This is a genomic window from Maricaulis parjimensis (assembly GCF_016817355.1).
GTDB classification, from domain to species: domain Bacteria; phylum Pseudomonadota; class Alphaproteobacteria; order Caulobacterales; family Maricaulaceae; genus Maricaulis; species Maricaulis parjimensis.
The window spans coordinates 1-47,197 of record NZ_JADOTT010000013.1; the positions used below are offsets into that span (position 1 = coordinate 1).

General features: G+C 63.3%; 47 protein-coding genes, 1 tRNA gene and 1 pseudogene. 17 read left to right on the forward strand and 32 right to left on the reverse strand.

Annotated elements, in window-relative coordinates:
- The first annotated feature begins 123 nt into the window (after nt 1-123).
- Complete coding sequence (locus I0K07_RS15240; RefSeq protein WP_203294962.1) at nt 124-561, forward strand: hypothetical protein; 438 nt, start codon at nt 124-126, stop codon at nt 559-561.
- A gap of 226 nt (nt 562-787) precedes the next feature.
- On the opposite strand, the gene I0K07_RS15245 is transcribed toward I0K07_RS15240, so the two are convergent.
- The 3 genes from I0K07_RS15245 to phaR form a co-directional block, all read right to left on the reverse strand.
- Nucleotides 788-1,195, reverse strand: a complete 408-nt coding sequence (locus I0K07_RS15245) for a type II toxin-antitoxin system PemK/MazF family toxin (RefSeq protein WP_275297578.1) — start codon at nt 1,193-1,195, stop codon at nt 788-790.
- A 247-nt stretch (nt 1,196-1,442) separates the two neighbouring features.
- Nucleotides 1,443-1,664, reverse strand: coding sequence for a hypothetical protein (locus I0K07_RS15250; protein WP_203294966.1), 222 nt, complete (start codon nt 1,662-1,664; stop codon nt 1,443-1,445).
- Between the two features lie 293 nt (nt 1,665-1,957).
- Nucleotides 1,958-2,569 (reverse strand): polyhydroxyalkanoate synthesis repressor PhaR, encoded by a 612-nt coding sequence (gene phaR, locus I0K07_RS15255; RefSeq protein WP_203294968.1) that lies wholly within the window; start codon nt 2,567-2,569, stop codon nt 1,958-1,960.
- A gap of 173 nt (nt 2,570-2,742) precedes the next feature.
- Between phaR and phbB the strand changes: the two genes are divergently transcribed.
- A complete protein-coding gene (phbB, locus tag I0K07_RS15260; RefSeq protein WP_203294970.1) occupies nt 2,743-3,468 on the forward strand; it encodes an acetoacetyl-CoA reductase in 726 nt (241 codons plus the stop codon).
- 56 nt (nt 3,469-3,524) lie between these two features.
- Entirely contained in the window at nt 3,525-4,253 is a 729-nt protein-coding gene (locus tag I0K07_RS15265) for a DUF4908 domain-containing protein (protein WP_203294972.1), read from the forward strand.
- A gap of 9 nt (nt 4,254-4,262) precedes the next feature.
- Here the strand turns inward: I0K07_RS15265 and I0K07_RS15270 are convergent, their stop codons facing one another.
- On the reverse strand, nt 4,263-4,697 hold the full coding sequence (locus I0K07_RS15270; RefSeq protein ID WP_203294974.1) for a cupin domain-containing protein: 435 nt from the start codon (nt 4,695-4,697) through the stop codon (nt 4,263-4,265).
- Between the two features lie 3 nt (nt 4,698-4,700).
- Nucleotides 4,701-5,471 (reverse strand): hydroxyacylglutathione hydrolase, encoded by a 771-nt coding sequence (gene gloB / locus I0K07_RS15275; protein WP_203294977.1) that lies wholly within the window; start codon nt 5,469-5,471, stop codon nt 4,701-4,703.
- A gap of 71 nt (nt 5,472-5,542) precedes the next feature.
- Between gloB and I0K07_RS15280 the strand changes: the two genes are divergently transcribed.
- The gene (locus I0K07_RS15280; protein ID WP_338041082.1) at nt 5,543-6,301 is read left to right on the forward strand and encodes a class I SAM-dependent methyltransferase; all 759 of its coding nucleotides are present in this window, start codon (nt 5,543-5,545) and stop codon (nt 6,299-6,301) included.
- 9 nt (nt 6,302-6,310) lie between these two features.
- Nucleotides 6,311-7,399, forward strand: coding sequence for a histidinol-phosphate transaminase (gene hisC / locus I0K07_RS15285; protein WP_203294979.1), 1,089 nt, complete (start codon nt 6,311-6,313; stop codon nt 7,397-7,399).
- Here hisC and I0K07_RS15290 read toward each other — a convergent pair.
- The 5 genes and pseudogenes from I0K07_RS15290 to ftsE form a co-directional block, all read right to left on the reverse strand.
- Nucleotides 7,396-8,400 carry a DUF2125 domain-containing protein gene (locus I0K07_RS15290; RefSeq protein ID WP_203294981.1) on the reverse strand — a complete coding sequence of 335 codons (1,005 nt, stop codon included), beginning with the start codon at nt 8,398-8,400 and terminating at the stop codon, nt 7,396-7,398. The genes hisC and I0K07_RS15290 overlap by 4 nt on opposite strands.
- A gap of 82 nt (nt 8,401-8,482) precedes the next feature.
- Nucleotides 8,483-9,193: a lysophospholipid acyltransferase family protein gene (locus I0K07_RS15295; RefSeq protein ID WP_203294983.1), complete on the reverse strand. Its 711-nt coding sequence runs from the start codon at nt 9,191-9,193 to the stop codon at nt 8,483-8,485.
- Between the two features lie 15 nt (nt 9,194-9,208).
- On the reverse strand, nt 9,209-9,796 hold the full coding sequence (locus I0K07_RS15300; RefSeq protein WP_203294985.1) for a YdcF family protein: 588 nt from the start codon (nt 9,794-9,796) through the stop codon (nt 9,209-9,211).
- An 81-nt stretch (nt 9,797-9,877) separates the two neighbouring features.
- Nucleotides 9,878-10,795, reverse strand: a complete 918-nt coding sequence (locus I0K07_RS15305; protein ID WP_203294987.1) for a cell division protein FtsX — start codon at nt 10,793-10,795, stop codon at nt 9,878-9,880.
- A 169-nt stretch (nt 10,796-10,964) separates the two neighbouring features.
- Nucleotides 10,965-11,648, reverse strand: a pseudogene (ftsE, locus tag I0K07_RS15310) (cell division ATP-binding protein FtsE); the annotation flags it as partial.
- A 63-nt stretch (nt 11,649-11,711) separates the two neighbouring features.
- Here ftsE and I0K07_RS15315 point away from each other — a divergent pair.
- Nucleotides 11,712-12,632 carry an MJ0042-type zinc finger domain-containing protein gene (locus tag I0K07_RS15315; RefSeq protein WP_203294989.1) on the forward strand — a complete coding sequence of 307 codons (921 nt, stop codon included), beginning with the start codon at nt 11,712-11,714 and terminating at the stop codon, nt 12,630-12,632.
- A gap of 49 nt (nt 12,633-12,681) precedes the next feature.
- Here the strand turns inward: I0K07_RS15315 and I0K07_RS15320 are convergent, their stop codons facing one another.
- From I0K07_RS15320 to argH, 5 genes are all read right to left on the reverse strand, one after another.
- Nucleotides 12,682-13,824: a slipin family protein gene (locus I0K07_RS15320; protein WP_203294991.1), complete on the reverse strand. Its 1,143-nt coding sequence runs from the start codon at nt 13,822-13,824 to the stop codon at nt 12,682-12,684.
- Between the two features lie 343 nt (nt 13,825-14,167).
- A tRNA-Lys gene (locus I0K07_RS15325) sits at nt 14,168-14,240 on the reverse strand.
- 166 nt (nt 14,241-14,406) lie between these two features.
- Complete coding sequence (locus I0K07_RS15330; RefSeq protein ID WP_203294993.1) at nt 14,407-16,962, reverse strand: DUF4175 domain-containing protein; 2,556 nt, start codon at nt 16,960-16,962, stop codon at nt 14,407-14,409.
- 69 nt (nt 16,963-17,031) lie between these two features.
- Nucleotides 17,032-17,196, reverse strand: a complete 165-nt coding sequence (gene lptM, locus I0K07_RS15335; RefSeq protein WP_203294995.1) for an LPS translocon maturation chaperone LptM — start codon at nt 17,194-17,196, stop codon at nt 17,032-17,034.
- Between the two features lie 15 nt (nt 17,197-17,211).
- Complete coding sequence (gene argH, locus I0K07_RS15340; protein ID WP_203294997.1) at nt 17,212-18,624, reverse strand: argininosuccinate lyase; 1,413 nt, start codon at nt 18,622-18,624, stop codon at nt 17,212-17,214.
- Nucleotides 18,625-18,653: 29 nt separating this feature from the next.
- On the opposite strand from argH, the gene I0K07_RS15345 reads away from it, so the two are divergent.
- Nucleotides 18,654-19,241, forward strand: a complete 588-nt coding sequence (locus I0K07_RS15345) for a TlpA family protein disulfide reductase (RefSeq protein WP_203294999.1) — start codon at nt 18,654-18,656, stop codon at nt 19,239-19,241.
- A gap of 249 nt (nt 19,242-19,490) precedes the next feature.
- On the opposite strand, the gene I0K07_RS15350 is transcribed toward I0K07_RS15345, so the two are convergent.
- Nucleotides 19,491-22,301, reverse strand: coding sequence for a TonB-dependent receptor (locus I0K07_RS15350; protein WP_203295001.1), 2,811 nt, complete (start codon nt 22,299-22,301; stop codon nt 19,491-19,493).
- 239 nt (nt 22,302-22,540) lie between these two features.
- On the opposite strand from I0K07_RS15350, the gene I0K07_RS15355 reads away from it, so the two are divergent.
- Nucleotides 22,541-23,599, forward strand: coding sequence for a phytase (locus I0K07_RS15355; RefSeq protein ID WP_203295003.1), 1,059 nt, complete (start codon nt 22,541-22,543; stop codon nt 23,597-23,599).
- Between the two features lie 20 nt (nt 23,600-23,619).
- Entirely contained in the window at nt 23,620-23,910 is a 291-nt protein-coding gene (locus tag I0K07_RS15360) for a hypothetical protein (RefSeq protein WP_203295005.1), read from the forward strand.
- A gap of 77 nt (nt 23,911-23,987) precedes the next feature.
- Here I0K07_RS15360 and I0K07_RS15365 read toward each other — a convergent pair whose 3' ends face one another.
- From I0K07_RS15365 to I0K07_RS15385, 5 genes are all read right to left on the reverse strand, one after another.
- Entirely contained in the window at nt 23,988-24,917 is a 930-nt protein-coding gene (locus I0K07_RS15365) for an electron transfer flavoprotein subunit alpha/FixB family protein (protein WP_203295007.1), read from the reverse strand.
- A 2-nt stretch (nt 24,918-24,919) separates the two neighbouring features.
- On the reverse strand, nt 24,920-25,669 hold the full coding sequence (locus tag I0K07_RS15370) for an electron transfer flavoprotein subunit beta/FixA family protein (RefSeq protein WP_203295009.1): 750 nt from the start codon (nt 25,667-25,669) through the stop codon (nt 24,920-24,922).
- Between the two features lie 294 nt (nt 25,670-25,963).
- Entirely contained in the window at nt 25,964-27,079 is a 1,116-nt protein-coding gene (locus tag I0K07_RS15375; protein ID WP_203295011.1) for a serine hydrolase, read from the reverse strand.
- Nucleotides 27,080-27,248: 169 nt separating this feature from the next.
- Nucleotides 27,249-27,800, reverse strand: a complete 552-nt coding sequence (locus I0K07_RS15380) for a hypothetical protein (RefSeq protein ID WP_203295012.1) — start codon at nt 27,798-27,800, stop codon at nt 27,249-27,251.
- Nucleotides 27,800-28,162 carry a PadR family transcriptional regulator gene (locus I0K07_RS15385; RefSeq protein ID WP_203295014.1) on the reverse strand — a complete coding sequence of 121 codons (363 nt, stop codon included), beginning with the start codon at nt 28,160-28,162 and terminating at the stop codon, nt 27,800-27,802. The genes I0K07_RS15380 and I0K07_RS15385 overlap by 1 nt, the downstream gene beginning before the upstream one ends.
- Nucleotides 28,163-28,306: 144 nt before the next feature.
- Here I0K07_RS15385 and I0K07_RS15390 point away from each other — a divergent pair, with 144 nt between their 5' ends.
- Nucleotides 28,307-29,782, forward strand: coding sequence for a serine hydrolase domain-containing protein (locus I0K07_RS15390; RefSeq protein ID WP_203295016.1), 1,476 nt, complete (start codon nt 28,307-28,309; stop codon nt 29,780-29,782).
- Between the two features lie 85 nt (nt 29,783-29,867).
- Here I0K07_RS15390 and I0K07_RS15395 read toward each other — a convergent pair whose 3' ends face one another.
- The 3 genes from I0K07_RS15395 to I0K07_RS15405 all read right to left on the reverse strand — a co-directional run bounded on the left by I0K07_RS15395 (nt 29,868) and on the right by I0K07_RS15405 (nt 31,599).
- Nucleotides 29,868-30,452 carry a YceI family protein gene (locus tag I0K07_RS15395; protein ID WP_203295018.1) on the reverse strand — a complete coding sequence of 195 codons (585 nt, stop codon included), beginning with the start codon at nt 30,450-30,452 and terminating at the stop codon, nt 29,868-29,870.
- Nucleotides 30,453-30,529: 77 nt separating this feature from the next.
- A complete protein-coding gene (locus I0K07_RS15400; RefSeq protein ID WP_203295020.1) occupies nt 30,530-31,027 on the reverse strand; it encodes an NADAR domain-containing protein in 498 nt (165 codons plus the stop codon).
- Nucleotides 31,024-31,599, reverse strand: coding sequence for a cob(I)yrinic acid a,c-diamide adenosyltransferase (locus I0K07_RS15405; RefSeq protein ID WP_203295022.1), 576 nt, complete (start codon nt 31,597-31,599; stop codon nt 31,024-31,026). The genes I0K07_RS15400 and I0K07_RS15405 overlap by 4 nt, the downstream gene beginning before the upstream one ends.
- Nucleotides 31,600-31,643: 44 nt before the next feature.
- Between I0K07_RS15405 and I0K07_RS15410 the strand changes: the two genes are divergently transcribed.
- Nucleotides 31,644-32,738 (forward strand): serine hydrolase domain-containing protein, encoded by a 1,095-nt coding sequence (locus tag I0K07_RS15410; protein WP_203295024.1) that lies wholly within the window; start codon nt 31,644-31,646, stop codon nt 32,736-32,738.
- Here I0K07_RS15410 and I0K07_RS15415 read toward each other — a convergent pair.
- The 3 genes from I0K07_RS15415 to I0K07_RS15425 all read right to left on the reverse strand — a co-directional run bounded on the left by I0K07_RS15415 (nt 32,735) and on the right by I0K07_RS15425 (nt 34,979).
- Nucleotides 32,735-32,947 (reverse strand): twin transmembrane helix small protein, encoded by a 213-nt coding sequence (locus I0K07_RS15415; protein ID WP_203295026.1) that lies wholly within the window; start codon nt 32,945-32,947, stop codon nt 32,735-32,737. The two genes, I0K07_RS15410 and I0K07_RS15415, sit on opposite strands and share 4 nt — an antisense overlap.
- Nucleotides 32,947-33,996: a Rieske 2Fe-2S domain-containing protein gene (locus tag I0K07_RS15420; protein WP_203295028.1), complete on the reverse strand. Its 1,050-nt coding sequence runs from the start codon at nt 33,994-33,996 to the stop codon at nt 32,947-32,949. The genes I0K07_RS15415 and I0K07_RS15420 overlap by 1 nt, the downstream gene beginning before the upstream one ends.
- 74 nt (nt 33,997-34,070) lie before the next feature.
- Entirely contained in the window at nt 34,071-34,979 is a 909-nt protein-coding gene (locus I0K07_RS15425; RefSeq protein WP_203295030.1) for a hypothetical protein, read from the reverse strand.
- Nucleotides 34,980-35,166: 187 nt separating this feature from the next.
- Here I0K07_RS15425 and I0K07_RS15430 point away from each other — a divergent pair, with 187 nt between their 5' ends.
- On the forward strand, nt 35,167-35,706 hold the full coding sequence (locus I0K07_RS15430; protein ID WP_203295032.1) for a hypothetical protein: 540 nt from the start codon (nt 35,167-35,169) through the stop codon (nt 35,704-35,706).
- Here the strand turns inward: I0K07_RS15430 and gluQRS are convergent.
- Complete coding sequence (gene gluQRS, locus I0K07_RS15435) at nt 35,703-36,539, reverse strand: tRNA glutamyl-Q(34) synthetase GluQRS (RefSeq protein ID WP_203295035.1); 837 nt, start codon at nt 36,537-36,539, stop codon at nt 35,703-35,705. The two genes, I0K07_RS15430 and gluQRS, sit on opposite strands and share 4 nt — an antisense overlap.
- A 919-nt stretch (nt 36,540-37,458) precedes the next feature.
- On the opposite strand from gluQRS, the gene I0K07_RS15440 reads away from it, so the two are divergent.
- A complete protein-coding gene (locus I0K07_RS15440; protein ID WP_203295037.1) occupies nt 37,459-38,124 on the forward strand; it encodes an alpha/beta hydrolase in 666 nt (221 codons plus the stop codon).
- Nucleotides 38,125-38,333: 209 nt separating this feature from the next.
- Nucleotides 38,334-38,900 (forward strand): HNH endonuclease, encoded by a 567-nt coding sequence (locus I0K07_RS15445; RefSeq protein WP_203295040.1) that lies wholly within the window; start codon nt 38,334-38,336, stop codon nt 38,898-38,900.
- Nucleotides 38,901-38,909: 9 nt separating this feature from the next.
- Here I0K07_RS15445 and I0K07_RS15450 read toward each other — a convergent pair whose 3' ends face one another.
- The 4 genes from I0K07_RS15450 to secA form a co-directional block, all read right to left on the reverse strand.
- Nucleotides 38,910-41,048: a methyl-accepting chemotaxis protein gene (locus I0K07_RS15450; RefSeq protein ID WP_203295042.1), complete on the reverse strand. Its 2,139-nt coding sequence runs from the start codon at nt 41,046-41,048 to the stop codon at nt 38,910-38,912.
- A 346-nt stretch (nt 41,049-41,394) separates the two neighbouring features.
- Nucleotides 41,395-41,883: a P-loop nucleotide/nucleoside kinase family protein gene (locus tag I0K07_RS15455; protein ID WP_203295044.1), complete on the reverse strand. Its 489-nt coding sequence runs from the start codon at nt 41,881-41,883 to the stop codon at nt 41,395-41,397.
- Nucleotides 41,884-41,886: 3 nt separating this feature from the next.
- Nucleotides 41,887-42,348, reverse strand: a complete 462-nt coding sequence (locus I0K07_RS15460; protein WP_203295046.1) for a GNAT family N-acetyltransferase — start codon at nt 42,346-42,348, stop codon at nt 41,887-41,889.
- A 3-nt stretch (nt 42,349-42,351) separates the two neighbouring features.
- Complete coding sequence (gene secA / locus I0K07_RS15465; RefSeq protein ID WP_203295048.1) at nt 42,352-45,114, reverse strand: preprotein translocase subunit SecA; 2,763 nt, start codon at nt 45,112-45,114, stop codon at nt 42,352-42,354.
- A gap of 175 nt (nt 45,115-45,289) precedes the next feature.
- Here secA and I0K07_RS15470 point away from each other — a divergent pair, with 175 nt between their 5' ends.
- The 3 genes from I0K07_RS15470 to I0K07_RS15480 are packed head-to-tail and all read left to right on the forward strand — an operon-like array spanning nt 45,290 to nt 46,859.
- Nucleotides 45,290-46,231: a peptidylprolyl isomerase gene (locus tag I0K07_RS15470; protein ID WP_238934966.1), complete on the forward strand. Its 942-nt coding sequence runs from the start codon at nt 45,290-45,292 to the stop codon at nt 46,229-46,231.
- Between the two features lie 50 nt (nt 46,232-46,281).
- Nucleotides 46,282-46,701, forward strand: a complete 420-nt coding sequence (gene mutT, locus I0K07_RS15475) for an 8-oxo-dGTP diphosphatase MutT (RefSeq protein ID WP_203295052.1) — start codon at nt 46,282-46,284, stop codon at nt 46,699-46,701.
- Entirely contained in the window at nt 46,698-46,859 is a 162-nt protein-coding gene (locus tag I0K07_RS15480) for a Flp family type IVb pilin (RefSeq protein WP_203295054.1), read from the forward strand. Before mutT ends, I0K07_RS15480 begins: the two co-directional genes overlap by 4 nt.
- Nucleotides 46,860-47,197 lie beyond the last annotated feature (338 nt).

A 47,197-nucleotide genomic window follows, 5' to 3' on the forward strand; every position in this document is an offset into this window, starting at 1 on the left:
CAAGGGAAGGACCCGCAAGGGTTCCGAAACGGACAGTCAGACCTTCTGGCGAGACCGAATTTTTTGTTGGGGATTGCACGAGCAGTGCGAGCCCTCTAGGTTCAACCTAAGGGAGTTTTTGCCATGAATGCATTAGCAGAAACAATTGCGCGCACCCATCCTTTGCTTCGCGGACTTGTGGCGCTCGCCGTCTTCGGTCTCGCGATGGCTCTGCCTGTTTGGGGCCTGTCGGCTACAGGGCGGGAAGGGAATTTGCTCCTGATGTCCTGGTTCACCCCGTTTGTTATCGGGCTGGCCCTCTTGCCTGTGCACTTGGCATTCGCGCGCTGGCTTCTCACTACGGTTCTTCAAGTCACGGTGCTCGCTTTTACAGGCGTATTCGTAACCAGTGTTCTGGTGCATGTTCTGACGCAGGGGGAGATGACGGTGGGACAAACCTTGGCGCACATTGGTAGAGGCTTCGGCGGGCTGTTTTATCTCGGTGCGATCATTCTTCTCGCTCCGTACCTGTTTGAAGATGCGCATCGTGCGGTTCGCTATCTGGTTCACAAGCCGGATTGAGACTTGCGCACACGCGGTTTTCTCCGGACAGCGCTGCGCGCTGCCGGGAGAAATAGCGAGGCGGAGAGCAAAATGGCGAACGTCAGAAACACAAAACCCCGCCGGAGCGGGGTTTTGGGACAGTGACACTATCGAGGCTGCTCAGGACTTGTCATCGCCCGGCGAGCAACCTGCCCAGCAAGCTGGGTCTTAAAGCCCGAAGACCGGGTTACCGGCTTTATATAGGTCAGGCGGCCCCTTTCAACAAGCTCCCCAGACCCAAGGCGTGAATGACGCCATGTCTCACCGCCGCCAAATCTTCGCCGGTCGCTTGGGGGTGAACCCATTTGCGTCGGCCGGTCTTGAATCCGTTCAGCCGGGCCACCGAGATATTCATCAGGAGATCGCATTTGGCCCAGCAAGCCAGGTCATCTTCTTCTTGGGGATGGTAGTTCCGGGAAAGCTGGACGTGAAAGGGATAAAGCCTATGCGGTGGTGTCAGGCTAATCGGAACAACCGCGACCAGCCCGCTGCGACCTGGCAAACGCGGCGAGATGATGATGCTGGGACGGACCTTGTTGATTTCAGGCGGTATGAAGCCTTTGAAATCTGTCATCAGGATCTGCCCTGCACGCGGATGATACCCAAGCGGCATCGAAAAAGTATGCGCAGATAAATTGTGACATGCAATTCATGCAATCATATCTTGAAGGCGGTATGATGAGTTTCCGGACAGCACTACCCGCTTCCGGAAGAAATGGTGCTTCAATGGATGGAAATGCCAAACACAATAGAGCCGCCCATCGGGCGTCTCCTCAAGCGCTACAGCAGCACGAACAACAATCCGGCGCCGAGGCTGACATCCAGCCAGAAGCCGAATTTGCGGGAGGCCATCACCGAACTCATGCGCAGCGCTCCCATTTCGGGGCGCTGGAGCGCAGGGGCTGGGCGGCTTGGGCGTAGGTGCGGCGGAAGCGTTCCACCTCGCTGGCCTCGGCTTTCAGGCCGCGGCGCGGCTGGTCGCCGATGATCTGGACCATGACTTCCGCCGTGGCGGGACGCGAGCGCACATAGGAACGGGCGCTTTCACGCTCGGTCGAATGCGGGGTCGGGACAGGAGACATCGCTGCGTCCTGCCGCGGCGGACGATCATTCGATCCGCGTGTACGGCCAACCGGAGCAATGCGCCGGCTGGTCGGGGTCGGGACAGGATATGCGTTGCGGATCGTGGTCATGCCCTCTTCATCGCAAGCGCGATGCCAACTCTTAATGAGAGGTTAACCACGATTTGGGGGCAAAAATACGGTTTACGGGTTGTAAAAGCACACCAGCCGGCCCGCGAGGCGGGCCGGCTGGCTCAAATCGATACGAAAGTGTTAATGCGGCCCGGCACTTGGCCGGTTTGCCGCTCGGACCGCTATTTCTTGCTGTCGAGCAGCTGGTCCAGCTTGGCACGCATGGCGTCCAGCTCTTCGCGCATTGCGGAGACGTCATCGCCTTCCGCCTTTTCGGTGGGTTCAGCGGCTGGAGCCGTTTCACCGGCCGCGGGCGAAGCGCCAGTGGGTGCGGTGAAGGGCGAGAACATGCGCATCGCCTGGCCGAACATTTCCATATTGCGGCGGGTCTGTTCCTCGATCATGGCCATGGAGGCCTGGGGCGAGGTCATGGCTTCCGTCATGCGGTCGCGGAATTCTTCTTGCTGCTGTGCGAAAGAATTCATCGACATTTGCAGATAGCCGGGAACGACGCTCTGCAGGCTGTCGCCATAAAAGCCGATCAGCTGGCGCAGGAAATCGACGGGCAGAAGATTGGCACCGCGCGATTCCTCTTCAAAAATGATCTGGGCGAGGACGCCGCGGGTGAGGTCTTCACCGCTCTTGGCGTCGATGACCTGGAAGTCCGTGCCCTTCTTCACCAGGTCCCTGAGATAATCCAACGTCACATACTGGCTGGTCGACGTGTCGTAGAGACGCCGGTTCGCATATTTCTTGATGACGATTTCCGACGATTTCCCGTTCGATTTGGTCACCGCTTACTCCCCTGTGGCACGCCTTTCTTTTTGTGTCGTTTAGTTGTTGATCGACACAGGCGTGTTGATATTTCATGACAAGGTGTACGCCCATGTGGTGGTGTGCTGCAAGCGCGAAGGCAATTCGCTAGGAAAACGCCCGGCGGTCGTGACCGCGGGGAATGGGGGATGGAATGACACGCACAGCGATCGTGACCGGCGGAACGCGAGGAATCGGGGCCGCCATCAGCCAGGCACTGAAATCTGCCGGACACCGTGTCATTGCCAATTATGCGGGTAATGATGAGACCGCTCGCGCCTTTGCATCAGAGCATGGCGTCGAGGTGGTGAAATTTGATGTCGGCGATTATGCCGCCTGCCAGGCCGGCCTGGCCGAGGCCGAGCAGATCGCGGGCGCACCGATCGACATCCTGGTCAATAATGCCGGCATTACCCGAGATGGCATGTTCCACAAAATGACCCCGGAACAATGGCGCGATGTGATGCGTGTTGATCTGGACAGCCTGTTCAATTGCACCCGTCCGCTCATTCTGGGCATGCGGGATCGCGGCTGGGGACGGGTGGTCAACATCTCCTCCATCAACGGGCAGAAGGGCCAGATGGGCCAGGTGAATTATTCCGCGGCCAAGGCCGGCGTGATCGGTTTCACCAAGGCGCTGGCCCAGGAGAATGCCAATAAGGGCATCACGGTGAACGCGATCTGTCCGGGCTATATCAATACCGAGATGGTGGCGGCCGTGCCCGAACCCGTCCTGGAAAAGATCGTGTCCGGCATCCCGGCTGGCCGCCTGGGTGAGGCCGATGAGATCGGCGCACTCGTGGCTTTCCTCTGCAGCGATGCCGCCGCCTTCATGACCGGCTCGACGCTGACGGCGAATGGTGGGCAATACATGACCTGAAGAAATTCAGGTCTTGCCCCAAATTTGCCCTCTTGCAGAAGAATAAGAAGCTCGGGATGACGCGTTTATTGTTCGCCATATTGTTTGCGGCCCTGTTTGCAGGCGCTGTCGGTGCTGTTCAGCAGAATCCGCTGCGTGACCGTTTGCTGCGCAATGACCGGTCTGCGGAAACGACGGGCTGGTACCAGCGTGCCGACACGGGCGAGTTCTTCCTGTTCGACCGCTCCGGCGAAGCGGCCCTTTTGCGTGAACGCGATGCGCCGGATGCCGAAGTCCTCGTCCTCTATCCCAATCGCGCCCCGGGCGGCGGCACGGCCTATATCACCGATATGGGCCGCGAAGTGATCCGCATTACCGGCCTTGGCGGCGCCACCTATTTCCCGATGGACGCGCCGGATGGCGTGATTGTCGAATTTGCCAGCCCGTCCGGCGCCCTGACGCCGGCGCCGCGCTCACCGAGTGAGGTTCGCGGCCGCGCCGAGCAATTGGTCAGCAGCCTGGCCCGTTCCCTCGACCGCAATCTGCAAGTGGAATATTCCCCGGCCCCGCGTGCCGGTCTGGGCGTGCAGTACGACACGCTGGGCATGATTGAGATGGCCTTTGAACGGGTCCATGGCGAGCGCCGTTATTTCCGCGATGTCGAGAATATCAATATCGTTCTGGGCACTCAGCCGTCCGCCTACCGAGAAGGCGATGCGCTGGTGGTCGTGATCGCGCCGGAATTGGGCTATGCCGGTCGCCCCAGCTCGGTTTTCATCGCTGAAGCCCTGATCGGCAATCTCTAGCCGGTCCCTCTATACGGTCCGGCCTGGCGCCCAATCGGGTGCCGCCAGTTCAAATCCCTCAAATTCGAAGCCGGGTGCCACCGTACAGCCGACCAGCGTCCAGGCACCGGTTGAGCGTGCGCTTTGCCAGGCCATGAAGGGTACGATCCCCTGCGGCCGCGCACCGGCGGCAATGTTGGGGCCCAGTGTCTGGGTGCGGACGGTCTCGCCATCCTCGCTGATGGAGAGTTCCAGAGGCGCGCCGGCATACCAGTGCCAGGTCTCCACCGCATCGACCCGGTGCCAGTGCGAAACAGCCCCTTCCGGCAGGAGGAAATAGATCAGGGTCGACAGGGCGCGGCCATCGGGGCCCGGCCGGTCGCGGAACGTCTCGACATACCAGCCGCCTTCCGGGTGAGGCTGCATGTCCAGCGTGTCGATGATGGTCTGCGCTTGGGCGTCCATGGTCTAGAAATTGTCCTTGCGGCGGCGGATTTCGGCGAACACATCCGCATCGGCTGCCGTTTCCAGACCCAGCCGGGCCCGCAAGGCTGGGTCGGCGGCGCGCAGGAAGGGATTGGCGGCTTTCTCTGCACCGATCGTGGTCGGCACGGTCGGCTCCCCCCGGGCGCGTTCGGCCTCGACCTGGGCGGCATAGGCCTGCAGGTCGCGATTGTCCGGATCCACGCTCAGCGCGAAAGCGGCATTGGACTGGGTGTATTCATGGGCGCAGTAGATCGTCGTCTCGTCCGGCCAGTCCATCAGGCGGGAGAGACTGTCCCACATCTGCTGGGGCGAGCCCTCGAACAGACGCCCACAGCCCAGCGCGAAGAGCGTGTCGCCGACGAAGGCGATCTTCTGGTCGGGAAAATGGTAGCAGACATGGCCCAGCGTATGTCCAGGGGTGAAATAGACATCGGCCCGATGCTGTCCCAGCATCACAGTGTCACCGTCCTGGACCCATTGGTCGACACTGTCGATCCGGTTCTGATCCGCTTTTGGTGCCACCACGTGCGCCTTGGTGGCCGCTTTCAGTTCGCTATTGCCCCCGGCATGATCCCAGTGGTGGTGGGTGTTCCAGATCTGGGTGATGGTCCAGCCGGCTGCAGCGGCTTCTGCCTCGATGGTCTTGGCATCGGGCGTGTCGATCACCACTGTTTCACCACTGTCCGGATCATGGATGAGGAAGCCGTAATTGTCTGACAGGCAAGGAAATTGCCGGATTTCAAGCGCGCTCATTGTCCAAACCGCCGGTTTCGCTAGTGTGGGTCTGACTTCGATGTGTAGGCCATGGAACGGGAGTATGGCCAGTGCGCCATGATGCCAGTGAACTCAATCGTTTCTATGCCAGCCGCAAAGGGCTGACCGCCCAACGCATGATCGGAAGGCGGATTGCGGCGCTATGGCCGGGCACGAAAGGCCTGGATGTTCTGGGTCTGGGTTATGCCACACCCTATCTCACGCCTTTCAAGACTGAGGCGCGGCGCTGCATCTCCTTCATGCCGGCACAGCAGGGGGCGATTATCCCCGCCGCGGACGAGCCGCCCGTCGCGCTCGGCGATGAGATGCGCCTGCCTTTCCCTGAAGCCCTGTTCGACCGCATCCTTCTGGTCCATGCCCTGGAAGAGGCGGAGGCCTTGCCCGCCCTCCTGCGCGAGGTCTGGCGGGTGATGGCGCCGGAAGGTCGGGTCATGCTGGTGACGACATCGCGTACCGGCGTGTGGGCCCTGTCCGACAAGACGCCCTTCGGCCATGGCCGCCCTTTCACGCGCCAGCAGATTTCCCGCGTACTGGAAGATGCCCTTCTGGAGCCCACGGCCTGGTCGCGGGCCCTGTTCGCCCCGCCCTGGAACTGGGCGCATCACCGCCGCATTGCCTCGCTGTGGGAAGAGGCCGGGGAACACGCCTGGCCGGGCCTGGGCGGTGTGATCCTCGCAGAGGCGGTGAAACACACCGGGGCCATCCGCCCGAGCGGCCGGGCTGCACCTGCCCGTGTCCGCGCACTTGAAGGACGCAGCCGCCCCGCGTTATCTCCACGCCAACAGTCCAAGCGGACGCCCAACACCTGAGGACATTTCATGGCTATCCAGCCTCGCGACGGCATTCTCGACATTCGCCCGTACAAGCCCGGTTCTTCCGAAGCTCCCGGTATCGCCAATCCGGTGAAACTGTCCTCCAACGAGAACGCGCTGGGCTGTTCGCCCAAGGCTGCCGAGGCTTTCGAGGCCTCGTCCGCGCGTCTTCACCTCTATCCCGATGGTGGCGCCACCAAGCTGCGTGAAGCCATTGCAAAGGAAGAAGGTCTGGAAGCGGAGAACATTGTCTGCGGCTGCGGCTCGGACGAAATCCTGCAATTGCTGGGCAAGGCCTATCTCAATCCGGGCGACAAGGTCGTGCAGTCGCAATACGGCTTCCTGGTCTATCGTCTTGTGGCCATGCAGAGCGGCGCCGAGCTCGTCTCCGCGCCGGAGCAGAACTACACGACGGATGTGGATGCCGTGATCGAAGCGGCCGGAGATGATGCGCGCATCGTCTTCATCGCCAATCCCAACAATCCCACCGGCACTTATATTTCCGACGCGGAAATCCGCCGCCTGCGCGACGGCCTGCCGGCCTCCACCCTGCTGGTGATCGATGCGGCCTATGCCGAGTTTGTCGATGCGGCCGATTACAATGCCGGCCTGGAACTGGCCCGCGAGCGCGATGATGTCGTGGTGACGCGGACCTTCTCGAAAATCCACGGTCTGGCCGGGGCCCGTCTGGGCTGGGCCTATGGCCACCGCTCCATCATCGATGTCCTCCACCGTGTCCGCGGTCCGTTCAATGTGAACCTGCCGGCCATTGAAGCCGGCACGGCAGCCATCCAGGACCGCGACTTCATGCGCCGCTCCGCCGAGCACAATGCCAAATGGGTGGACTGGCTGCGCCAGCAGATCGGCGGAATGGGTCTGGAAGTGACGCCGAGCGTCTGCAATTTCGTGCTGATCCACTTCCCGGAAACCCCGGGCAAGACGGCCGCCGATGCCGACGCCTATCTGACCTCCAAGGGTCTGATCATCCGCGGTGTCGAGCCCTATGGCCTGCCCAATGCGCTGCGCGCCACGGTCGGCAAGGAAGACGAGAACCGGCGTCTCGTCGACGCCCTGGCCGACTTCATGAAAGCCTAGTCGATACCGCCCAGCCGGACCGGACCGAGATAGATCCCGCCTTCGTGGATACGAAATGGCAGGGAGACACCATCCGGTCCGCGCGGGGCCAGCATGGCCGCCAGGCGCAGCGCCTGTTCATTTTCCTCGGGCACCACACCGGATTCCACCAGCGCATTGGCCAGGGCATCCGGGTCCGTGATGCGCAGGGAGAGGCGGCCATCGGGGCGCGCCTGGCTGTCCAGGGTGAAATCCCCGCTGCCCGTGATATGGGCCGGACCCCATTCCAGCTCGCTCTCGGCGATGTGCAGCATGCCATCCGCCTCGCGCCAGGCCAGGGCATTGGCGCCACGTGCCAGGGCTGACCATTGCGACACTTCCAGATCGATGCGGGCGAGGGCGGCCGTCCCGCCGAATTCGCGTTCGACGTCCGGATCCAGCACACCCGGTGAGGCGGTGATCCCGTTGACCATCATGCGCAGGCGCAGCCGGTCATCCTCTGCCACCATGCCGTTGAGAATGACTTCGTCGATCGCCTGGATATCCGGTGCGCGGCCGGCATGTGTCGTGACGACGAAATCGCGCAGCTCTGCGCCGACCCGTTCGGTCTCGCCCCGGCGTCCATAGACCAGGCTGACCCGGGCATCGGTGGCATTCAGCTCCAGCGAACTGCCAGGCTCGGTGTAGTCGTCCAGCGTGACCGGGCCGGTGAAATCCAGGATCCAGTGTGAAAAGTCGTGCGGCATCGCATTGGCCCGAACCTCGGTGAGGTGGGCGAACCAGCCACCATCGCTGGCGGGTGCCTGAATGCGGGAATTCGTGACGCGGATCTGGAAGCGATAGGGGTAGCCGCCAATGCGGACGCCATCATGTTCGATCGCATATCCGGCCGCTTCCTGGTCGGCGACCCAATCGTCGACGCCTTTGCGAAGCTGCTGGCTGGCGAACACCCAGTAAGCAGAATAAGCCAAGAGAACCAGTATAATACCGGCAATCGGCCAAAGCAGTTTGGACCGCAACATCAAGCTTTACCCAATCCGGCACAGCCGGACCCCAAAAATCACGCGCCGGTGCCAACTCGATCCGGCGGAAGCACTGGCAACCCTAACTCATGCCCTCGAGCGTACGGGATGCCGTGTCGATACGCTCATGCAATTGCCGCAGGAAGGTCTGTTTGTCGAGACCCGGCTGGATCGGCTCCAGGAACTCGACCACGATCCGGCCCTTGCGCTTCTTGCCGCAATAGGACTGCAGGAAAACGCCCGAATTAAGGGCAACCGGGACGCAAGGCTGGTTCATCGACAGATAGAGACCGGCAATGCCCGGTTTGAACTCCGGCGCTTCGCCCGGCTTCACCCGCGTGCCTTCGGGGAAGATGAGGACCTGGCGCCCCTCGGCGCCGCGGGTGGCGGCGTCGGCGAGCATTTTCTTGAGCGTACGGGCCCCGCCCTTCCGGTCGATGGCGATATTGCCCAGCTTCACCGCGTACCAGCCGAAGATCGGGAAATAGACGAGGGATTTCTTCAGGATGATGGCCGGGTCAGGGAGGATGCCCCAGAAGGCCAGCGTCTCCCACATGCTCATATGCTTGGACGCGATCAGCGCGCCGCCCTCGGGCAGGTTCTCGCGGCCACGGACCTCGAATGTGATCCCGTAGATCACGCGCATGCCCAGCCAGAGCAGGTTGAGATAGACCCGCAGCCAGGCCCTTGCCCAGGCGCGCGGGGCCAGCAGGAGGGGCAGGCCCATCAGGCCCATCACCACCATCAGCCCGTACATGTAGAGATAGAAAAACAGGGATTGCAGCGTCTTCATCGGGCGGTGTCCGGCTCAGGCATTATCGGTTCGGGGCATCAGGGCGTAGCGCATCTGGACCGTGGTGTATTTGGCATACTCCAGCAGCCAGAGACGCGCCGCGCGCGCATTGCGCCAGGGCGGTGTTGTATGGACCGGATAGGGGATGAATTCGACGCCGGGCATCAGTGCCTTCATTTCCATAAGGCTGCGCGGCAAATGATAGTCTGACGTGACGATGATCAGCCGGTCGAAATCGCGGGCATTCACCAGCTCATCGGCCTCGCGGGCATTGCCGATCGTGTCGGTCGCCTGCCGACCCAGCGTGACGCAGCAGTCGAAGTCGGCTTCGGACAGGCCGGTCTGATCCTGCAGGTCGGCGGATGTGGCAGACGGGTGGACCCCTGAAATCAGCAGGTGACCGGCCCGGCCATCGCGCAGCAATTGGGCCCCGGCGGCCAGACGCCCGGCATCGCCGGTCAGCACGATGATCGCATCGGCCGGTTCAGCGCCGGCGTCCTGCTCATAGCCGCTCACCCGCATGGCAAACAGGATGAAGCCGATGGTCAGGATGGCCACGAAGAAAAAGGCGAGGGCCCGGGCGATTTCCCAGCTGCGTAACATCACGACCTCCCGCGCATTCCGGAACGGATGCGCTGATGGGCCGAATAGGCAGGGCAAAACCGGCTGATTTGTGACGGCATGCTACCAGCGCCCCCTCAAATCGGAGGCTACAGCCAAGCGGGCTGACAGGGCCGAGGTCAGGCCGGCCAGCAGGGGTGCTGCGCCCAGCAGGATCAGCTCGAACGGGTTGGCAGCCCATTGCGGGAGGAAAAAGGCGATATCGGCGGGGGACTGGCCCAGGCTCACCCCGATGGAGACACAGGCCGCGAACAGGGCACCCACCAGGCCGGATTTCACGCCCAGCATGAAGAAGCGGCGTTGGAACAGCCCGGCGATGAAACGGTCCTCAGCGCCGCACAAATGGAGCGCATCGATGACATCGGTCCGTGCGGCCAGGCTGGCGCGGGCCGCAAAAGCGATCACGGCAGCGGCAGCGCCGGTCAGCAGGGCCAGCAGTGACAGGCCGAGGGTCTGGGCCGTGCCAGCGGCGCGCCGGACGGCGCGAGCCCATCGCGAATGATCATCCACGCTGGCGGCCATGCCTTCTGCATCGAGACGGGCCTGCAGATCACTGATCGCGACGCGGCCGTCCCGGGCGGCGCGCGGTTCCAGCTCCACTTCCACCATCAGCGGTAGGGGAAGGTCATCGGGCAGATTGCCCTCGCCCAGCCAGGGCGTCAGCAGAGCCAGCGCATCGTCACGAGTGCGCGGCGTGGCGGTGCGGACACCGGGAAGGGCTTGGGCGATTTCAGCGGCGCGACGGGCGTCGGCGTCCGGATCCCGGTCATCGACCGGCCGGATCTGGATGGTCAGGCTGCTTTCCAGTTCCGTGGTCCAGTTTTGGGCCTGGTTCCAGGCGCCCCGAGCTCCCAGGGCCGCGATACAGGCCAGGAAGACCAGGATGGCGGCCACCACGAAGAGCGGGCGGTCGCGGCCGGCATCCGGCGGCAGGAGGGCGCCGGCCCCACCCGAAGGCGGGCGCGGGAGATCGTCACTCATCGCGATCCTCCCCGTCCGTTTCGTCATCCTCCGGCATTTCCATGGCCCGGGCCACGGCATCCATTGGATCCTCGCCGCTGTCCGTATCTGCCGGTGACGGCATGTCGGGTTCGGGGTCGAGGGAATTGCGAAGATCGGCCTCGCGCTGGCGCTGGCTGCGTGGCGGGCGGATGTGGAGATGGCCATTGGCCAGGGTCATCACCGGCGCATCCACCATTCGCACGAGCTGGAGGTCGTGCGTGGCGATGACGATCGTCGTGCCCAGCTTGTTGAGCTCGGCAAACAGGCGCAGCAGGCGCATGCCCATTTCCGGGTCGACATTGCCCGTTGGTTCGTCGGCGATCAGGATTTCCGGCTGCCCGACCACGGCCCGCGCGATGGCGACGCGCTGTTGTTCACCCCCGGACAGGGTGGGGGGCAGGGCCGACATCTTGTCGCCCAGACCGACCCAGGCCAGCAGTTCAGCGACATCCTCGGCATAGTCCGAACGTTTCTTTCCGGTGACACGCAGCGGCAGGGCGACATTGTCGAACACGCTCAAATGATTGAGCAATCTGAATTCCTGGAAGACCACACCGATACGGCGGCGCAGGTCGGGAAGCTCGTCGCGGGGCAGGGTGGCCACATCGCGTCCGAAGCAGGAAATCAGCCCGCGTGACGGTTTTGCCGCGAGATAAATCAGTTTGAGCAGCGATGTCTTGCCCGCACCGGACGGTCCGGTGAGGAATTGGAAAGAACCGCGTGGTAAATCAAATGACAAATCGCGCAGAATTTCCGGGCCGCGCCCGTACCGCATGCCGACATTGTCGAAGCGGACGACCGGTTCGGGATCGCTGTGCGGAGAAGCGGTCATACTCGGGTTGATGGAGAACCTCCACTGACGCGGGTGAGCCAAGTAGGACGTAAAAGACTCGCAATGAGCATAGTACTGAGCTGTCCGTCCTGTTCCACGCGCTACCGTGCCAATTCGGATGCAATTGGCGCGACCGGCCGGCGTGTGCGTTGCGCCTCCTGCGGACATGTATGGACCGCGGAAGCCGAGAATCCAACGGTTCAGGACGCGCCGCAAGTCGAGCCCGCAGCTGCCGAACCGCCCAAGACCGAAGCGGAAAGCATGCCGCACAAGGCCTTCCGGGCCCGCCAGGAGCGCAAGCGTCATACCTTATCCATGGCTGCAGCCGGGGGGGCTTGGGGCGGATTGCTGGCCGCTTGCCTGGTCCTCTTCGTGTCCGCCTGGATTTTCCGTGTGGATATTGTGACCCTCTGGCCGCGCGCCTCCTCGGCCTATGCGGCTGTGGGCGCCACGGTGAACCCCTATGGCTTCTCGGTCGGTGAGCTGGATATCCGCCGCGAAAGTGCGCATGGCGTGCCGCTGCTCGTCGTTGAGGGCGACATCCACAATTTCGACCGCCGTGCCCGTGCGGTGCCCGGCCTGCGCGCCGTGCTCCGCGATGAGCATGGCGAGAGCCTGCTGGAATGGCAGATTTCCATGCCGGCCGGCGATGTGAAGGCTGGGCGCCGTCGGACTTTCAGCACGGTCGTGTCTGATCCGCCGCCGCAAGCGGTCGAGGTTGAAGTGCTTCTGATGGCGCGTGCGGCCAATGGCAATGGCGGCCACGAGACCGAGGCGGGCGAGCATGCTGCCGACCCGCATGCCTCCGATGGCCACGCTCCGGCCGAAGGTGCCCATGATGAAGCGGCACCGGCGCAAGCCTCGCATGACGAGCCTTCCCATGAGGAGCCTGGCCATGCCGAACCGGCCCCGGCTGAAGCCGCTCATTCGGAACCGGCCCATCCCGCTCCGGCGCATGGACCCGCGAACAGCGACCACCACTGATTGATCTGAAAAGCAAAAGGGCGGACCGGTTCTCACCAGCCCGCCCCTGCTAGGCATTCTCCGCCGTGGATCGGCCCATCAGCGTGTCCAGCAGGGCCGGCAGGCCGGCTCCTTCGGACGTTTGGTGGACATCGATCCGTCCGACCTTTTCGGTCAGGCGTTCCAGCGCTTCCAGCTCCTTCAGGCGCATCAGGCCGGGATGGTCATCCATCAGCCGTGCCGTGTTGAGCAGGGAGCGCGTGGCAGCGGTTTCCTCGCGACGCCGGATCAGATTGGCTTCGGCGGCCTTTTCCGCTTCAACCACCTTGTTCAGCATCTCGCGCATGTCACCGGGCAGGATGACATCCTTGATCCGCAGATCGGAGACAGCCATCCCGGTCTCGGCCAGGCGCTCGCGGACATGGTCCGTGATCTCCCGGTCGATCTCGACCCGGTCGCGCAGCAGCACGTCCAGCGTCCGACCCGCCACGGCCTCGCGGGCCGCGAACTGGATCAGCTTGTAGACATGCCCGTCCGCATCACTCAGCCGGGTCGCCCGCACCATCGGATCGGTGACCCGGGTGAAGGCGGTCAGGTTGAGCCGGATCGTGACCCGGTCCTTGGTCAGCACTTCCTGCGCGACCACGTCCAGCGCGGTTTCACGCAGGTCAACGACCTCCATGCGGACCGCCCGGTCCGCCGCCCAGAAGGCGTGGCGACCCGGAGCGAGCTGTTCGCGCAGCTCACCATCCACGTAGAGCAGGCCGGCCTCGCGGGTTCCGACCGTGGTCTTGGTGATGGCGTGACCGGCGGCGATCGCCCAGCGGTCGGCCAGGCGCGGATCCAGCCGGTCAGCCTCTGCGAGCTCGATCATCTCGACGCTGATATCGTGCATCACGGTCCAGAAAGCCCGGCTCATCCCGTGGGTGACGACCGCGTAGGGCGCGCCATCCAGCATGATGAGGGCCAGTTGTCCGGCATCCGGACGGACCAGGATGAAATCATCCCCGGCCAGATCGGCATGTTGGCGCATGATGCGGTTGGCCCAATTGCTGTCCATCACGACACGGTCCGTGTCGAAGATTTCCAGCCGCAGGCGGTTCCGCAGGTCGAGCCAGCGATGCCGGCCCGGGCCCACCAGGTCGATGACGGTTTGATCGCGCAGCAGGACTCCGCGTTCGTGTTCGGCCAAAACGGCCGTCTTGTAGATCATTGTTCTAGGCCTTTCTTGTGTTGGCGTTGAAAAGGGCTTGGCAGGACTGCCAGGACCATTCGACGGAACACGCACGGGGTGTGCATTCAGACGACGGGTCCCGGCCTAGAGGAACCCGCCGCGAGGGGAGATGACCGCTAGGCGGCGAAATCTCTCCCGGTCAGCGAGCCCTCAGGCTCTTTCCCGAAGCCGGTATCCTGCACAGCGCAAAGCGCCTGTGCCGTCTGCCGGACTGACGGGTGCGACGGGGCGTAAGCAGGCTTACGCTCAGCCGCGATCGAACAGGGGCGCGAACGCTCCTGGCAGCCTGGTACAGTCAGGTAGTCCAGTGGTGCAGTCTGGATATTTGGTCGAGGACTCGAACCTCGAACTCCATGATTAAAAGTCATGTGCTCTACCCATTGAGCTAACCAAGCGACATCGCCGATCCGGAACACGGGACGAGCAGGGCCCACCGCGCCGGTGTGGTCTCACGAGCCACGGCTCAGCGAAGGCGGCGGGGTATGCGCCGGTCCGCGGACGGGATCAACAGCCAAGTTGCTAAAAAATCGCGGTGTTGCCCATTAACCACAATTGTGGGGATCAGAACCGGTCGAGCAGGCGTTCGATATAATCGAGCTCTTCCTGGGTCAGGCCGCTCTGGGCCGCACGATCGCGTAGGCGCTGCAGGATTTCACGGGCGCGGGCACGGCTCATCTCATCGGGAATGTCGACACCGGACCCGTCGGCAAAGGCGCCTTCGGCCGGACGGCCCAGCGGATCGCGCTCATCCTGGCCGTCGGCACCGGGACCCTGGCCGTCTTCCATCCGTTCCAGCAGTTCGCGGGCCAGTTCTTCAGCGCCGGCGCGCAGATCGGCCAGCGCGTCTTCCTGCGCCGCCAGCGCGCCTTCGGTGTCACCCTGGCGCAAAGCTTCCTCGGCGAGATTCATCGCTTCGCCGGCCTGGCCCAGCGTGTCCTGACTGCCTTCCCCCGGCACGCTTTCGGAGGACTGGCCGAACCGTTCGGCCAACTGGCCTTGAGCGTCGGCCAGCTGCTGGGCGGACTGGGCCCCGCCGCTCTGGTTCTCGGCCATGGTCTGCGGGCCCTCACCGGATTGGCCGCCCTGCGGCTGGCCGGCTGAGGAGCTGGGCGAATTGCCACCGGATTGCTGTTCCTGCTGGTTCAGGCCAAAAGTCTGGTCCTGCAGGTCGCGCTGTTCGCCGATCATCTCGCCGAGTTCTTCCAGCGCTTCGCGCATGGCTTCGGTGATCGGGTCGGGCTGGTCGCCTTCGCCGGAACCCTGACCCAGCTGGATCTGCATATTGCGGAGCATTTCAGACAGGGCCGCCAGCGCCTGGCGGGCATCAGCCGTGTCACCCAGTTCAGCCGCTTCGCGCAGGGCGTCGAGCATTTCCTGAATCGCCGCATTGTCCATTTGCGGACCATTGCCACCTTCGGCGAACTCACCCTCTTCGGCAGCTTCGCGAGCCAGGGCGGCCATATAGTTTTCCATCGCCTGCTGATAGGCCTCGAACAGGGCGGCCAGCTCGGTTTCGTCGGCGCCGCGGGCGAGGGCTTCCATCAGGGCCCGTTCGGCAGCCCGCAAGGCGGCTTCGGCATCGGCGAGCGAGCCCAGCTCGGCGCGCAGGGCGATATTCCAGAGATCACTCTCCAGACCGTCCAGATCGACCTGGTCGCGGCTGCGGCGCAGGCGGTGCACGGTTTCGCGAATGCCCAGATAGACGACCGGGTCGTCGAAGAAATAGGCTGGCGCGTCGGAGATCGCATCCAGGGCGCGGGCGGCGTATTGCAGGCCTTCCGGTGCCCGCTCGATCCGGCGTTCCGGTTCCTCGGCCAGATAGGCGGGACCCGGCGGAATGTCTTCGCGATACAGGGCGGGGCGTTCCGGCAGGGGTGCGTAGGCGGCATCCGCCTCCATCACGCCCCGGCGTTGTTCGGCGACGGCGCGGGCCAGCGCGTCCAGAAAGACGCGTTCGGGCAGGGTGACACCCAGTTCCGGCGAGAGACCTTCATTGCCCGCGGCATCGCCAGCGATGAGGCGGATAGTCACCCGGGACCCGGCCAGCGGATGGCGGGCGGTTTCCAGCAGCGTGCTGAAGCCTTCGCCTTCGCGCAGCGGGGCAACAGAGACCGGGTCGATCTCCAAGCGTTCCCAGTCTGCCTCGTCATCATCCTCGGGGCGGAATTCCATGGCGTAGGACGTCACGCCGTAATCATCCTCGGCCGAGAAGCGCAGATCGAGTTCGCCTGCGGCGGTGGCGTCCGGCACGGCGAGAAGGCGAATCTGCGGCGCATTGTCGGGAATGGCGGTCAGCGTCCAGTTCTCCCGCGTGCCCGGTGCAGCCAGGCGTAGGGTGGAATCCGCGCTGACCAGCATACGCGCCTCCCAGACACCGGCACCGATCTCCGTCCCGGTGGTGCGGGTGACATCGCCGCCCGTACGCAAGGTGAGGTGCGGAGCGCGGCGGCTGCCGGCAATGCGGGTCACAAAAGTGGATCCGGCCGGAATTTCGGCGCTGCGATCACCATCGGCGAGGAAGACCGGCGGCCGGCCCGTATAGGCGGGCGGATCGATCCAGGCGTCGATGCTGAGGGTCTCGCCACCGGCCAGGATGAGGGAGGGGCTGAAGGCTTCGGTGAGGCGGTCCTGCGCAGCCGGGCCGGCAATGAACCAGGATGTCGCCAGGAAGAGAGCGAGGACACCGCGCAGGGCCCAGCGGTCGGCATAGGCCCAGGCGGCATGTGGACGGCGGGCGCGGGCATCAGCCAGACGGGCCGCCATGCGGGTCTGGTGTTCCTGCCAGATGCGTTGGGCCAGCGGATCATGCTCGACGGGCTGGTCGGTCAGGGCTTCGTGAGGGCGGGCTTCGATCCCGCTATCCTCTTCCACCCGGCGGGCGGTCTCGTCCTGGGTCGGCCAGGCAAAGCGCGAAACGCCGCGACCGGTCAGCCAGACTGCCAGGCCGATCAGTCCGGCTGCGGTCAGGGCGCGCCAGGGATCGCCGACCTGGTCCCACAGGCCCAGAAGGGAGAGAATCGCGAAAACGCCCAGTCCGGCCAGGACGGGCCAGAGCACGGGAACGGACCGTTCCCAGACGAGGGCAAGCCACGCCGTGAAGAGCGAAGTCGAACGCATCCAAAAAACCTAGCACGCCCGCGCAATTAGACGAGGCCCGGCTGCATTACGTTTTTGAGAAGTGACGGCCTAGCGACCGTCTTCATCCGCCGTGTCGGCCGTCTCGGACTCTTCATAGTCCTGCGGGTCGCCCCAGAGCGGCGGCGGACGTTCCAGCTCACCGCGCAATCCGCAAGCGGCCAGGCTGAGCGCAGTCAGCGTCAGCAGAAGGATCGAACTTACCCGCCGTCTCATACTCATTTTCCTTCCTCAGGCGCCTTCATTCAGGCGCGCCTGCCAGGCTTCCACCTGTTCGCGCACCCGCACCGGTGATGTGCCCCCGAAACTCGTCCGGCTGTTCATCGACGCCCGGGCACTCAACACGGAAAACACGCTCTCGTCGATATCCGGATCAACGGACTGCATCTCGGCCAGGCTCAGCTGGGCCAGGGGCACGTCCTTTGCCTCGGCCAGTTTCACGATGGAGCCGGAGATGTGGTGAGCGTCGCGGAAGGGCTTGCCGAGTTCGCGCACCACCCAGTCCGCCAGATCGGTCGCGTCGGAATAGGCTTCGCCGGCGGCTTCTTCCATGGCGGCGCCATTGAATTTCAGGTCCGAGGCCATGCCGGCCATGGAGAGCAGGGCCAGCTCCAGATCATCCATCGCCTGGAAAACCGGTGCCTTGTCTTCCTGCAGATCCTTGGAATAGGCGAGCGGCAGGCCTTTCACGACCGTCAGCAGGCCGGTCAGCGAGCCGATGATACGTCCCGGCTTGGCGCGCACGAGTTCGGCGGCGTCCGGATTGCGCTTTTGCGGCATGATGGAGGAACCGGTCGACCAGGCATCCGACAGGGTGGCGAACTGGAAGCGGCGCGTGCACCAGAGCACGATCTCCTCGGCAAAGCGCGACAGGTTCACGGCGCAGATCGAGGCCGCGGACAGGACTTCCAGGGCGAAGTCACGCGCGGCAACCCCGTCCAGGGAATTGGCCATGGGGCGGTCAAAGCCGAGCGCCTTGGCTGTCATCTCCCGGTCGATCGGAAAAGCCGTGCCGGCCAGGGCCGCGCAGCCCAGCGGGCTCTCATTGAGGCGCTTGCGCGCATCGGCAAACCGGCCGCGATCACGCTGGGCCACTTCGACATAGGAGAGGAGGTGGTGGGCCAGGGAAACCGGCTGGGCGGTTTGAAGGTGGGTGAAGCCGGGCATGACCTGGTCGACATGCCGGGCAGCCTGTTCGACAAGCGCCTTCTGGTAGGCGGCCAGCATGGCATCGACCCGGTCACAGGCATCGCGCAGCCAGAGGCGGAAATCCGTCGCCACCTGGTCATTGCGTGAGCGCGCCGTGTGCAGGCGTCCGGCCGGCTCGCCGATGATTTCCTTGAGCCGGGCTTCCACATTCATGTGGACGTCTTCCAGCGCCTTGGACCAGGGAAAGTCGCCGCCGTGGATCTCGGTGCGGACTTTTTCCAGCCCGGCGCAGATCGCGGCAGCATCCTCGCTTGAAATCACACCGGTTTCGCCCAACATCTGGGCATGCGCGAGGGAGCCGTCGATATCCTGGTCCGCCATCCGCTTGTCGACATCGATCGAGGCATTGATGGCTTCCATGACGGCAGACGGTCCGGCAGAGAACCGGCCGCCCCACATGGCGCTGGATTTGGAGGACGCGGGCTTGTCGGACATGGGCTTCCTGCGGGCAAGGAGAGGACGAAATGAAATCACCACTTGGAATAGCCATTTTTGGCATGGCCGCAATCCTTGTGGTGGGTTTTGTCTCCATCGCCTTCATCAGTGGCAGCAATTCCGGTGACCAGGGCGCGCTGTCCAGCTATGCCCATGGCGAAATGCGGGCCTTCACCCAGCTCGACGAGCCGCCGATCCAGCCCGACGTCGCCTATGCCGACCCGTCCGGAAACGAAATCCGCCTGTCGGACTATCGCGGCCAGGTCATCCTGGTGAATTTCTGGGCCACCTGGTGCGGACCCTGTGTCGAGGAAATGCCCGCGCTGAACCGTCTCCAGGAGGAAATGGGCGGTGATGATTTCCAGGTCGTCACGATCAGCCTGGATCGCTCGATGGACGATGCGGTCGGTTTCTTCGAACGCTTTGACCTCGACGCCCTGCCGATCATCCATGACACCAATCTGGCCAGTTTCTCCCGCATCCAGACGCCGGGCCTGCCGACCTCGATCCTGTATGATCGTCAGGGCCGCGAGATCGGCCGTGTTACCGCTCCGGCCGAATGGGACAGCGAGGATGCGATGCGCCTGATCCAGGCGGCAATCAATCGCGGGACGTAATTCCAAAAAAAAGAGGCCGCCCACATTCACGGGCGGCCGGGGAGTAAACTTGCGAGCCTCGGAGGGATAAGCCGTGGCGCATGCCCGTTCGGGGAGGAGCGGGTTGGCGCCTGTCTATCGGCGGTTTGCAACGCATTGATGACGCGTTGGCGACGGTTTGGCGTCAGGCGCACTCTTCATAAGGCGTTGAAATAAAAGAAAGCCCCGGACTTTTCGGGCCGGGGCTTCCTGATGGTGTCGTGTGCGGGACTAGTAGGTCCAGCGCAGACCGAAGACCGACGACCAGCCGTATTCTTCGAACTGTTCGATACGATCCACACCGTCCGGACGGGTCACGGCGCGGTAGGGCTCGTCGGTGACATTCTTCAGATCGGCGAAGATCTGCAGATTGTCGGAGAGCTCGAACTTGGCCGAGAGGTCCAGCTGGGAGTGCTCGAGGACGAAGCGGTCCTCATCGGCACCACCCCGGATCTCGTCCAGGTATTCCGAACGCGTGGAGACAGTGGCGCGCAGATCCCACGGACCGTGGTCATAGCCCAGCACCGCATTCCAGACCGTGTCGGACTGACCCGGCAGGGCAATCTCGCGGCCATCGGCCAGCGTGGCCGAGCTGTCGGTGAAGGTGGCGTTGAAGCCGACGATGAAGCCCTCGACCGGCAGGAAGTCGAGCGCTTGCTGGTAGTTGAATTCCAGACCCGACACTTCACCTTCCGGCAGGTTGATATAGGTGTTGGCTTCGTCGAACACGCGGCCATTGATCGTGTAGTTGGAGTACTCGATCGGGGCGATGACGTTCTCCAGATCCTTGAAGAAGTAGCCGAGGTAAACGACAGCGTCGTTGTTCGGATACCATTCGATGGAGGCGTCGAAGTTCTGGGCTTCCAGGCGTTCCAGGTCCGGATTGCCGAATTCGCCTTCCACTTCGTCATCATCATTCTGCTCGACCAGGACGCGCGGTGCGAACTCGCCCGGGTTCGGACGCTGGATCGAGGCGTAGTAGCCGGCACGGGCCACGACATTCTCGGACAGTTCGAAACGGCCCAGGATGGAGGGCAGCACGTCGGTATAGTCGTCCGAAGCCGTCAACGGCGTCACGAAGAGCGTGTCATCGCCGAGGATGACGCCGTTCACCGTGGCGTCTTCTTCTGCGAGGAAGACTTCATAACCGTAGGCGGAGACGTCGGTCTGTTCGACACGCAGGCCACCGACGATGCGGATCGGACCATTGTCCCAGCTGCCCATCAGATAGCCGGCGGTGACGTCTTCGGAGACACCATAGGAGGCACCCTGGCTGTCGATGACGCTGTCGATGTCTTCATAGTCCAGCGCGGACAGGTTGGAGAAGAAGAACTCACGCACGGCGGTCGGGTTCGGGACCGGGCCCTGACGCGACTGGCTGTAATCGACCGTGCGGGCGACATCGGCCAGCGTGATCAGGTCGGTGTCGTCATAGACGTCGAAATCCAGCGCGTATTTCTTGTCGCGCAGGCGGACGCGGACGCCACCCTGCACATAGGCGGAGGCACCGTTCAGGCTGAAGTCCTGGCGGATGTTCAGGGCACCGGCATATTCGCGGTCCTGGGCCAGGCCATTGGTCAACTCGAAACCGTTATTCTCATAGTTCGACGCGTCGAAGATATTCTGCGTCGTCAGGCCGCCCTGATAGTGGAGGGTCGGCATGAGCGGATCGGACACGTTGACGCCGATGATCTCGCCATCCTCGAACGTGCCGCGGAAGTCGACATCCAGGCGGTTCGGCTCTTCTTCCTCGGCGTGGACGTAGGAGAGCGACCAGTCGATCGTCGTATTGCCGCGCAGCCATTCACCGCCGAAATCGGTGGCGAAGATCAGCTGGGTTTCAAGGCGGTCCTTGATGTCGCGGTCGATATCCATGTCCGACGTGGTCAGCACGGCCAGATCGCCGGAGGAATTGACGTCGTCATAATCGGCGTCTTCCAGCTTGATCTCGACGCGGCTGCGATATTCCTGATCGGAGAAGTCCGAATAGGTCGAGCGCAGGTAGAGGCTCAACTCGTCATTGACGCGATAGTCGAAGTTCAGGACGGCCGTCGTACGCTCACGGGTGACCTGGTAGTTGCGCAGTTCCACTTCGTTCGGGAAGGCCACGCTTTCACCGGTTTCCCAGCCGCCATCGACCTCGAAGCTTTCCGAGCCGAAGACGCGCTCCTGATGGGAGAGCGAGCCGGCAACACCGAGGCGGCCGTCCAGGAAATTGTTCGCGAAGTTGACGCTGCCACGCCAGCCGAACTCTTCCTCCAGGTCCGAATAGAGGGTCGCGGCGCGAGCGCGCAGATAGAGTTCGTCCACGTCCAGGCCGGACATGGTCTCGATCTCGACATTACCGCCGACGCTGTCGCCATCCATGTTCGGCAGGAGCGATTTGTTGATCACGACGGAGGCGAGCACGTCGGCGTCGATGACGTCGAGGCCGACCTGGCGGTCTTCGGCTTCCGGCGAGGTCAGGCGCACACCATTGATGGAGGTGGAGACCAGGTTCGGGGAGAGACCGCGGATGGAGACGAAGCGGCCTTCACCCTGGTCGTTCAGCACGTTCACACCGACGGCGCGGCGGGCGGCTTCAGCGACGTTCTCATCCGGGAACTGGCCGATGGCGTCGGCGGAAAGCACCGCGACATTGCCGTCATTGGCGCGCTGGCGGGAGAGGGCGGAGTTCAGGGCACCGCGCTGGCCGATCACCAGGATGTTGTCGACGAATTCGACATCATCACCCAGCGTGATCGCCGGGGAGATCGTGTCATTCACGGAAGCCAGGGTCACCGGCACATCGCGCGGCTCGGTGCCGACATAGGTGACGCGCAGCGTGTAGTCACCGGCAGCCAGGCCGACGATGCGGAATGTGCCGTCCGAAGCCACCGTGGCGGTCTGACCGGTTTCGACGACGCGAACCGTGGCGCCTTCCAGGCCCACCGTTTCAGATGCGTCGGTCACGCGACCGGCGATCGTGCCGGCCTGGGCCGCGGTTGCGGCAGCGAGCGCGAGCACCGAAGCGGTGCCGAGCATGGCGAGTGTCTTGCTCATTTGATCCCCCAAAGAAGGTTACGCGGAAAGCCTTGCCCGGATGGGCGTGTCCGCCGCCTCTATGGGGGAATAACGGCGACACGCTGATGACGATTGCTCCTCAGTTTCGTGTCGATTGAGCGACCGTTTCGCAACAACGCGAAATTGCCAATCAATTGTCAGGGAAACGTCACGAAAAGACGGGTGAGCCGCATGGGGGCGTGTGCTATCGCACGCGGGATTTTGCGAGAGGTTTGCCCATGATTCCGGTCCGTTCCGCTTTGCTGACTTCGCTGGTGCTCGCGCTGACTGCCTGTGGCCCGACGGGGCTGCCGCCACGTTCGGTTCACGCCAGTGTCGAAACGGACAGTGTGGCCGGTACCGGAGATGCCGCCGACGACCCGGCGGTCTGGGTGGCCCCGAGCCCGGGCGACAGCCTCGTCTTCGGGACCGACAAGGATAATGGCGTCTACGCCTATAATATGGATGGCAGTGAGCACGCCTATCTGCCGGAAGGCCGTCTGAACAATGTCGATGTCCGCTATGGTTTCGATCTGGGCGATCGCGTGGTGGATCTCGCCGGGGCGTCGGACCGGTCCAATATCGGTGTGGCCTTCTTCTTCATCGATCCGGCCAGCCGCGAAGTGAGCTATGCCGGTGCCGTGCCGGTTGCCGGTGTCGCCGAACCCTATGGCTTCTGCTTCTATCGCAGCCCGCGCAATGATGCGCTCTATGCCTTTGTGTCCGACAAGGATCCCGGCACATTCGTACAGCTGGAACTGGGCTGGGATGGTGCGGCCGTGACCGCCGAGGAAGTCCGCCGCGTCACGCTGGGCACGATTGCCGAGGGCTGTGTTGCCGACGACCGCACCGGCCAGATCTACATGAATGAAGAGAATGTCGGTGTCTGGGTGATGGGTGCCGAGCCCACCGACCCGGCCGAGCCGGTCCAGATCGCCGAGACCGACGGCATCCATATCGCTGCCGACGCCGAAGGGGCGGCCCTGATCCCGGTCGGTGACACCAGCGGCTATCTGGTTGTCTCCAGCCAGAGCGACAATACCTATGCCGTCTACGATCTGGACACGCACAGCTTCGTCACCCGCCTGGAAATCGCCGCCGGTGACATCGATGCGGTCACCCATACCGATGGCCATGACATCTCGGTGGCGGATCTGGGTCCGCTCTTCCCGGGCGGCGTCTGGGTGGCGCAGGATGATGAGAATGATACGGGCGGCCAGAACTTCAAATTCGTCGATCTGCGCGATGTGCTCGCAGAGATCGAGGCGGCCCGCACCGAAGGCTTGGAAGCACACTGACGCCCTGCTAGGGGGAGCGCATGGCGCTCCTTCTTCCGCTCATCCTGGTCATTGCCCTGATCACGCTGGTCCTGCTGCATCGCGGACGGGATGGCAGTGTGCGGGCGCGCCTGGCCCAGTTGGAGGCCGGGCTGGAGCGCCTCCTCGCCGGCGATGAGGCGCAGGCGGACCTGTCGGGCATCTCGCTCAATGATCTGCCCCAGCACGTCCATGATGCCGTCCAGGCCGGCTGCGGGCGCGACCGTGACCAGACCCGGCGGGCGCTGTCCGTTATCCGGGAATACCGGGAGTTCCGAGGTTGGAAGGTCTAGCGCGTCCAACAAGCCGGCAAAGAATAACGCCCGGCTGATCCAGCCGGGCGTCTTCGTTTCGGTCTGTCGCGGTAGGCCTAGCCCAGAGCGTCGGACAGTTCCGGAAGGGCGGTGAAGAGGTCCGTGACCAGGCCGTAATCGGCGACCTGGAAGATCGGGGCTTCCTCGTCCTTGTTGATGGCCACGATGACCTTGGAGTCCTTCATGCCGGCGAGGTGCTGGATGGCACCGGAAATGCCGACGGCAATGTAGAGCTCAGGCGCGACGACCTTGCCGGTCTGGCCGACCTGGTAATCGTTCGGGACGAAGCCGGCATCGACGGCAGCGCGCGAGGCACCGACGGCGGCGCCCAGCTTGTCGGCGATCGTGTCGAGCAGGTGGAAATTGTCACCGGACTGCATGCCGCGACCGCCGGAAATGACGATCTTGGCGGAGGTCAGTTCGGGGCGGTCGGATTTGGACAGTTCTTCGGAGACGAATTCCGACTTGAACGGGCCGGATCCGGCACCGATCTCGTCGATCGCGGCAGAACCGCCATCGCCGGCCTTTTCAAAGGTCGTCGGGCGAACCGTGATGACTTTCTTCGCGTCAGAGGACTTCACCGTCATCATCGCATTGCCGGCATAGACCGGACGGACGAAGGTGTCGGCGCTTTCCACGGCGGTGATGTCGGAGATCTGCATCACGTCCAGCTTGGCCGCGACGCGGGGCAGGAAGTTCTTCCCCATCGTGGTGGCAGCCGCCAGCAGGGCGTCATACTCATCCATCATCGGCGTGACGAGGGCGTCCAGCGCTTCAGCGGTCGGCGAGGTAAAGGCGTCGCTCTCGGCGTGCAGCACCTTGGAGACACCGTCCAGCTTGGCGGCGGCTTCGGCCACGGCACCGGCATCCTTGCCGGCGACCAGGACATGGATGTCGCCACCCAGACCCTTGGCGGCCGTCACAACGGCGCGGGTCGCGTCATTGAGCGTGGAATTGTCGTGTTCGGCGTAAACGAGAACAGCCATGATCAGATCACTCCCGCTTCATTTTTCAGTTTGTCGACGAGTTCGGCGACGGTTTCGACCTTCACGCCGGCTTCGCGCTTGGCCGGCTCGGCGACCTTCAGCACTTCCAGGCGGTTGGCAATGTCGACGCCGTAATCGGCCGGGGCCTTGGTGTCGATCGGCTTGCGCTTGGCCTTCATGATGTTCGGCAGCGAGGCATAGCGCGGCTCGTTCAGGCGCAAATCGGTGGTGATGATGGCCGGCATTTCCAGCGCAATCGTCTGCAGGCCGCCATCGATCTCGCGGGTCACCGTGGCTTTGCCATCGGCAATCTCGACCTTGGATGCGAACGTGCCCTGCGGCCAGTCCAGCAGCGCAGCCAGCATCTGGCCGGTCTGGTTGGCGTCATCATCGATCGCCTGCTTGCCCAGCAGGACGAGTTCCGGGCTCTCTTCGGCGACAACAGCCTTGAGAAGCTTGGCCACGGCGAGCGGTTCCACCGTCTCGTCGGTCTGGATCAGGATGCCGCGATCCGCGCCCATGGCGAGGGCCGTGCGGATGGTTTCCTGAGCCTGGGCCGGGCCGATGGAGACCGCAACGATCTCGGTGGCCACGCCTTTTTCCTTCAGGCGGATGGCTTCCTCGACTGCGATTTCGCAGAAGGGGTTCATGGACATTTTCACGTTCGCGAGGTCGACGCCCGTTTGGTCGGGCTTCACGCGGACCTTCACGTTGTAATCGACGACCCGTTTGACGGGGACGAGAATCTTCATGCTTGGGCTCCGGTTGGCCGCGCGCTTTGGATAGTTTGCGCACCGAGTGAAATACGGCGGGGAACCTGCCTTCGCCGGTGCGGTAAGTCAATGCATTGAACTGGCTTACGTTCGCGTCAATTCGCAGTTGCGGTATCGTCTCGACTGGCAGCGTTTCTCCGCCCGGCCTCGGTCCGGCAGGCCCTATTCACAACGCTATTCGTTTCGATAGGGTCTTGCCGGAATGTGTATTTAGAGTATTCGGTATGTCCGGTTTCCGGCGAATTTTGCTGCGGCGCGTGGTCGCGGGGATGATCAGTCCGGTCGGCCGAACAGGCCTGTCTCCAACGCGTTGAACACAGGCGAGGCCTCGCCATCATGGTTGGACAGGACGATGATCTCATAACCCCGGTCCGGATAGGCAAAGACCCGGGCCTGGACCCCGGCGGTCGATCCGGTATGTCCGAACCGGCGCCCGTAAGTGTCGTGCCTGACCTGGCAGCCCCGGCCATAGCCGCGCGGCTGGGTCGCAGGAATGAGCCCGCACAGGCGCTCTCCGCTGGAACTGTTGGCCAGCCGGGCGATCAGGCGCGCCATGTCCGGTCCGGTTGCCAGGGCTCCGCCTCCGGCTGAGGGCGTGTTGGCCGGTGCGAGATGGGTGTAGTCCGCAGCGCTCTCGCCCCGGATCCAGTCATCGCTATTCCACCAGGTCTCGAAATCCACGGGCATGTAGGGACGGGCGACCGGTTCCGGCTCCGCGGTGTCGAGGCGCAGGAAGCGCGGCGTCGACAAGCCCTGGGCGGCCAGCACGGTTTCAGTGGCGAAGTCTTCATAGCCTTGCCCGGTCACGCGCTCGATGATTTCGCCGAGCAGGACATAATTCCCGTTTTCATAGCGAAAGTCCGCAGGGCCCTGGCTCGACAGGCCCAGCGAAAAATAGAGCCGGAACAGGTCGTGATTATTGCGGACCGCGTCGAGGGTGTCATCGGACGGTTCGCCTGCCACGCTAAGGCCGGATCGGTGCTGCAGCAGGGTATCGACTGTAACAGAGACAGGAAGCGTGTCGGCGAATTCGGGCAGGATTTGCGAGACCGGCGTTTCGAAGGCCAGCCGGTCCTGCCGGACCAGGAGGTCGATCGTCTGGGCGGTAAGCATTTTCCCGACCGAGGCGATGGAGAAGAGGGTTTCCGGCGTGACGGGCTGGTGGGTGTTCTGGTCAGCCAGACCCTGCACGGCCAGCCCAACCATCTGGCCCTGGCGCGACACCAGGGCGATACCGGAGAAACGCTCATCGGCCTCAACAATTTGTTCGACCAGCGCCTGCACATCTTCATCCCCAAGCGGGTCTGAAGACGCTGCCGCATCGCAGGCCGACAGGCTGGCGGCCATCAAGAAAAGCAGGACGGCATGGATCGGTTGAATGCGCGGCACGGACTTCTCCTCGGGTCGGCAGGCGTGGCGACCTAACGCGACCGGCTTGCGACGGGCAAGTTACATATGCGACACGTGTAGCGTCGATGCGGATGTCGGTGTCGGGCGTCAGGCGCGCATGTGTTGCCGCAAGGCGTCTGACAAGGCCGGGATCGGAACAGATGGCCCGTCAGGGTTTCATCCAGCGTGAGACGGGGCCCTCAGGTGCCAGGGCCAGCCGCCAGAGGCCGAACAGCGCTGCACTGCCGGCCGCTATGATCGCCAGCATGACAGGGATGAACCCGGCGCCGAGGATTTCGCGCGCACCGGATTGCGTCTCGTAGGACAGGGTGGGAAGCCCGTCACCGGGATAGACATAGAGGCCGACTTCTCCCGGGTTGAAGGCTTCCATGACGGTCATGTGCAGCAGGATCAGCAGGACCAGTCCGCTGGCCCCGATTGTCATGATGGCCAGGTAGTGCAAAGCGACGGCGAGGGGTTTTCGCCAGACGGGCGGCGGTGCGGGCAGGGGGCCGAAGCGTTGTAGGGCGTCCCGCAGCTTGTCGGTCTCATCCTCGATCGGGGAGGCCGCCAGGAGTTCGGCCATGTGGGCGATCGCTTCATCGCGCGCCTCGCTCCGATCGGCAGACGGCAAGTGCCGGTTTGACCAATCCAGGCGTTTCAGGAAATCCGCCCAAAGACGGCGGGCTTCATGCGTCTCGAACTCGACATTGATCTGCATCAGGATGGCTCCTGTCCGGTTTGCGCCGAGAGCACGTCGTCCATGCGCCGCCAGATCCGTGTCATGGCATCCAGCGTACGCGCGCCGAGTTCGGTCACAGTGTAATACTTGCGCGGAGGGCCGGTTTCCTCAGCGACCCATTCGGCCGTGACGAGGCCATCCTTCTTCATGCGGGTCAGGACCGGATAGACGGTCCCTTCGGCCAGATTCTCAAATCCGGGTGCCTGCTTGAGGCTGGCGACGATCTGGTAGCCGTAGGCGCGGCCGGCTTGGAGGCGCGCCAGCAGCAGCATCTCGAAATAGCCCTTCCGGGCTTGCGAGCTCCAGCGCTCAAGAATCTCATCCATGTCTGTGTCGGTCATGCCGCGCCTGCCGGGAGGTGTCAGGCCTCTCTAGGGCTTGTGCGTCGGCATTGCAATATATATAGCAATACTAAGTAGTGTGTTTTGCGAGGTGTTGCCCGGCCATCCCTTGACCCCGGAATAGGATTGAAAATGTCGTCCCTGATGAAATTACGCGCGGCCCTCGTGGGTCTTCTGGTGCTGAGTGCGAGCCTGACCGCACTGGGGCTCCGGCCCCAGGCATCCATGGATCCCGATAGCAGCGATGATGAGCTGGCCGCTCATCTGGATGCCGTTCTGGACCGGGCCATGAGTCAGTACTCGATTGCCGGTGCGGCTGCCGGCGCCATTCGCGATGGCGAGGTTGTGTGGCGTGCACGGCGCGGGCGGTCGGATGGCGATGGCGCCCCGGTCACGGACATGACGGCGTTCAATCTCGGCTCCATTTCCAAACCCCTGACGGTCTGGACCGTGCTTCGCTTGGCCCAGGCCGGCCGGATCGATCTGGATGCGCCATTGTCGGACTATGACCTGCCCTATACGCCCGCCTATGAAGGGCATGATCCGCAGATGGTCACCATTCGCCGCCTCCTGCGACATACGGCGGGGACCAATCAGCCGGGTTATGGCGGCTATGGGGCGCATGAAGTGCAACCGGCCGATGTGCTCGAGCTCAGCCGGGACTTTGCCCCGCTTCGAGTGGTCCATGAACCGGGCGCGGCGCGGCGCTATTCAGGCGGTGGTTATGTCCTGCTGCAGATCCTGGTCGAGCAAGTGACGGGTCAGAGCTTTGATCAAGCCGCACGGCACTGGCTGCTGGACCCTTTGGGCATGACGGCTTCGGGCTTCGATCCGGCCCGCCTGCCAACCGTGTCGGAGGCCTTCAATTACTATGGCCGCCCGATTGAAAGCCTGAGGGATGTCGCCCAGACTGCGGCGGGCGGATATGCGTCGGCCGGGGATATCGAGCGTTTCCTGTTGGCGCACATGGATGGCGGTGGCGTTCTGGCACCCGACTTCCTGTCACAGGCGCTGGCCCCCACTGAACCGCATCCGGGCTTCGCCATGAGTTATACCCGCTGGGAGACACCGGACGGGTTTCTCTACGGCCATGGGGGGAATAACTCCACCTGGCACGGCCAGATCTACATCCGCCCGCAAACCGGTGATGGATTCTATTTCCTCACCAATTCCACATCCGGCGCCCAGCTGGATATTGATCTGAGCTGTGCCTGGCTGAGCCAGACAGGCAGTCCCGCCGGCGAAACCTATTGCGGCGAAGCCTTCTCCCTCACGCATCAGATCGCCTGGTACAGCTGGGGCTTTGGGGCTGCAGGCCTGTTTTGGACTTACTGGTTGCTGGCCGGGCAAGTGGCCGACCGCCGCTATCTCGCCCTGCAGCCGGCCGGGCGGGGTCCGGTCCGTTTGACCGGCCGGTTGGCCCTGGCGGTGTTGATGGCCGGCATATCGGCCTTCCTGGCCTGGGTCTTCTGGACCAATTCCGTCATCTGGCGAACCGAGACCATCCTGATCGATGAGCTCCCATTCGACGAGCTTGAGGGCTTGTCGCTGACCCTGACATTCGTCTTCGCGATCCTGGCCCTGTGCTTCTGGTCCAGCCCCCGGCGATCCGGGCGCTGAGCCAGGCGCAAGGAATTCTGCCCAAGCAAAAAGGGGCGTGTCCGTCGGACGCGCCCCTTCTTGTGGTTCCGGATGCCGACCCGGTTTATTCGGCGGCGACCAGTTCGGTCGAGATGAAGAGCTCGATCTCGTCGGAGACGAAGGGAACGGCAAAGCCCATATCCCATTCCGAGCGGACGATCGTGCCGGTCGCGGTGAAGCCCAGCTTGGTCGAACCGTCACGGGTCTCGCCGACCAGGTTCAGCGTCACGTCCAGGCTGACCGGGGCGGTGACACCATTCATGGTGAGGTCGCCGGTCATCACGCCGGTTTCGCCATCTTCGGTCTCAAAACCGGTGGCGACGAAATGCGCCGTCGGATTGGTTTCCGTCCCGAAGAAATCGTCCGAATTCAGGTGGGCGATGAAACGGTCCTGGTTGGCGCCGACCCAGAACCCGTCAATCAGGTTGAAGGTGATGTCGACCGTGGAGGCCGACGGGTTTTCCAGGTCCAGCGCCAGCGTACCGTCATAATCGGTGAGCTGGAGCTTCTGGGTGGAATAGCCCTGGTGCAGCCAGGAGGCTTCGATAATGGTGTGGGTCTTGTCGAACTCGTAGGCGACCGGCTCGGCCTGGACGGCGGTGGCGCCGAACAGGGTCAGGGCAGTGGTCGCAATAAGAAGGCGGGTCATGCGGATCTCCGTATGAAGTGAACTTGGCCGAACACTTAGGGTATTTGGCACGGAAATCGACGGGTGCCGGATCACTTTTATGTTTCCTCGACGGAAACAATCGCGGTGTTTGCAATCTCATTCCTGACTTGCATCAGGATTTTGCCGAGCAGGTTCAGGCCACGCCAGTTTGCGGGGTCCTGGGCGCGAGGGTCATCCTCTGCAAGGCCAATCCCCCAATTGAGATCGCGCGGGTTCGCTTCGGCCAGAATGGTATCGCCGGTCCGAAGGAGCTTTTTGGCCAAGCCTGAATTCTGCGCGAATTTCTCGCGATTGGCTGTGTAGACAATCATCTCGCGATGCGCGGTCCAGACTTCGTCATCAAACCCGGACACGCGGCTGCCCATCAATTTTTGCTCGTGGGGTTCGCGCGTCGACATGATCCGGGCAGCCATGGCTTCATCGCCAAACAGCAGGGCCTTGCGCTCCATCATGAATTGTTCGGCGCAGGAATAGTCCCGGTTCTCCCACTGAAAAGGGGAGGGGTGCCATTGGCTCAACGGGCCGCGCAGGAAAAGGTGGACGGCAGGGTTCACCGGTCTTTTCCCGGCACCCAAAGCACATCCCCGCCCGCATCCTTGTTGGCCGTCCGGGCCATGACGAAGAGGAGGTCGGACAGGCGGTTCAGGTATTTGAGCACGTCCGGATTGATCCGCGCGCCATGGGCGATGAGCGCGGAGACCTTGCGCTCGGCACGGCGGCAGACCGTCCGCGCGACGTGAAGACGCGCAGCGGCTTCCGTACCCGCTGGCAGGATGAAGGAATTCAGCGCTTCCAGATCGGCGTTGAGACGGTCGATCACGCTTTCCAGGAAATCCACCTGGGCCGGGGTCACCCGCAGGGGCGGATAGTCCGGAGACGTGTCCTTTTCGGGCACGCACAGATCGGCGCCCAGATCGAAGAGATCATTCTGCACCCGCGCCAGCTCCGCATCGAGCGGATGACCGGAGCCCAAAGCGGCGCGTGCCAGGCCGAGGGAGGAATTGGTTTCGTCGACATCCCCATAGGCTTCGACCCGCAGGTCGTGCTTTACCGTCTCGGACATGTCGCCAAGCCGGGTCCTGCCGGCATCGCCGGTGCGCGTGTAGATTTTGGTCAGTCTCACCATGACGCCTGTGTAGCCGCAGGCCGGACGGTGGGGAAGGGGGTGCCATGTGGCGTGAAATCATTCTGTCAGCCCAGCTGCTTGTCCTGGCCAGCGCGCCGTCCGCCCTGGCCCAGGCAGACTTGCAGCCCCTTGCGGATCAATTGCTGGCAGACAGTGGTGCGCCCGGCGCCGTAGTCGCGCATGGCCAGGCCGACAGGCTGGACATGGCCGTGGCCGGGCTTCGCGCGGCCGGGTCCGAAGCGCTGATCGCGCCGGGCGATATCTGGCATCTCGGTTCCAATTCCAAATCCATGACCGCCACCCTCGTTGCCCGTCTGGTGGAGCAGGGCGTGGTGGATTGGGATGACACGGTGGCGGAGCATCTGGGCGATGCCATCGAGACGATCGACCCGGCCTATCGTGACATCACCTTCCTGCACCTGCTCAGCCACCGGGCGGGCCTGCCGGCCAATGTCGGCCTGGTCTCGACATTCGGCTTTATCTCGCGCGGAGATGAGGATCTGCCCGCGCAGCGCCTGGACTACGCCGCTGACATCTTGGCCCAATCCCCTGCAGGCGAAGCGGAGACCGGCTTCCTCTATTCCAATGCCGGCTATGTCGTGGTCGGGGCCATGCTGGAACAGGCCACGGGCGAAAGCTGGGAAAGCCTGATCACCCGTGAAGTCTTCGAGCCGCTGGGTCTGGAAAGCGCTGGCTTTGGTGCCCCCGGAACAGCGGGCGATCTCGACCAGCCGCGGGGTCACAAGCGCGGACTGTTCGGCGGGCTGGGTGCCGTCGAGCCGGGGCCGCGGGCGGACAATCCGCCGGTCATGGGGCCGGGCGCGACCGTGCACATGTCGGTGGAGGATCTGGGTGTGTATCTTCAAGCCCATCTCGCCGGCGCGCGCGGCGAGGAGACGGGCTTCCTGTCAGCGCAAAGCTGGCAAATCCTGCACACGCCGCCCTTTGGCGGAACCTATGCCCTGGGCTGGGGGATCAACGGCAGCCGGCTCTATCATGCCGGATCCAACACGATGTGGCTGGTCCAGATGGGCCTGGACGTCGAAGCGGGTGAGGTGTTGGTGGTGGGCATCAACGCCCCGCCATCGGAGGCGGCCAGCGACGCCGTGCGGACCGCGACCGGCGCCGTGTTCGACTAATTGCCCAGATATTGGCGCGCCAGCAGGATCACAATGATCAGCAGGATCGCCCCGAACTGTGTCACCACGCGCAGGCGCATCAGCTTGTTGGAACGCGAACGGGCCTTCTCGTCACCCCGGTAGAGATTGACGATACCGACGACGAGAATGATCACCACGGCCAGCATGGCGATGTAGAGGAAGCCGGTCAGTACGGTGTCGAGATTCATCAGCTTCTCCAGCGCAGGCTTGCGGGTTTGACGGGGTTCTTGAAAGGCTCGCCGGTTTCACGGTGCTTGTCCCAGGCGCGCTTGAGGGCGAAATACCATTTCGCCTGCACATCGCTGTCATGGATCAGCATGAGTTTGGGGTCATAGGCGAGCCCCACTTGCTGGGCATTCACGGCATCGCGGTCCTGGCCAACGAAAATCTCGATGCCCAGCTTGATCAGCGCATTGGGCACGAGTGTCGGCAGCCAGTGATCCCAATAGCCGACGATCGTGATCGCCGTGGAGTTTTCATTGGTCGGCGTGACGGCGGTGAAACCGGTGAAGTGCTTGCCGCCAGCTTTTACGTATTCGGTGCGCAGGCCGGGAAGTTCGAAGCGGATTTCCGTCTGCGGTTCGCCCATCAGCCGGTAGAGATAGGAATTCTTCGACGGCACGTGCGGCAGCATGGAGAAGCCGCGTTCCACCGGGCCGAACTTCTTTTCCTTCTCATGCACGGAACTGGCCGAACGCCACCACCATTGGCGGTGGATGTAAGGGATGTGGGCCGGGTCCATCAGGCCGATCACCGCATGATCGACATGGCAGTTGAACACATCGCGCACGACGAGTTTCGGCTTGTGGCCTTCGGGAATGTCCAGCTTGGGCGGATTGAGGGCGGGCGGTTTGTCCGCATCTTCCTCGCCCGCATAATAGATCCAGATCAGACCCTGATCCTCATGCACCGAGAAGGCGCGGGTGCGGATCTTGGTGAGGTCCATGGCCTGGGCCTGGTCGGCCGTCAGGGACGGGATCGCGGCGCAGGATCCGTCCGTGCGGAAACGCCAGCCATGATAGGGGCATTCCACATGCGTCTCGCCGCCATGCTCCTGGGCTTCGCCACCGGACAGGAGAATGCCGCGGTGCGGGCAGATATCCTTGAGCGCATAGGCACGGCCCTGATGGTCGCGGCCGAACAGGATGGGCTGGCCCAGCAGCTCCCGGTGGAGATGCTGACCCGGTTTCAGCTCGCTCGACAGGGCGCCGAAATACCAGAGATCACGTACGAACATGATCGCCTGATAACCTGTCCGGCGCGCCCTGCCTAGCGGGGAGGTCGGATTAGACGTGCGGCAATTGTACCCGCCTATTCCGCCTCGCTGGCCCAGATGGCGGCGAGCCGGTCAGAGGCCGCGCGGATCTCCGGAACATCCTTGCGCAGGGCGACACGCCAATCATCGAAGATCTCGTACTGCTCATCCACGTGCAGGGCCGGGCCATAGGTCTGGGTCAGCCAGTCCCGGGCGCGCGGAATGTCGGCCTCGCCGAACATGAACCAGACCTGTTCCAGCGTGCCATCGCCAAAGACCAGTTCCAGCTTGCGCGGATAGCCCGCGACCTCGATCCCGTAGCAATCAAGCTGTTGCTGGCGCTGGGGCTGCGTGTCCAGCCAGATCTCGGGAATGTCGCGCAGAGCCTGGAGCGGGCAGGCGGCTTCAGCCACAGAGCTCAGTGTTTCGACGCTGTCGCCGAAGGAGACCCAGTCTGGCAGGGCGAAACTGGTATCCGACGGGGCCGGGCGTTCGCCGCTCCAGGCGGGATTGTCCCAGCCCAGAGCCAGCGGGGCCTGGTCCATCTGCGAGAGGTGGAACCAGCGGCCGCTTTCGGCATGGGTCACGATCAGATGCGGCAAGTAGACGGTATAGCCGCCCAGATTGCCGGCCGGGTCGACGTCGGGAACCAGGCCGGTCATCTCGCCGCGCGCCTCGAGCATGAAGAGCGAACCGTCGGCAAAGCTCGCCAGCAAATGCTCTGCCGTGCTGCCATTACTGCCGGCAAACCCTTCGCAGCGGATATGGGTCTCGCTGGTATGCGCGGAGGGATGGCGTGAGGGTTCGAAATGCGTCACGTCCAGCCTGTCACACTGGGCGTCAAGCTGCGCTTGCGCCGCCTCCGCGCTCATGCCTATTTCAAGACCGGTATCGGCCTGGGCCAGCGAAATCAGGCTCCACCCAACGGTGGCGGCGGCGACAATTTTCAGACTTGTCTGTTTCAACGCAATTCTCCCTCTATTCAGGGGCAGGATGCGCGCCGGTCGTGTTTTGGATGCGGCTTGGAAAGAAAAATTGTTGGCTTGCGTGCACCGCTGCTTTCCTCCTAGTCTGATCGGGCTCGGGGGCGCGACGAAGGCCGCGCACATGAAGAAAATCATCAGGAGAGTTGAGGGTCGGACCATCCGCGGGATGGTCCTGTCTGCCTGCACGATTGCCAGCCTGGCGGCCTGTGCCGCCGAAGTCCCGCCGCCCGTTCCGGATGAGGCGGGTCTGCCCGATGCGGCCATCACCGCTTTCCAGGACTATCTCGATCGGATCAGCGAAAACAGTCTGGTCTGCGCCACCGATGATATCAGCGCAGCGCGCGCCCTGTCGGCCTATGTCGACGGAGATGCCGTGCCGGACTTTGTCATCGAGACACGGGCCCTGCACTGCCAGACGCGGCGCGGCGAGCCGGCGGTCGGGTATTTCTGCGGCGCGACGGCCTGTTCCCTGCCGCTTCTTCTGTCCGGGGGTGAGGATGGCTGGCAGGTTGTGCAGCTGATGTCGGGCAATCATGTCCGCGCGATGGAACACTACCGGGAAACACGCATTGAAGTGCGCGAGATTGATCGCGGCGCGCCGGGCGGGCGCAATGTCCTGGTCCGGGAATATGCCTGGCGCGAGGGTGAGCTGGTGCGGATCAATGAGTATTCCGAGGCGGCCATGACGGGCAGCGGGACTCGCTAGAACCCCCATTTCGCGCGGATATCCTCCGCATTCATCCCGGCTTCGCGCATGGATTTGAGTGTGGCGGCCCGATTACGCTTGGCGAAGCGCTGTCCCTTGGCGTCGGTCAGCAGGCGGTGATGCCGGTAGATCGGTGTCGGCAGGTCCAGCAGGGTCTGCAAGAGGACGTGCAGGGGCGTCAGTTCGAACAAGTCCTCGCCGCGGATGATATGCGTCATGCCCTGCAGGGCATCATCATGCACGACGGCGATGTGATAGCTGGTCCCGACATCCTTACGCGCCAGGATGACATCGCCCAGCGGATCCGGATCGGCGGCCTGTTCGCCCTTGATCTCGTCGAGAAAGCGCATCGTCCCGAACCGCGCACCCAGCACATCCCGGCAGCGGTCCAGCGAGAGACGCCAGGCATAGCTCTCGCCCCGGGCAACCCGCTCCGCTTCTTCATCCGCGCTCATCGGATCAGCCGGTCCGCGATAGACCTCACCCATCCCGTGCGGCGCGCGGGCAATATCCTCCAGTATTTCCGCTCGCGTCTTGAAACAGCGATAGACCACACCCAGCGCGATCAACCGTTCGAGCACCTTGGCGTAATCTTCAAAATGCTCCGACTGGCGCCGTACCGGTTCTTCCCAGTCCAGTCCCAGCCAAATCAGATCGTCAAAGATCACCTGATCGAATTCCGGCTTGCACCGCGTCGTATCGATATCCTCCAGCCGCAGGATAAAGCGTCCGTCGGCCTCCATCGCCGCCCGCCAGGCCGTCCACGCCGAAAAGGCATGGCCGATGTGAAGATGGCCGGTGGGCGAAGGGGCGAAGCGGGTGGTGAAGCTCATGGGTGCAGGTTTAGGCGGGTTCGCGGGGAATGGGGAGGGGGCGTTGATGTGGCCAAAGCTTCATTTCCCCAATCTCAATTTTCCCCGGGCGAAGTCCCGGGGCCGACAGGGTGGTCCGTATTTTCATAGGATGAGGGTGCGGCGCCTTCGGTTGGCCCCGGAACAAGTCCGGGGAAAATGCGGTGGGTGCTTTCACGACTTTCAGCGCCACGGCGTTTCCGCCTGGCGGTATGAGAGGTGTGCGGGAGGCCGGCGACTGCCTGCCGGCATGTTTTCTAAGTGTGTGTGACAGGCACTTGCCTCCCGCACGCGGAGATTTCCCGAACGCTCTCGCCCCCGTTTCCAATCCGGCCGGTACTCAGGTCGGGCGTTTAGTGCCGTCAGACCGGGCCGGACGCCCTGCCGGAGCTCGGGATGTCACCCCCTCGCGCGGACAGGCTCCGCAAACCTCCGGGCACAAGGGACTGAGCTCGCGCCTCTCTTCCCGGAAGTCGAGGAGGAGTCTCTCACAGGTTTTGGGGGTGGGGATAAGTGGGGCGCGGTCAGCACGCCCTCTCCCTGGGGAGAGGGTGGCGCGCATGCGCCGGGAGAGGGGGAAATCCCGGTGCTTGGAGGTAATCCCGAAGATCTCGCCGATCCCCCTCATCCGCCGCTTCGCGGCACCTTCTCCCCGGGGAGAAGGGGGGGTGTTAATCCTGTTTCAGCACCCCCTCTCCCCCACCGGGGAGAGGGATAAAGGGTGAGGGGCGTGCGGCGTCAGCCGCACTAAGGAATAGGTTTTGGTGGCGCTCACGCGCTGCCCCTCATCCGGTTTCAGCACCCCCTCTCCCCGGTGGGAGAGAAGGGGTAAACGCCGCCCACCCCTTGCCCGCATCCCCCGCTGCGCACTATCCAGTCTTCAACCAAGCTGGAGATGTGAATGTCCCGTCCGATTGATGGTCCGCGGCTGGCGCCGCGTGACGGATCTGCGCCGAAGAAACTGGTGATCTTCCTGCACGGCTACGGCTCGAACGGGGATGATCTGATTTCTCTGGGGCAGATGTGGGCGCGGGATTTGCCGCATGTGCAGTGGATCTCGCCGAATGCGCCGGACCCGGTGCCGGGGGCACCCAATGGCTATCAATGGTTCCCGATCTCCAATCTCGATCCCAGGCGGATCGAGGAGGGGGCAGCGATGGCCGGACCGGTCGTGGATGCCTTCATCGACCAGGAATTGGCGCGCTATCAGCTCACCGAATCCGATCTCGTCCTGTGCGGTTTTTCCCAGGGCACGATGCTCTCCCTGCAGGCCGGGCTGCGCCGCAAACGGCCGCTGGCCGGGATCATGGGCTTCTCCGGCGCCCTGCCGGGCGGGGCGAAGCTGAAGGAGGACATGGCCTCCAAACCGCCGATCATGCTGATCCATGGCGACCAGGACCAGGTCCTGCCGCTGGGCTTCATGTTCGATGCGCTCGAACATATCGCCGCCGCCGGCCATGGCGCCCAATGGCATATCTCCCAGGGCATTCCCCACTCGATTGGTGAGGATGGCTTGAAGCTCGGCGGCCGCTTCATCGGGAAGGCGCTGGCGGGCCAACTCGCCTGACATCCAAGATTCTCAAGAGCGTCATAGGACTGACACGCGAACAGGAGTAACCTTCTTTCAAGCGCGGGAGGCGAATCGATTCGTTCAAGCGAATCCGGCTCTTGCGTGCGACAGGAGGTGAGCTTTCAGGACGCTTGTCCAAAAGACACACCCCCTCGGTTTCTGGCTCAACCGACCGGTTTGGGCCGGTCTCGATGAGGGAGGTCGCCATGCAGGTGCTTGAACGCGCGCCGCAGGGAATGCCCTGTCTGGTCCTGAATGCGGACTTCCAGCCCCTGAGTTACTGGCCGCTTTCCACCTGGCCCTGGCAGGAGGCAATCAAGAATGTCTTCCTGGAACGGGTGGCGGTGATCTCGCACTATGACGAGGTCGTCCACTCCCCCAGTTTCGAGATGCATGTGCCCTCGGTGGTCGCTCTGCGCGAATACATCCACCAGGACCGCTCTCCCGCCTTTACCCGATACAATGTCTGGCTCCGCGACGGGTTCCAGTGCGCCTATTGCGGCAAGGAAGGTGTCGACCAGCTGACCTTTGACCATGTCATTCCGCGCCGGGCCGGCGGCAAGACGAGCTGGGACAATATCGTGGCCGCCTGCGGGCCCTGCAATCTCAAGAAGGGCGGACGCACCCCGCGCGAGGCGGGCATGCCGCTGCGCCGGCCGCCGCAACGTCCTTCCATGTATGAGCTGCAATCCCAGGGCCGCAAATTCCCGCCGAAATTCCTCCACGAGAGCTGGCTGGACTATCTCTACTGGGATATCGAGCTGGAGCGCTGATCCGCTCGCCTAGGCGGCCTGCACATTCTCCAGGAAGTCGCGGATCTCGGTTTCCAGGCGGACCGACATCTCGTTGAGTTCCGTGGCCGAGGCCAGGACGCCGGACGCCGTCGTCGAATTGGTGGCGATGGCATCGCGCACATCCGAGACATTCTGGGAGACCGACTGGGTCCCGTCGGCAGCATGCTGGACGTTGGAGGCAATTTCCGAGGTCGCGGCGCTCTGCTGTTCCACGGCTGTCGCGATGGAATTGGCGATGCCGACCAGTTCATCAATGGCCAGGGAGACCGTGTCGATCGCTTCAGCGGAGGCATCCGTGGCGGACTGGATGGCATGGATCTGGCCGGCGATCTCATTGGTGGCCGCATCGGTCTGCGAGGCCAGGGCCTTCACTTCCTGCGCGACGATGGCGAAGCCCTTGCCGGCCTCACCGGCGCGGGCGGCCTCGATCGTGGCATTCAGGGCCAGAAGATTGGTCTGTTCGGCGATCTGCTGGATCAGGGCGATGACATCACCGATCCGGCGGGCCGTTTCGGACAGATCGCGGACCTGGCTGACCGTGGCGGAAACCCGGTCGCGGGCGGCGCTGGCCTGGGTTGAGGACTCAGACGCCTGGCGACCGATTTCGCGCACCGTGACCGACATTTCCTCGGTGGCCGCGGCGACGGACTGGACATTGCCGGTCGCGGTGACGGAGGCCTCGGCAGCCGTGCGGGCCTGATCAGCGGTGTGTTCGGCGGTCTGGCTGAGGGTCTGCGCGGACTGGGTGAATTCCGTGGCGGCGCTGGACAGGGTGGCGATGATTTCCGACGCGGTGTCGCGGAAGCCGGCGACCAGGCCGTCAATGCGTTCGCGGCGTTGCTGTTCGCGTTCGTCGGACTGGGACTTGGCCAGGTCAGCCGCGGCCTTTTCCAGACCATTCCTGCGGAACTGATCGACGGCGCGCGCCAGGGAGCCCACCTCGTCCTGCGCGGTCTGGTAGGGGACATCAGTTTCGAACTCGCCATGCCCGATGCTCTCGGTGGCGGCGCAGATTTCCTGCAGCGGGCGGGCGACACGGCGGGCAAGCCACAGGCCCAGTCCACCGATGACGATGACAGAGACGAGGGTCAGGCCGGCGATCGCCCATTGCAGGCGGCGGGCTGGTGCCATCGCGGCGCTGACCGCTTCGGTCACGGCGATACCCCATTCCACACCGTGGAAGTCGAGATTCTGCGTGGCCGCAATGACGCGGACATCGTGGTAATCGGTCAGCTCGGTCGTATCGCCGGAGCCGGACAGGGCATGGCTGACCAGTTCGGAGGGAATGCGGGTGTTCAGGATGGCATCATCTTCGGCAAAGCGGGCCTGGGTCCGAAGAAGGCCGCCCTCGCCGAAGGCATAGGCTTCGCCCGTCTCGGTCAGGCCGGCTTCCATGCCCATCACCGCGTTCAGACGGTCGATCGGCATCTGGAAGGCCAGAACGCCCATCACCTGCCCGGCTTCATCATGGAGCGGGGTCGAGATGAAGCTGGCCGGCGCGCCATGGCTGGGTGCGTAGGGGGCGAAGTCGAAGAATTGGACGCTGTCTGGCGCCGCCGACACGGCCGTTTGGAAGGCCTGGCCCAGACCGCTGTCGCGATATTCGCCGGTCCGGAGATTGGTGGCGTAGTCCAGTTCCTTGAAGACGGAATAGACCAGATCGCCCTGCGCATCGAAGAGGAAGATGTCGTAATAGCCCCGTTCACGCAGGAAGGTGCGGAACCAGGGGTGATAACGCGCATGCGCCTGGGAATAGGCGGAACCGTCACTGGCCGCGTCGAGATTTTCCTTCTCGCCCAGGGGGAAGGGATTCTGGGTGATGTAGAGGTCCTGCAGGCGGGTTTGGGCATTGCTGCCCATGGCGTCCCAGCCGGCTGTGAAAGCGGACAGGGCTGCGTGCGTATTGGGGTTGGAGGCCGTCAGGGTCAGATCGGCTTCGATACTCTCCAGATAGTCGGCCAGCATGCCCCGGCGCTCGCTGGCCAGCGCGGAAAGGCGCAGTTCAGCGGCCGCGCGTGATGCGGATCGGCTCTCCAGCGTGGCAGCGGTGCCGAGCACGGCGCCCAGGGCCACACAACCGGCCACAACGATCAGTCCGAACTTCCAGGTCAAAGAGAGATGGCGCATCACAATTCCCAAGCAAGACAAGCCCCGATGCGCTGCAGACTGGCTGCTGATTTCTTAACGGCCAGTTGTAATTTGAGACAAATAAAATCTTACTCAAAAGCCATGTATTTCAGGCTCGAAGGGTTTATGGAACGGGGTTCGCGTGATGCCTGACTCGTCTCTATGGGTATTCAAAATTCGCGCTCAGCAGCCTAGTAGCATAATATTTCGACCAGTTTTCCAGAGGTGATCGGGGTGTTCCGGGCGCGTGCCAAAACCGCTATCACAAATAGTGGTTTTTGACATACTTAGAACACTAAGTATTTTCGCTGAAAAAAAATGCACATCGGGCCAGAAAAATTGAAATTCAATCGGCCCGGACATGATCCACAACCCAGTTCTCGTCCGGTTGGGGCGGCAGGAAATGGGCCGTGAACTGATCAAATATCGCGTCCGAAGTCTCGTATTCGTGTGAGCCTTCCGCATTGCGGGCACGCAGCCGCGCCTTGCAGATATCATCCGGCACATCGATCCAGTGCAGCACGGCATCAGCGTCGGCGGCGTCCACGATGGAGCGGGCCCAGTCGCGACGCGCGCGGGTATTGGCGTGGAAGTCGAGCACCACGCTCAAACCTTCGTGCAGAATGGCGGTGACATGCGGTTTCAGGGCCGCTTCCAGCCGGGCAGAGCGGTTCCGGAAGTCCTCCAGCGTGTGGATTTCATCGGGATACAGGGCCGCCATGAAGGCGTCTTCGCTGATCAGGAGTGTGTGTTCCGCTTCACCGAGCTGCCGGGCCAGGGTCGACTTGCCGGACGCGATCTTGCCGCACAGAAGATGCAGGACCGGGCGGCTCATGGTCTAGAGCGCGACTTCAAGCCAGGGCAGTTCTCGGCCCTTGAACACGTCCGAGGGCCGCATGGCCACGCGACGGGCACCCATATGGATATAGGCCGGCTCGGCATAGGGGTCGGACAGGATGGTCATCACCGTGTCGCCGGCCGCGCGCAGCTTGTCCTTGGCATCCTCGAACAAGGCCCGGCCCGCGCCGGTCCCTATGGCGTCCGGAGAGACGAAGAGGAGATCCAGTGTGCCCTTGGAACTGCCCGGTTCGATCTGGCAGACGCCCAGCAGCGTGCCATCCTCAAGCTCGGCCACTGTGGTGTGGCCGGCCGCAATCGCCTCGGAGGTGATCTTCAGATAGGGCGAGACCGCCGCCATGAAGGCGGCATCATAACCCCAATAGGCCTTGGACTTCAGGCAGAGCTGGGAGAGCGCCTCTTCCTCGCCCGGTCGGGCAGGGCGAAGGGTCAGCGCACCCATCGGCTAGACCGAGGCCTCGCCGACGGCACCGTGGCAATGCTTGTACTTCTTGCCGGAACCGCACGGGCAGGCCTGGTTGCGGGCCACACGGCCCCAGGTCTCCGGATTGGCCGGATCGATCTTCTGGGCAGAGCGCGGCGCGGTCATGCGCGGCATGCGGGCGGCAGCGGCACCGGGAGCCGCGCCGGCCGGCGGTGCCATCTCATTGCGGCCCGTGCTCGGATCGATATGGGTTTCCTTCATGCCTTCGGGCTGCTGCGGCGGCGCCGGCGGGCGCTCGAAGCGGATCAGCATGAGCTGGCGGGTCACCTCACCGCGCAGACTGTCCATCATGTGTTCGAACAGGGAGAAGGCCTCGCTCTTGAACTCGTTGAGCGGATTGCGCTGGGCGTAGGAACGCAGGCCGATCATGGAGCGCATGGCATCCAGATTCTGCAGGTGCTCGCGCCAATTGATGTCGATGGCCTGCAGCAGGATGGATTTCTCGATCCGGCGCATCAGTTCCGGGCCGGCCGTGGCGGCCTTCTCGGCGAAGGCGCGGTCGGCCGCGGAGGTGATGCGCTCGAGGATTTCCTCGTCGGCAATGCCTTCTTCCTTCGCCCAGTCGGCGATCGGCAGGTCCAGGCCCAGCTGGTCTTTCACCTCATTGGTCAGGCCTTCCACATCCCACTGGTCGGCATAGGCCTTGGGCGGGATATGGGCCTCGACGAGGTCCTCGACCGTTTGCTGGCGCATGTCCTTGATCACGTCGGACACGTCGTCGGAGGTCATGAATTCGATGCGCTGCTCGAACACGGCCTTGCGCTGGTCATTCATCACGTCGTCGTATTTCAGGACATTCTTGCGGATGTCGAAATTGCGCTGCTCGACCTTCTTCTGGGAGGTCTCCAGGGCCTTGGACATCCAGGGGTGTTCGATGGCCTCCCCCTCTTTCATGCCCAGCGTGCGCATGATGCCGTCCAGACGTTCCGGTGCGAAAATGCGCAGCAGATCGTCCTGCACGGAAATGTAGAATTTGGACCGGCCCGGATCGCCCTGACGGCCCGTCCGGCCGCGCAGCTGGTTATCGATCCGGCGGCTTTCATGGCGCTCCGTGCCCAGCACGAAGAGACCGCCCGCATCCAAAGCCTGCTTTTTGGCGTCGGCGATTTCCGACTTCAGCTTGTCGGTCTGTTTGGCGATCTCGATCTCGGTCGGTTCTTTGCCCTTTTCCGCCTGCTCGGCCTTCCAGGCTTCCAGACGCATGTCCAGATTGCCGCCCAGCTGGATGTCGGTACCGCGGCCGGCCATATTGGTGGCGATCGTCACGGCGCCCGGCACACCGGCATCAGCGATGATATAGGCTTCCTGCTCGTGATAGCGGGCGTTGAGCACCTGGTGCTTGATCTTCGCCTTGGTCAGGAGTTCGGAGAGAAGTTCCGACTTCTCGATCGAGGCCGTACCAACCAGGACCGGCTGGCCCCGCTTCACCGCGTCTTTGATTTCCGCGATGACGGCGTCGTATTTTTCCTTGGCGGTCCGGAAGACGCTGTCTTCCTCGTCGATCCGCGCAATCGGCCGGTTGGTCGGGATCTCGACCACGCCCAGCTTGTAGATGTCGAAGAATTCGTCGGCCTCGGTGAGGGCGGTACCGGTCATGCCGGCGAGGCTCTCATACAGACGGAAATAATTCTGGAAGGTGACCGAGGCGAGGGTCTGGTTCTCCGGCTGGATCTCCGTGCCTTCCTTGGCCTCGATCGCCTGGTGCAGGCCGTCCGACAGGCGGCGGCCCGGCATCATGCGGCCGGTGAATTCATCGATCAGGACAACGGCATTGTCCTTGATGATGTAATCCTTGTCCTTGACGAAGATCTTGTGCGCCTTGAGCGCCTGGTTGACGTGGTGGACGACGGAGATGTTCTCCACATCATACAGGTCCGCATCATCCTTCAGCAGGTCATGCTCGCGCAGCAGGTCCTCGATCTTCTCATTGCCCTCTTCGGTGAGGAGAATGGAACGGGCCTTTTCGTCGATCTCGTAGCAATCCTCGTCCAGCAGTGGGATCAGCTTGTCGATCGCCTGGTAGAATTGCGTCCGGTCCTCGGTGCGGCCGGAAATGATCAGCGGTGTACGGGCTTCGTCGATCAGGATGGAGTCGACCTCGTCGACGATGGCAAAGCCATGGCCGCGCTGCACCATCTCCTCGACGGAGTATTTCATGTTGTCGCGCAGATAATCGAAGCCGAGCTCGTTATTCGTCGCGTAGGTCACGTCGCAGGCATAGGCCTCGCGGCGTTCCGGGTCGGTCATGCCGTGCGCGATCACGCCGGTCTTCATGCCCAGCTGGGCGAACACTTTGCCCATCCATTCGCTGTCGCGCGTGGCCAGATAGTCGTTGACCGTCACGACATGGACGGCCTTGCCGGTCAGCGCGTTGAGATAGGAGGGCAGTGTGGCGACGAGGGTCTTGCCCTCACCCGTCTTCATTTCGGCGATGGAGCCTTCATGCAGCACCATGCCGCCCATCAGCTGGACATCATAGGGACGCAGGCCCAGGGCGCGCTTGGCGGCTTCGCGCACCGCGGCAAAGGCTTCCGGCAGGAGGGCGTCGAGCTTCTCGCCCTTGGCGACCCGCTCGCGGAACTCGGTGGTCTTGGCCTTGAGCGCCTCATCGCTGAGGGCTTCGAAATCCGGCTCCAGCGCGTTGATCTTGTCGATCACGGGCCGCATGCGGCGGAGTTTGCGATCGTTGTCGGTACCGAAAATCTTGCGGGCTATGGACAGCATGTGCTCTGGCTTTTGTACGACTACGACGCCACCGGCCATCGGGTCCGTCCCGAGAGCCAAGGACGCCAGCATTGCTTTGAAACGTTTAGGTGACTTAAGGATGGGGAGTAGGGGTGTCAATCAAGCCGCACCGTATGCGCGAAGCGGCATTGGCGCCTAAAGGATTGTTGGCGTGATGAATCTGCCCAAATTGCCCTTACTGCTCTTGGTGTTTTCGGGCCTCGCCTCCTGCGGCCCTGCGCCGCGGGAAGCCGCGCCTGAACCGGCTGAAACCGGGGCTGTTTTGTCGCCGGACGAGCTTGATCCGGTGGTGGCCCGCGTCGACGGTACGGTGATCCGCCGGTCTGACGTGGAACGCGAAGCCCTGGCGCAGGCCGAGGACGAGACCACGCCGCCCGCACCGGACGATGAGGAATTCCAGCGCGTGCTGGAGGAGTTGATCGATCAGCGCCTGCTGGCCCTGGAGGCCCGTCGCCGCGGACTGCACCAGTCCGAGGAAGCCCGCCGCCGCATGGCTCTGGCCGAGGAACGCATACTGGGCAATGTCCTCGTCGAGACCGCCCTCAATGATGCCGTCACAGAAGACACCATCCAGCGCATCTATCAGGAACAGATCCGTCTCATCCAGCTGGGCGAGGAAGTCCGGGCCCGGCACATTCTGGTCGATACGCGCGAGGAAGCCGACGCCATCGCCCAATTGCTGGCCGATGGCCGCGACTTCGCCGAGCTCGCCGTGGCGCTGAGCCAGGACCCGGCGACCCGTCTGGAAGGCGGGGATCTGGGCTATTTCACGCGCCAGGGCATTCTCCCCAGTTTCGGGGCTGTGGCCTTTGCCACGCCGGAGGGGGAAGTGTCTGCCCCCTTCCAGACCGAGTCCGGCTGGCACATCCTGCAGGTCGTGGACCGCCGCCGTCAGCCGCCGCCCTCGCTGGCGCAGATGCGCCCCAACATCATCCAGTTCTACACCTATGATCAGCTGGAAGCCCTGGTGGAAGGCCTGCGCGAGGATGCGGAGATTGAGCGGATCGACTTGCCGGTCGACGATGTGGAAGAGCAGGACGCGGATGCGCCTCTGGAACTGCAACCGGAACCGGACAATTTGGACTCACCCGGTTAAGCCCGCATTCACTGGCTTTCTGCACGCGTCCTTAAGGGAGTTTAGGCATAATGACGGCTGTTGGCCCCAAACCGGTGATCCATGTCGCCGCCTGCGCCCTGATCGATACGGATGGCCGTATCCTGCTGGCGCGGCGTCCCGAGGGAAAACCGATGGCGGGGCTTTGGGAATTTCCCGGCGGCAAGATCGAGCCGGGAGAAACGCCGGAGCAGGCTGTGGTGCGAGAGCTGCGAGAAGAGCTGGGTGTGGAACCGTGCGAACGGTGCCTGCACCCCTTTGCCTTCGTCTCGCATCCCTATGACGACTTCCACATCGTCATGCCGCTTTTCCTGTGCCGCACCTGGGACGGTTTCCCGCAACCGCGCGAGGGCCAGGAATTGACCTGGGTCCGCAAGGAAAAACTCATGGACTTCGCCATGCCGGCCGCCGACCGGCCGCTGGCAGCAGAGTTGAGGGACCGGTTGGTATGATGGACAGACTGCGCCAGTTCGCCCGCAATGAAAGCGGTGCCACCGCGATCGAATACGCCATGATCGGCGTCATCGTCTCCATCGCCGCCGTCGCCGGCCTGATGATCATCGGCCCCACCGTGATGGCCATGTTCACGGAAGCCGGTTCGGCGTTTTAGGGCGGTTTTCGGTTACATTTCCGCGCACAAATCCCCTCTCCCCCGGGGAGAGGGTGGCGCGCATGCGCCGGGAGAGGGGGAAATCCCGGTTTGGGCGAGTTCGGCAAGACCTCGCCATACCCCCTCATCCGCCCTTTCAGGGCACCTTCTCCCCGGGGAGAAGGGGGTAGCGCAGGAATTTCAAACAAGTCCCCATTTTTCCCGGAAGCGCGGAGCGCTGTCAGGAAAAAATGGCTGATGAGGGAAGCTTTCCTCCCCATGCCATGGGGAGGGGGACCGCGGAGCGGTGGAGGGGCCGCCGGGTGAGGCCCGGCGGCCTCGGGTTCTCTTGCAGAAGC

Bases quoted from the DNA above. Each gene is read 5' to 3' on its own strand.
- I0K07_RS15265 (WP_203294972.1), top strand. From the start codon at position 3,525: ATGACGCGTTTATTGTTCGCCATATTGTTTGCGGCCCTGTTTGCAGGC.
- I0K07_RS15445 (WP_203295040.1), top strand. From the start codon at position 38,334: ATGCAGGTGCTTGAACGCGCGCCGCAGGGAATGCCCTGTCTGGTCCTG.
- I0K07_RS15345 (WP_203294999.1), top strand. From the start codon at position 18,654: ATGAAATCACCACTTGGAATAGCCATTTTTGGCATGGCCGCAATCCTT.
- I0K07_RS15455 (WP_203295044.1), bottom strand. From the start codon at position 41,883: ATGAGCCGCCCGGTCCTGCATCTTCTGTGCGGCAAGATCGCGTCCGGC.
- argH (WP_203294997.1), bottom strand. From the start codon at position 18,624: ATGTCCGACAAGCCCGCGTCCTCCAAATCCAGCGCCATGTGGGGCGGC.
- I0K07_RS15350 (WP_203295001.1), bottom strand. From the start codon at position 22,301: ATGAGCAAGACACTCGCCATGCTCGGCACCGCTTCGGTGCTCGCGCTC.
- I0K07_RS15410 (WP_203295024.1), top strand. From the start codon at position 31,644: ATGTGGCGTGAAATCATTCTGTCAGCCCAGCTGCTTGTCCTGGCCAGC.
- I0K07_RS15395 (WP_203295018.1), bottom strand. From the start codon at position 30,452: ATGACCCGCCTTCTTATTGCGACCACTGCCCTGACCCTGTTCGGCGCC.
- I0K07_RS15330 (WP_203294993.1), bottom strand. From the start codon at position 16,962: ATGCGTTCGACTTCGCTCTTCACGGCGTGGCTTGCCCTCGTCTGGGAA.
- I0K07_RS15390 (WP_203295016.1), top strand. From the start codon at position 28,307: ATGAAATTACGCGCGGCCCTCGTGGGTCTTCTGGTGCTGAGTGCGAGC.
- I0K07_RS15245 (WP_275297578.1), bottom strand. From the start codon at position 1,195: ATGCCGCTTGGGTATCATCCGCGTGCAGGGCAGATCCTGATGACAGAT.
- gloB (WP_203294977.1), bottom strand. From the start codon at position 5,471: ATGAGCGCGCTTGAAATCCGGCAATTTCCTTGCCTGTCAGACAATTAC.
- I0K07_RS15420 (WP_203295028.1), bottom strand. From the start codon at position 33,996: ATGTTCGTACGTGATCTCTGGTATTTCGGCGCCCTGTCGAGCGAGCTG.
- phbB (WP_203294970.1), top strand. From the start codon at position 2,743: ATGACACGCACAGCGATCGTGACCGGCGGAACGCGAGGAATCGGGGCC.
- lptM (WP_203294995.1), bottom strand. From the start codon at position 17,196: ATGAGACGGCGGGTAAGTTCGATCCTTCTGCTGACGCTGACTGCGCTC.
- I0K07_RS15320 (WP_203294991.1), bottom strand. From the start codon at position 13,824: ATGATCTACAAGACGGCCGTTTTGGCCGAACACGAACGCGGAGTCCTG.
- I0K07_RS15300 (WP_203294985.1), bottom strand. From the start codon at position 9,796: ATGTTACGCAGCTGGGAAATCGCCCGGGCCCTCGCCTTTTTCTTCGTG.
- I0K07_RS15270 (WP_203294974.1), bottom strand. From the start codon at position 4,697: ATGGACGCCCAAGCGCAGACCATCATCGACACGCTGGACATGCAGCCT.
- secA (WP_203295048.1), bottom strand. From the start codon at position 45,114: ATGCTGTCCATAGCCCGCAAGATTTTCGGTACCGACAACGATCGCAAA.
- I0K07_RS15415 (WP_203295026.1), bottom strand. From the start codon at position 32,947: ATGAATCTCGACACCGTACTGACCGGCTTCCTCTACATCGCCATGCTG.
- I0K07_RS15295 (WP_203294983.1), bottom strand. From the start codon at position 9,193: ATGAAGACGCTGCAATCCCTGTTTTTCTATCTCTACATGTACGGGCTG.
- I0K07_RS15405 (WP_203295022.1), bottom strand. From the start codon at position 31,599: ATGGTGAGACTGACCAAAATCTACACGCGCACCGGCGATGCCGGCAGG.
- I0K07_RS15355 (WP_203295003.1), top strand. From the start codon at position 22,541: ATGATTCCGGTCCGTTCCGCTTTGCTGACTTCGCTGGTGCTCGCGCTG.
- I0K07_RS15480 (WP_203295054.1), top strand. From the start codon at position 46,698: ATGATGGACAGACTGCGCCAGTTCGCCCGCAATGAAAGCGGTGCCACC.
- I0K07_RS15385 (WP_203295014.1), bottom strand. From the start codon at position 28,162: ATGACCGACACAGACATGGATGAGATTCTTGAGCGCTGGAGCTCGCAA.
- mutT (WP_203295052.1), top strand. From the start codon at position 46,282: ATGACGGCTGTTGGCCCCAAACCGGTGATCCATGTCGCCGCCTGCGCC.
- I0K07_RS15470 (WP_238934966.1), top strand. From the start codon at position 45,290: ATGAATCTGCCCAAATTGCCCTTACTGCTCTTGGTGTTTTCGGGCCTC.
- hisC (WP_203294979.1), top strand. From the start codon at position 6,311: ATGGCTATCCAGCCTCGCGACGGCATTCTCGACATTCGCCCGTACAAG.
- I0K07_RS15450 (WP_203295042.1), bottom strand. From the start codon at position 41,048: ATGCGCCATCTCTCTTTGACCTGGAAGTTCGGACTGATCGTTGTGGCC.
- I0K07_RS15315 (WP_203294989.1), top strand. From the start codon at position 11,712: ATGAGCATAGTACTGAGCTGTCCGTCCTGTTCCACGCGCTACCGTGCC.
- I0K07_RS15365 (WP_203295007.1), bottom strand. From the start codon at position 24,917: ATGGCTGTTCTCGTTTACGCCGAACACGACAATTCCACGCTCAATGAC.
- I0K07_RS15240 (WP_203294962.1), top strand. From the start codon at position 124: ATGAATGCATTAGCAGAAACAATTGCGCGCACCCATCCTTTGCTTCGC.
- I0K07_RS15305 (WP_203294987.1), bottom strand. From the start codon at position 10,795: ATGAGTGACGATCTCCCGCGCCCGCCTTCGGGTGGGGCCGGCGCCCTC.
- I0K07_RS15370 (WP_203295009.1), bottom strand. From the start codon at position 25,669: ATGAAGATTCTCGTCCCCGTCAAACGGGTCGTCGATTACAACGTGAAG.
- I0K07_RS15290 (WP_203294981.1), bottom strand. From the start codon at position 8,400: ATGTTGCGGTCCAAACTGCTTTGGCCGATTGCCGGTATTATACTGGTT.
- I0K07_RS15440 (WP_203295037.1), top strand. From the start codon at position 37,459: ATGTCCCGTCCGATTGATGGTCCGCGGCTGGCGCCGCGTGACGGATCT.
- I0K07_RS15250 (WP_203294966.1), bottom strand. From the start codon at position 1,664: ATGTCTCCTGTCCCGACCCCGCATTCGACCGAGCGTGAAAGCGCCCGT.
- I0K07_RS15380 (WP_203295012.1), bottom strand. From the start codon at position 27,800: ATGCAGATCAATGTCGAGTTCGAGACGCATGAAGCCCGCCGTCTTTGG.
- I0K07_RS15460 (WP_203295046.1), bottom strand. From the start codon at position 42,348: ATGGGTGCGCTGACCCTTCGCCCTGCCCGACCGGGCGAGGAAGAGGCG.
- gluQRS (WP_203295035.1), bottom strand. From the start codon at position 36,539: ATGAGCTTCACCACCCGCTTCGCCCCTTCGCCCACCGGCCATCTTCAC.
- I0K07_RS15430 (WP_203295032.1), top strand. From the start codon at position 35,167: ATGGTCCTGTCTGCCTGCACGATTGCCAGCCTGGCGGCCTGTGCCGCC.
- I0K07_RS15360 (WP_203295005.1), top strand. From the start codon at position 23,620: ATGGCGCTCCTTCTTCCGCTCATCCTGGTCATTGCCCTGATCACGCTG.